The 56,830-nt window shown below is 64.6% G+C and carries 52 protein-coding genes and 1 pseudogene (1 of these 53 only partly in view); 31 read left to right on the top strand and 22 right to left on the bottom strand.

Going from position 1 to position 56,830, the window contains the following annotated elements; translation table 11 throughout:
• The 4 genes from ACFR99_RS00270 to ACFR99_RS00255 all read left to right on the top strand — a co-directional run.
• On the top strand, window positions 1-111 hold the final stretch of the coding sequence (locus ACFR99_RS00270) for a UbiA family prenyltransferase (RefSeq protein WP_390283156.1). Its footprint begins 876 nt before the window's first position; the window shows 111 of its 987 coding nt (coding positions 877-987); its start codon lies off the left edge, out of view; its stop codon occupies window positions 109-111.
• A gap of 84 nt (window positions 112-195) precedes the next feature.
• Window positions 196-1,044 (top strand): sugar phosphate isomerase/epimerase family protein, encoded by an 849-nt coding sequence (locus tag ACFR99_RS00265; protein ID WP_390283154.1) that lies wholly within the window; start codon window positions 196-198, stop codon window positions 1,042-1,044.
• 64 nt (window positions 1,045-1,108) lie between these two features.
• Window positions 1,109-1,846 carry a fumarylacetoacetate hydrolase family protein gene (locus tag ACFR99_RS00260; RefSeq protein ID WP_390283152.1) on the top strand — a complete coding sequence of 246 codons (738 nt, stop codon included), beginning with the start codon at window positions 1,109-1,111 and terminating at the stop codon, window positions 1,844-1,846.
• 73 nt (window positions 1,847-1,919) lie between these two features.
• Window positions 1,920-2,624 carry an MBL fold metallo-hydrolase gene (locus tag ACFR99_RS00255; RefSeq protein ID WP_390283150.1) on the top strand — a complete coding sequence of 235 codons (705 nt, stop codon included), beginning with the start codon at window positions 1,920-1,922 and terminating at the stop codon, window positions 2,622-2,624.
• A 101-nt stretch (window positions 2,625-2,725) separates the two neighbouring features.
• Here ACFR99_RS00255 and ACFR99_RS00250 read toward each other — a convergent pair whose 3' ends face one another.
• From ACFR99_RS00250 to ACFR99_RS00215, 8 genes are all read right to left on the bottom strand, one after another.
• Window positions 2,726-3,031: a hypothetical protein gene (locus ACFR99_RS00250; RefSeq protein WP_390283148.1), complete on the bottom strand. Its 306-nt coding sequence runs from the start codon at window positions 3,029-3,031 to the stop codon at window positions 2,726-2,728.
• 128 nt (window positions 3,032-3,159) lie between these two features.
• A complete protein-coding gene (locus ACFR99_RS00245) occupies window positions 3,160-4,251 on the bottom strand; it encodes a DNA topoisomerase IV subunit A (protein ID WP_390283146.1) in 1,092 nt (363 codons plus the stop codon).
• A 49-nt stretch (window positions 4,252-4,300) separates the two neighbouring features.
• Window positions 4,301-6,754: a DNA topoisomerase VI subunit B gene (locus ACFR99_RS00240; RefSeq protein ID WP_390283144.1), complete on the bottom strand. Its 2,454-nt coding sequence runs from the start codon at window positions 6,752-6,754 to the stop codon at window positions 4,301-4,303.
• Window positions 6,755-6,884: 130 nt separating this feature from the next.
• A complete protein-coding gene (locus tag ACFR99_RS00235) occupies window positions 6,885-7,889 on the bottom strand; it encodes a two pore domain potassium channel family protein (RefSeq protein ID WP_390283142.1) in 1,005 nt (334 codons plus the stop codon).
• Window positions 7,886-9,145 (bottom strand): hypothetical protein, encoded by a 1,260-nt coding sequence (locus ACFR99_RS00230; RefSeq protein ID WP_390283140.1) that lies wholly within the window; start codon window positions 9,143-9,145, stop codon window positions 7,886-7,888. Before ACFR99_RS00230 ends, ACFR99_RS00235 begins: the two co-directional genes overlap by 4 nt.
• A 130-nt stretch (window positions 9,146-9,275) precedes the next feature.
• Window positions 9,276-9,704: a universal stress protein gene (locus tag ACFR99_RS00225; RefSeq protein WP_390283139.1), complete on the bottom strand. Its 429-nt coding sequence runs from the start codon at window positions 9,702-9,704 to the stop codon at window positions 9,276-9,278.
• Between the two features lie 64 nt (window positions 9,705-9,768).
• Complete coding sequence (locus tag ACFR99_RS00220; protein ID WP_390283137.1) at window positions 9,769-10,548, bottom strand: sulfite exporter TauE/SafE family protein; 780 nt, start codon at window positions 10,546-10,548, stop codon at window positions 9,769-9,771.
• 153 nt (window positions 10,549-10,701) lie between these two features.
• Window positions 10,702-11,940, bottom strand: coding sequence for an NRAMP family divalent metal transporter (locus ACFR99_RS00215; RefSeq protein ID WP_390283136.1), 1,239 nt, complete (start codon window positions 11,938-11,940; stop codon window positions 10,702-10,704).
• Window positions 11,941-12,254: 314 nt separating this feature from the next.
• Here ACFR99_RS00215 and psmA point away from each other — a divergent pair, with 314 nt between their 5' ends.
• The 4 genes from psmA (at window position 12,255) to gyrA (ending at window position 18,317) form a co-directional block, all read left to right on the top strand.
• A complete protein-coding gene (gene psmA, locus ACFR99_RS00210) occupies window positions 12,255-12,995 on the top strand; it encodes an archaeal proteasome endopeptidase complex subunit alpha (protein ID WP_390283134.1) in 741 nt (246 codons plus the stop codon).
• The gene (psmB, locus tag ACFR99_RS00205; RefSeq protein ID WP_390283132.1) at window positions 12,988-13,692 is read left to right on the top strand and encodes an archaeal proteasome endopeptidase complex subunit beta; all 705 of its coding nucleotides are present in this window, start codon (window positions 12,988-12,990) and stop codon (window positions 13,690-13,692) included. The genes psmA and psmB overlap by 8 nt, the downstream gene beginning before the upstream one ends.
• 181 nt (window positions 13,693-13,873) lie before the next feature.
• Window positions 13,874-15,805 (top strand): DNA topoisomerase (ATP-hydrolyzing) subunit B, encoded by a 1,932-nt coding sequence (gene gyrB, locus ACFR99_RS00200; RefSeq protein ID WP_390283131.1) that lies wholly within the window; start codon window positions 13,874-13,876, stop codon window positions 15,803-15,805.
• Between the two features lie 7 nt (window positions 15,806-15,812).
• Complete coding sequence (gyrA, locus tag ACFR99_RS00195) at window positions 15,813-18,317, top strand: DNA gyrase subunit A (protein ID WP_390283129.1); 2,505 nt, start codon at window positions 15,813-15,815, stop codon at window positions 18,315-18,317.
• Between the two features lie 108 nt (window positions 18,318-18,425).
• On the opposite strand, the gene ACFR99_RS00190 is transcribed toward gyrA, so the two are convergent.
• Window positions 18,426-18,959, bottom strand: a complete 534-nt coding sequence (locus ACFR99_RS00190) for an Rrf2 family transcriptional regulator (protein WP_390283127.1) — start codon at window positions 18,957-18,959, stop codon at window positions 18,426-18,428.
• Between the two features lie 169 nt (window positions 18,960-19,128).
• Entirely contained in the window at window positions 19,129-19,815 is a 687-nt protein-coding gene (locus ACFR99_RS00185) for a metal-dependent transcriptional regulator (RefSeq protein WP_390283125.1), read from the bottom strand.
• 141 nt (window positions 19,816-19,956) lie between these two features.
• Between ACFR99_RS00185 and rocF the strand changes: the two genes are divergently transcribed.
• Together rocF and ACFR99_RS00175 are read left to right on the top strand one after the other, a co-directional pair.
• Window positions 19,957-20,877, top strand: coding sequence for an arginase (gene rocF / locus ACFR99_RS00180; protein WP_390283123.1), 921 nt, complete (start codon window positions 19,957-19,959; stop codon window positions 20,875-20,877).
• Between the two features lie 119 nt (window positions 20,878-20,996).
• Window positions 20,997-22,166 carry an NAD(P)/FAD-dependent oxidoreductase gene (locus ACFR99_RS00175; protein WP_390283121.1) on the top strand — a complete coding sequence of 390 codons (1,170 nt, stop codon included), beginning with the start codon at window positions 20,997-20,999 and terminating at the stop codon, window positions 22,164-22,166.
• Window positions 22,167-22,181: 15 nt separating this feature from the next.
• On the opposite strand, the gene ACFR99_RS00170 is transcribed toward ACFR99_RS00175, so the two are convergent.
• The gene (locus ACFR99_RS00170) at window positions 22,182-22,718 is read right to left on the bottom strand and encodes an acyltransferase (protein WP_390283120.1); all 537 of its coding nucleotides are present in this window, start codon (window positions 22,716-22,718) and stop codon (window positions 22,182-22,184) included.
• A 133-nt stretch (window positions 22,719-22,851) separates the two neighbouring features.
• On the opposite strand from ACFR99_RS00170, the gene ACFR99_RS00165 reads away from it, so the two are divergent.
• The gene (locus tag ACFR99_RS00165; protein ID WP_390283119.1) at window positions 22,852-23,184 is read left to right on the top strand and encodes a DUF7344 domain-containing protein; all 333 of its coding nucleotides are present in this window, start codon (window positions 22,852-22,854) and stop codon (window positions 23,182-23,184) included.
• 7 nt (window positions 23,185-23,191) lie between these two features.
• Here ACFR99_RS00165 and ACFR99_RS00160 read toward each other — a convergent pair whose 3' ends face one another.
• Window positions 23,192-23,986, bottom strand: a complete 795-nt coding sequence (locus tag ACFR99_RS00160; RefSeq protein ID WP_390283117.1) for an Nmad3 family putative nucleotide modification protein — start codon at window positions 23,984-23,986, stop codon at window positions 23,192-23,194.
• Window positions 23,987-24,149: 163 nt separating this feature from the next.
• Between ACFR99_RS00160 and ACFR99_RS00155 the strand changes: the two genes are divergently transcribed.
• The 3 genes from ACFR99_RS00155 to ACFR99_RS00145 all read left to right on the top strand — a co-directional run bounded on the left by ACFR99_RS00155 (window position 24,150) and on the right by ACFR99_RS00145 (window position 29,176).
• Window positions 24,150-24,884 carry an MBL fold metallo-hydrolase gene (locus tag ACFR99_RS00155; RefSeq protein WP_390283115.1) on the top strand — a complete coding sequence of 245 codons (735 nt, stop codon included), beginning with the start codon at window positions 24,150-24,152 and terminating at the stop codon, window positions 24,882-24,884.
• A 297-nt stretch (window positions 24,885-25,181) separates the two neighbouring features.
• Entirely contained in the window at window positions 25,182-28,418 is a 3,237-nt protein-coding gene (locus ACFR99_RS00150) for an efflux RND transporter permease subunit (protein WP_390283113.1), read from the top strand.
• Window positions 28,415-29,176 (top strand): TrmB family transcriptional regulator, encoded by a 762-nt coding sequence (locus ACFR99_RS00145; protein ID WP_390283111.1) that lies wholly within the window; start codon window positions 28,415-28,417, stop codon window positions 29,174-29,176. The genes ACFR99_RS00150 and ACFR99_RS00145 overlap by 4 nt, the downstream gene beginning before the upstream one ends.
• Before the next feature lie 93 nt (window positions 29,177-29,269).
• On the opposite strand, the gene ACFR99_RS00140 is transcribed toward ACFR99_RS00145, so the two are convergent.
• Window positions 29,270-30,337, bottom strand: a complete 1,068-nt coding sequence (locus tag ACFR99_RS00140) for an mRNA surveillance protein pelota (RefSeq protein WP_390283109.1) — start codon at window positions 30,335-30,337, stop codon at window positions 29,270-29,272.
• Window positions 30,338-30,538: 201 nt separating this feature from the next.
• Here ACFR99_RS00140 and ACFR99_RS00135 point away from each other — a divergent pair, with 201 nt between their 5' ends.
• From ACFR99_RS00135 to ACFR99_RS00125, 3 genes are all read left to right on the top strand, one after another.
• Entirely contained in the window at window positions 30,539-31,774 is a 1,236-nt protein-coding gene (locus tag ACFR99_RS00135) for an MFS transporter (RefSeq protein WP_390283107.1), read from the top strand.
• Window positions 31,775-31,920: 146 nt separating this feature from the next.
• Complete coding sequence (locus tag ACFR99_RS00130) at window positions 31,921-32,547, top strand: hypothetical protein (RefSeq protein WP_390283106.1); 627 nt, start codon at window positions 31,921-31,923, stop codon at window positions 32,545-32,547.
• A 264-nt stretch (window positions 32,548-32,811) separates the two neighbouring features.
• Window positions 32,812-33,354: an HTH domain-containing protein gene (locus ACFR99_RS00125; RefSeq protein WP_390283104.1), complete on the top strand. Its 543-nt coding sequence runs from the start codon at window positions 32,812-32,814 to the stop codon at window positions 33,352-33,354.
• Window positions 33,355-33,406: 52 nt separating this feature from the next.
• On the opposite strand, the gene ACFR99_RS00120 is transcribed toward ACFR99_RS00125, so the two are convergent.
• The 3 genes from ACFR99_RS00120 to rqcH form a co-directional block, all read right to left on the bottom strand.
• Window positions 33,407-33,694 carry a hypothetical protein gene (locus ACFR99_RS00120; protein WP_390284136.1) on the bottom strand — a complete coding sequence of 96 codons (288 nt, stop codon included), beginning with the start codon at window positions 33,692-33,694 and terminating at the stop codon, window positions 33,407-33,409.
• A gap of 99 nt (window positions 33,695-33,793) precedes the next feature.
• A complete protein-coding gene (locus tag ACFR99_RS00115; RefSeq protein ID WP_390283103.1) occupies window positions 33,794-34,039 on the bottom strand; it encodes a hypothetical protein in 246 nt (81 codons plus the stop codon).
• Window positions 34,040-34,186: 147 nt separating this feature from the next.
• Complete coding sequence (gene rqcH / locus ACFR99_RS00110; RefSeq protein ID WP_390283101.1) at window positions 34,187-36,340, bottom strand: ribosome rescue protein RqcH; 2,154 nt, start codon at window positions 36,338-36,340, stop codon at window positions 34,187-34,189.
• Window positions 36,341-36,538: 198 nt separating this feature from the next.
• On the opposite strand from rqcH, the gene ACFR99_RS00105 reads away from it, so the two are divergent.
• The 3 genes from ACFR99_RS00105 to ACFR99_RS00095 all read left to right on the top strand — a co-directional run bounded on the left by ACFR99_RS00105 (window position 36,539) and on the right by ACFR99_RS00095 (window position 39,356).
• Window positions 36,539-37,183 carry a hypothetical protein gene (locus tag ACFR99_RS00105; protein ID WP_390283099.1) on the top strand — a complete coding sequence of 215 codons (645 nt, stop codon included), beginning with the start codon at window positions 36,539-36,541 and terminating at the stop codon, window positions 37,181-37,183.
• 158 nt (window positions 37,184-37,341) lie between these two features.
• Window positions 37,342-37,887, top strand: coding sequence for a hypothetical protein (locus ACFR99_RS00100; protein WP_390283098.1), 546 nt, complete (start codon window positions 37,342-37,344; stop codon window positions 37,885-37,887).
• Between the two features lie 182 nt (window positions 37,888-38,069).
• Window positions 38,070-39,356: an RNA-guided endonuclease InsQ/TnpB family protein gene (locus ACFR99_RS00095; RefSeq protein WP_390283097.1), complete on the top strand. Its 1,287-nt coding sequence runs from the start codon at window positions 38,070-38,072 to the stop codon at window positions 39,354-39,356.
• Between the two features lie 11 nt (window positions 39,357-39,367).
• On the opposite strand, the gene ACFR99_RS00090 is transcribed toward ACFR99_RS00095, so the two are convergent.
• Entirely contained in the window at window positions 39,368-41,029 is a 1,662-nt protein-coding gene (locus tag ACFR99_RS00090) for a tRNA uridine(34) 5-carboxymethylaminomethyl modification radical SAM/GNAT enzyme Elp3 (RefSeq protein WP_390283095.1), read from the bottom strand.
• A 144-nt stretch (window positions 41,030-41,173) separates the two neighbouring features.
• Between ACFR99_RS00090 and mbhE the strand changes: the two genes are divergently transcribed.
• From mbhE to mnhG, 7 genes are read left to right on the top strand one after another with little or no spacing between them, the layout of a single operon-like run.
• Window positions 41,174-43,600, top strand: a complete 2,427-nt coding sequence (gene mbhE / locus ACFR99_RS00085; RefSeq protein WP_390283093.1) for a hydrogen gas-evolving membrane-bound hydrogenase subunit E — start codon at window positions 41,174-41,176, stop codon at window positions 43,598-43,600.
• Entirely contained in the window at window positions 43,597-44,061 is a 465-nt protein-coding gene (locus ACFR99_RS00080) for an MnhB domain-containing protein (protein WP_390283091.1), read from the top strand. The genes mbhE and ACFR99_RS00080 overlap by 4 nt, the downstream gene beginning before the upstream one ends.
• Window positions 44,058-44,411 (top strand): sodium:proton antiporter, encoded by a 354-nt coding sequence (locus ACFR99_RS00075; protein WP_390283089.1) that lies wholly within the window; start codon window positions 44,058-44,060, stop codon window positions 44,409-44,411. The genes ACFR99_RS00080 and ACFR99_RS00075 overlap by 4 nt, the downstream gene beginning before the upstream one ends.
• Window positions 44,408-46,057, top strand: a complete 1,650-nt coding sequence (locus tag ACFR99_RS00070) for a complex I subunit 5 family protein (protein WP_390283087.1) — start codon at window positions 44,408-44,410, stop codon at window positions 46,055-46,057. The genes ACFR99_RS00075 and ACFR99_RS00070 overlap by 4 nt, the downstream gene beginning before the upstream one ends.
• The gene (locus ACFR99_RS00065; protein ID WP_390283086.1) at window positions 46,057-46,662 is read left to right on the top strand and encodes a Na+/H+ antiporter subunit E; all 606 of its coding nucleotides are present in this window, start codon (window positions 46,057-46,059) and stop codon (window positions 46,660-46,662) included. Before ACFR99_RS00070 ends, ACFR99_RS00065 begins: the two co-directional genes overlap by 1 nt.
• Window positions 46,655-46,945 carry an MrpF/PhaF family protein gene (locus ACFR99_RS00060; protein WP_390283084.1) on the top strand — a complete coding sequence of 97 codons (291 nt, stop codon included), beginning with the start codon at window positions 46,655-46,657 and terminating at the stop codon, window positions 46,943-46,945. The genes ACFR99_RS00065 and ACFR99_RS00060 overlap by 8 nt, the downstream gene beginning before the upstream one ends.
• A complete protein-coding gene (mnhG, locus tag ACFR99_RS00055; protein ID WP_390283082.1) occupies window positions 46,942-47,313 on the top strand; it encodes a monovalent cation/H(+) antiporter subunit G in 372 nt (123 codons plus the stop codon). Before ACFR99_RS00060 ends, mnhG begins: the two co-directional genes overlap by 4 nt.
• Before the next feature lie 88 nt (window positions 47,314-47,401).
• Here mnhG and ACFR99_RS00050 read toward each other — a convergent pair whose 3' ends face one another.
• From ACFR99_RS00050 to ACFR99_RS00030, 5 genes are all read right to left on the bottom strand, one after another.
• Complete coding sequence (locus ACFR99_RS00050; RefSeq protein WP_390283080.1) at window positions 47,402-47,878, bottom strand: SHOCT domain-containing protein; 477 nt, start codon at window positions 47,876-47,878, stop codon at window positions 47,402-47,404.
• Between the two features lie 58 nt (window positions 47,879-47,936).
• Window positions 47,937-49,604 (bottom strand): cation:proton antiporter domain-containing protein, encoded by a 1,668-nt coding sequence (locus ACFR99_RS00045; protein WP_390283079.1) that lies wholly within the window; start codon window positions 49,602-49,604, stop codon window positions 47,937-47,939.
• Entirely contained in the window at window positions 49,597-51,330 is a 1,734-nt protein-coding gene (locus ACFR99_RS00040) for a cation:proton antiporter domain-containing protein (protein WP_390283077.1), read from the bottom strand. The genes ACFR99_RS00045 and ACFR99_RS00040 overlap by 8 nt, the downstream gene beginning before the upstream one ends.
• Before the next feature lie 340 nt (window positions 51,331-51,670).
• The gene (locus ACFR99_RS00035) at window positions 51,671-53,833 is read right to left on the bottom strand and encodes a DHH family phosphoesterase (protein ID WP_390283075.1); all 2,163 of its coding nucleotides are present in this window, start codon (window positions 53,831-53,833) and stop codon (window positions 51,671-51,673) included.
• A gap of 90 nt (window positions 53,834-53,923) precedes the next feature.
• A complete protein-coding gene (locus ACFR99_RS00030) occupies window positions 53,924-54,187 on the bottom strand; it encodes a hypothetical protein (RefSeq protein ID WP_390283073.1) in 264 nt (87 codons plus the stop codon).
• A 112-nt stretch (window positions 54,188-54,299) separates the two neighbouring features.
• Here ACFR99_RS00030 and ACFR99_RS00025 point away from each other — a divergent pair, with 112 nt between their 5' ends.
• The 4 genes and pseudogenes from ACFR99_RS00025 to ACFR99_RS00010 form a co-directional block, all read left to right on the top strand.
• Window positions 54,300-55,028: a metal-dependent hydrolase gene (locus tag ACFR99_RS00025; RefSeq protein WP_390283071.1), complete on the top strand. Its 729-nt coding sequence runs from the start codon at window positions 54,300-54,302 to the stop codon at window positions 55,026-55,028.
• Window positions 55,029-55,132: 104 nt separating this feature from the next.
• Window positions 55,133-55,528 carry an OsmC family protein gene (locus tag ACFR99_RS00020; RefSeq protein WP_390283069.1) on the top strand — a complete coding sequence of 132 codons (396 nt, stop codon included), beginning with the start codon at window positions 55,133-55,135 and terminating at the stop codon, window positions 55,526-55,528.
• Window positions 55,529-55,639: 111 nt separating this feature from the next.
• Entirely contained in the window at window positions 55,640-56,710 is a 1,071-nt protein-coding gene (locus ACFR99_RS00015; protein WP_390283067.1) for a ComEC/Rec2 family competence protein, read from the top strand.
• Window positions 56,707-56,830: pseudogene (locus tag ACFR99_RS00010) on the top strand (DUF3006 domain-containing protein); the annotation flags it as partial. The gene ACFR99_RS00015 and the pseudogene ACFR99_RS00010, both read left to right, overlap by 4 nt.

The following is a 56,830-nucleotide window of genomic DNA, read 5'->3' as shown; positions in this document are numbered from 1 at the left end:
GTATTGCTCGATACGGCCTTCGCCGCCGCTGCCGGGGTTCGGTGGGCGGCCGCTGTCGCCGTCTTCCTCGTTCCGGCGGTCGGACTCTCGCGTGTGTTCGACGTGACGTGATTCGTCCTGTCCGGCAGTAGCACCGCCGAACGGGCACGACGGGCAAACGAATTAGTAGCGTGTCAGTGTACGACAGGTGAACCGATGGTCGATCTCGCTTTCTCGACGAACGCGTACACCGAATACGACCTCTCCGAGGCGGTCCGCCGGATCGCCGACCACGGCTACGCTGGCGTCGAACTGCTCGGCGACGAGCCCCACGCCTACTTCCCTGGCTTCGGCGATGCGGACCGCGAGGCGCTGCTCGAGGCGCTCTCGGAGACCGGCCTCGCCGTCTCCAACGTCAACGCGAACACCGCGATGGGCTACTACGACGACGCGCCGCCGTCGGCCTTCTTCGAACCGAGCGTGATCCGCGCCGACGACGAGGCTCGCGAGTGGCGCATCGACTATACGAAGCGGGCGATCGACCTCGCCGAAACCGTCGACGCGCCGGCAGTCTGTCTGGCGACCGGCCGTCCGCTACCGGGAACCCTGCCCGAGAACGCTCACGACTATCTCCGCGAGTCGCTCCACGAAATCCTCGACTACGCCGAGCCACGTGACATCGACGTCGGTATCGAATTCGAACCCGAACTGCTGGTCGAGAACACCGAGGAGGTGCTGGCGTTGATCGACGACATCGGTCGGGAGTCGCTGGGCGTCAACTTAGACGTCGGCCACGCGGCCGTCTACGGCGAGGACGTCGCCGAGAGTATCCGCCGCAGTGCGGGCTCGATCACGGGCGTCCACCTCGAGGACATTGTCGGCGGCCGCCGGGGAAAACACTACCACCGGATCCCCGGCGAGGGTGACCTCGACTTCCGGGCAATCTTCGACGCCCTCGAGGACGTCGGCTACGACGGGTTCGTGACGCTGGAACTCTACACCTACCCCGACGAGCCCGATCGGGCGGCTCGAGAGGCCGCCGCGGCGCTCGAGTCGTACGTCTGATACGAACGCCGTACACTGACCGCCTTCTCAATCCTTTTTATCCCCCGCGACCGTTCCACCGAGCATGAAATACGTCCGCTTTCGCGATCCAGCCGGCGCAGTCCGCCGCGGCGAGTACGAGAACGGAACCGTTCATTTCGCGAACGAGAGTTACGACCTCGAGAGCGACGATATCGACGTCCTCCCGCCGTCGGAGCCCTCGAAGATCGTCTGTATCGGTCGCAACTACGCCGACCACGCCGACGAGATGGGGTCGGATCTCCCCGACCGGCCGATGCTGTTCCTGAAGCCACCGAACGCTCTCGCCGGGCACGGTGATACCGTCACCGCGCCAGCAGGGAAAGAGCGAATCGACTACGAGGCCGAACTCGGCGTCGTCATCGGCGAGCAGTGTCGCCACGTCCCCGAAGCCGACGCGATGGACGTCGTCGCGGGCTTTACCTGTGTCAACGACATCTCGAACCGTGACGACCAGAATCAAGAACAAAACTGGGTCCGCGGCAAGGCCTTCGACGGCGCCGCGCCGATGGGGCCGGTGCTCGCGACACCCGACGAGGTGCCTGCTGATGCCGCCGTCCGCTCGCGCGTCAACGGCGAACTCAAACAGGACGGCTCCCGCGAGCAACTCATCTTCTCGATCCCCGAACTGATCGCCGAGATCACGACCTATCTCACCTTAGAGCCCGGCGACGTGATCGCGACCGGCACGCCCGAAGGTGTCGGGCCGCTCGCCGACGGCGACGAGATCGAGATCGAAGTCGAGGGCGTGGGCACGCTCGAACACTCGATCCGCCGGCCCTGAGACGAGATTCTAGAGCCGGACAGGAGCGCCGGCGAGTCGAACACTTTTCGGCCCGCTCGAAAAACGATCTCACATGACCGTCCGCTTCGACGCCGTCACCGTCGACTGGTTCGGCCTCGCGACCGTCCGCCTCGAAGGCCAGACTGGCGCCGTCGTCTACATCGATCCCGGACCCGAGGAGTACGGCGTCCTGGACGGACTCGAGCCCCGCGACGGGGATCTGATCCTCGTCAGCCACGACCACCACTACGATCCCAACTCGATCCGACGGGTCGCCCACGAGGACGCGCTGGTCGTCGTCCACGAGTCGATCGACGCCATCGAGAGCGACCGCGTCGACGAAGATCCAACGGCCCTGCCGTTCGACGTGGAACGCGTCGGCGCGGACGAGTCGTTCGTCCTCGGGCCGCTCGATCTGTTCACGACGCCGGCGTACAACGATCCTGCAGGCCCGCATACGGACGCCGATGGACGACCCTATCATCCTGAGGGCCAGGGCTGTGGCTTCGGCATCACGATAGACGGCGTCACCACGTTCTGGCCCGGAGATACCGACGTTCTCCCCGTCCACGAGGACGTGCCGGTCGATTGCTTTCTGCCACCGATCGGCGGCACGTTCACGATGGATCGAAACGAGGCAGCAGCGCTGGCCGAGCGGCTCGAGCCGGATCTCGTGCTCCCAGTGCACTACGATACGTTCGCGGCGATCGAAACCGATGCGGACGCGTTCGTGGTCGACGTCGCACGCCGCGGCGTGCCGGTCGTCCTCGACGAGTGATACGGTCTGCTGTCCCGCTGTCCCGGCGCACCCGCAGGACTGGTCGCGGGTGCGCCGGTACCCACTGACAGAAGTCCGTATAAGTGCAACCCCGGCGGTCTTCATACGCCGACACGCGACCAGCCGAACGCTGCGAGAACGATCAGAACTAGAACACCGAACGCGAGCCACTGCCCGAGCTCGGTGTCGGCCACCGGCGCAAGGACGTCGACGAGGCCGGTCAACTGCAGCAGTCCCAGCGCCAGCACGAGGACGGCCGCGATCGAGATCAGTCCGACCGAGACACCCTCTTTCATCATCCACGCCGTCTCGTCGGCCTCCTGTGCGCCGGAGGTCGTCGGCTCGTCTATCGCCTCCTCGTTCGGGTCGCTGTGCATCGGCCGTTCGCTGTTTTTGTCATCCGCCATAGCACGATTCTAGACGACGAGAGGCCGTGCAGACTGGAACCGGTTGCACCTGCAGACACAGGGCGACGCCGAATCTCCTTTTAACAGCCGTCGAAAATCAGCGTTGGAATCGCGACTCGAAGGAGGTTCTACAGAACACCCATCTCACCGAGCCGTTCGGGGAGATACGTCTCCGTCACGAAATCCAACCCGTGGGACGCCAGCGCCTGCTGTTCGGACTTCTTCCCGAGATCGAGTTGCAGTTCGATCTGTTCCTCCCAGTAGTCGGTCTGGAAGCGCGGGTCCTCGAGTTCGCTCTCCAGGGCGTTGACGTCCGAATCCGAGAGCGGGTCGGTCGGCAGGTCGTACTCGACGATGTCGGCGGGTTGAATGCCGATAAACTGCGCCTCGGGGGTCGCTAAGTACTCCGAGAGGTGGGCGGACTTGATCGAGCCGTAGGCGACCGAGCCGTAGATGCGGTACGACCACGGGTCACCGTCCGTGAAGACGGTGACCGGCAAGTCGAGTTCGTCGTGGAGCCGTCTGGTGATCCGGCGGGTCGCCCGCGCGGGCTGGCCCTTGAGGTGGACGATTAAGGCGTTGTACTCCTCGTCGAAACCGTTCTCGACGAGCCGGTCACGCATCCCACCGGTCTCGACCGCGAGGATGAAGTCGGCGTCACAGTCGAGAAAGTCGATCGTGTCGGGGTTGTTCGGGATCTGGTAGCCGCCTTCACCGACGTCTTTCTGACAGTGGATCTCGCGTTCGCCGCGGCGGGTCTGCTCACGGAGGTGCAGCGGTCCCATGATCGTCGCGCCCGACTCCTCGGGACGCATGTGGAAGTCCTCGCGAGTGACTCCCGAGACGATCTCCAAGTCCTCGATGAGCCCGTTCGATTCGTCCTGATCCGAGAACTGGGCCTCCTTGTTGTCCCAGCTCTCCGAGAGGTAGTAGAGTTCACGCAGAGTCGAAGAGCGATCCTCCTCGAGCTGGTCGGCGAGGAATTCGATGGTGTAGACCGCTTTCAGGAGCTTGCGTGCGCCCCGAACCGAGTTGGCCGACCGAGTCGACTCGCGGTCGCCGTAGACCCAGACGTCTTTGTCCTCGTCGTACTCGATGTTGTTCTTCGTCCGCGTCGGGACGGACATGTGCGGGATCTCGCCGAGTTCGAACTGGTCGTAGAACTGTGCCGCGAGATCGATCAGCTGCTCTCTGGCCTCCTGCGTATCGTCTGCGCTCATTGTGTCTCCGTGATTTTACTTCGCTCGTCACGAGCCATCATTCGCACGCTCATGATGACACCGTTAGTTTCTCACTTTCGACGCCTTTGACGTCCAGATCGAACGTCGCGTCGTCCGGTACCTCGTACTCGAGCGTGGCCTCGTCGTCGCTTCCCACTTCGGGTTCCCACTTGACGAACCACTCGCCGTCCATCTCGACGACGGTCGCGCCGTCGGAGAGGTTCGTCGGTTCGGCCGAGACGATTTCGGTGATCTCGAGCGATTCGTTCGTACTCGAGTTGTTCTCGACGACGACGGAAACGGCCTGGCCGTCACCGTTCGCTTTGGTTTGCCGCTCGACGAGCACGTTGTTCATGATGCGGGCGATCGCGTCGTCGATGTCGGGTTCATCGCGGCCGGTGACTTCGGCGACCTTCGTGGCCATCTCGGGGAGGATCTTCCCGAGGACGTTCTGTTTCTTCCGGCGTTGCTGCATCGACCGGCGCTTGTTCAGATAGCTCTTGAGATCGCGTGCTGCCTCGCGGATCGCGAGTTCGATCTCGTCTTCGATCTCGGGGACGTTGGCGATGGCGTCTTTCGACTCGCTGGTGAAGGGCACGTTCGTCGAGGCGACGTGGATCATGATCACGACCGGCCCGTTGGGCAGCCCGGAGCCGCCGGGCTGGTCGAGGCCGTAGTTGCGCCAGCCGATCGACTTGACCACGTCCGTCGTCGCACAGGCCCCGCGCTGGTAGACCAGCGGCACGCGGTTGGCAAAGCGCATGACTTCGGCGGTTCCCTCGGCGGACAACTCGCCGCCGTAGGCGATGCCGGCCTCGACGATGAACGGATCGCCGCCAGAGACGCCCGCGTCGCGCGTCGCAGAGGCGTAGAAATCGGCGTCGAATTCCTTCTCTAAGCCGGCGGTGATGAGCTCCTCGGAGATCGGCGAGAGACATCGCGTCGGCGGCGCCATGATGTCGGTCGCGCGCATCGCATCGACGAGGTTGCTGGTGGCGTCGCGGTCGCCGTTCAGTTCGCGGACGAGCGGCGGATCGTCGGGAACCGTCGCCATGACGTCCCAGACGGCCTCGACGACGTTCTCGCGGGCCGTCTCACCGAAGGAGACCTCGTCGTACTCCTCGGTCAGATCCGCGGCTCGGTCGACGAACTCCCGGAGCGTTTCGCGTGTGAGTCGGTGGCGATCGTCCTCGAGGTCCTCGAATTTCCCTGCGAGCCGGTCCGCGAAGGCGTGGATCGTCTCGTCGTCTTTCCGCGTGCTCGTCGCGCCGTCCGCGAGTTCGTAGAGGTCGGCGACCAGCCGTGAGTCGCCGTCCGCGCCGGTGGCTGCGTCAGCGTCGTCCGCCTCGGAAGCGTCGATGAGCGCGAGCCAGACGGCCTCGACGGCGTTTTCGCGGACAGTGTCGCCGAACGTCGTTCCGTGGTCGTCCGCGACCGTTTCGGCGGCCGAGTCGACGGCCGCGAGCAGTTCGTGGTGAGCGATGCGGTCCTCGTCTGCGACCGCGTCGGCGATGGCATCGGCGAAGGCGGTCGTCGCGTCGGGACCCTTGTTCGCCGTCGCGTCCTCGACTGCGGCGTTGAGATCGATCTCCTCGTGGTCGGCCGGCGGTCGCCAGCGCATCTCGCGGCCGTAGTGGCGGTCGCGGAACGCGTCGATGATCGAGTCAGCAGTCTTCTTGCCGACGCGGGTGAACTCCTCCTGGACGAAACCAGAAACCGTCTGAGAGTCGGTCGCCGCCAGCATCTTCATGACGGTGCCGAGTTCGACGCCGTGGGGATGGGGGCGGATCTCCTCGGTTTCCTCCGGCAGCTGGTCTGTCGCGCGCTCGAATTTGAAGTGTTCCTGCGGTTCGCGCAGCTCGAGGCGGGCATGGGGGTTGACGACCGCCGTATGCTTGATATAGTCGTGGAGCTGCCCGCGGGCGCGCATGTTGGCCTCCATCTCGAGTTCGATGCGGGTGCCGTGGGGCCGATCCCAGGTGGTCGTCTCCTCGACGCTGATCTCGGGCTCGTTTTCGTCGGTGTCGACGATGAGCTCGAAATACTCGGCCTCCTCCGAACCCTGGGTGCGACTGGTGATCTTGGCGGGCTTGCCGCTGGTCAGTTGCGAGTAGAGAACGGCGGCGGAGATCCCGATTCCCTGCTGGCCGCGGGATTGTTCGCGTGCGTGAAAGCGAGAACCGTAGAGAAGCTTCCCGAACACCTTGGGGAGTGATTCTTTCGTCAGTCCCGGGCCGTTGTCCTCGACGATCAGGCGATAGTAGTCGCCGGCTTCCTGAATCTCGACGTAGACGTCCGGGAGAATGCCCGCTTCCTCGGCGGCGTCTAAAGCGTTGTCGACGGCCTCTTTGACGGCCGTGACGAGGCCTCGAGCGCCGCTGTCGAAGCCGAGCATGTGCTTGTTCTTCTCGAAGAACTCGGCGATGGAGATCGACTGCTGGCTCTCGGCCAGCTCCTCGGCGATCCCCGGCTCGTCACCGAGTGTCGACTGGAACGACGTCATCGTCTCCCTGTACTAACGGCGGGGCTAAAAGGTGTGCGCTACCGGAGTGAAAGTGAATCGGTAACAGGTCACCGGCGGGTGATCGGGGCTCGCGACCCCGGTTGCAGTGGTCGCGAGGTCGCGAACGGCATCACTCCTCGAGCGGTGGCCACTCCCACGCGTCGGCTTCGACGACGCCGAGCAAGTGCCGCCGACGGTCGGTTAGCTCCGCGAGCGCCTCGGCGAACGCCGGATCCGAGACGGTCGGGATGTCGTCCGTGCGGAGCCGATCGAGGTCCGGCGCGCGGGGAACCGACGGAGCGGGTTCGATAAAGGACTCGTCGAGCGTCTCGAGGTAGCTCTGGGCGCTTGAGCGGGCAGTCTCGACGACCGCCGGATCGGGGCTATCCTCGTCCGGAATCCCGTGTCGGAAGAGCGTGAGCGACTCGTCCAGGATGGGGACGGCCACGGCCGAGGCGCGTTCCCCTTTCTCGCTGTGGTAGTAGTGCAAGATCGGATAGGATTTGTGCTGTTCGGCGAGGGTACTCAGCTCCGAGCCGAGCGTCTCGAGGGTCAACTCGAGGCCGTCGAAGTTCTGGCCGTTCCAGCCCGCGCGGACGAACGCCTCGCTCCGGCCGCCCAGTCCCGTGACGGTGCTGGCGAAGGCTCGCTTGTCGGAGACGGCCCCGAGCACGGTGAGGACGTAGGAGACGCCGAGCGTGACGAAGGCCATGCCCGTGGCCGTCGTGAACGCGCTGGCGACTTCCCAGACGTCGCCGCCGTACAGCGGGGTGTAGTCGCCGTTCCCCTCGGTGAACATCGTGTAGGCGACGTAGTAGAACCGCCCCCACCAGTCGGCAGTCCCGCCAGTGCGCGTGTCGACCAGCGCGGTCGGGTAGCTGGCGAAGATGAACGTCCAGCCGATCCAGATGAGGCCGATCCACAGCACGAGCGTCAGGGTGAGAATGAGCGGGCCGGCGAGACTGAGCGCCCGGTCGTGATTTCGCGTCACGACCCGGAGGCCTCTCCAGACACCTGTCGTGAGTCGGCCGGAGATCGGTCCCGAGCCGCCGTCGACCCACAGCGTCGTCCAGAGGATGTCGACGATCCCACCGACGAGCAACGCGATGCCGACGGCGAGGTAGATCAGGTTCATTCGACGACCGCTCGCTGCTCGACGACGTCGGCCAGCACGTCCGCGATTTCCGCGTTCGTTTCGGGGCTGTAGTGGCCACCCTCTCCACGCTCGACGTACAGCGACTCGACGTCGCCGTCGTCGGGCGAGAGGTGGGTCGCCATGTCGATCGTCGTCAGCTCGTCGTAGCGCTCGTCGAGGCGCTCCATCAGGTCGCCGTAGATCGGACCGTGTTCAGCCTCGTATTTCGCGTAGCGGAGTTGCTGGACCATCACGAAGACCGGTTCGAACTCCCGTTCGTCCGCGTAGTCGACGAACTCCCGGATGAGCGCATCGAAGAGGGGTTCGTGGGTCTCGAACAGCCGCTCGTGATATCGCACCCGGGGCTGTTCCAGCCGCAGCGCCGACTGCGTCTGGGCCAGATCGAAGTCGATCTCCGGGATCGATCGACCGAGGCGACGCTCGAGCTCCTTCCCGGCCGTGTAGCCGGCGTATCGGAGGTGTTCACCTTTCTCGAGGAAATCCGTGGTGTAGGGCCGCGTCGCCAAGTGCGGCTCGAACCAGTGATCGTAGTGGAAGTCGTACTCGCGCAGGAAGTCGGCCTCGGACTCGAGGTCGAGCAGCTCTTCTTTCTCGTCGACCGGGCTCTCGATGCGCTCGAGGCCGTCGTCACCCAGCACGTACCGGGGTTTGACCGCCAGGATGTTGCCGAACTCCTGGTAGTGTTTCCAGACGCTCAGGATGCGCGCGATCGAGGAGGCGGTGACGACCATGAAGACGTGGTCGGTCGGGTCCTCGGGATACGTGCGCTTGAGGCGCATCAGCGCCTGATCGAGCCCGTAGTTGCCGCCGCCGTAGTTGGCGACGTGAGTGTCGAGTTCCGTCGCGAGGTAGTGCTGGAACGTCTCGTCGTTGTCGACCTCCCGGCAGAAACAGTAGGAATCACCGTAGGTCGAGACCGTGGTGTCGGCGCTCTCGTCCCGGTCTTTCGCGGGACAGACCCGACTCGCGTACTCGTCGGTCGAGTAGGTTACCACGCTGCGGACCTCTTCCCCGGGGAGGTGGTCGCCCGTGTCCTTCTGTTTCTCCCGGTTCGGCTGGGGTGCCCACCCGAGTTCGGGGTCGAAGCTGCTGAACTTCCCCAGTAATTCCCGGTCGATCTCGGGAAATTCCTCGGTGGCGACCGAGGGGAGCCGCTCGAGCGCTCGATACGACACAACCTCGAGGACCACTATGCCACCGATGAGAGCGATCGCCATCGCGACGAACGGAAGCATCGGCTCGTCGTACAGGGACGGCAGGGAAGGGGATTGTGCCGGAATCTGCCATTCCCGGTCATCGACGCGAACGAAAGCGTTCGCTGCCCGCCATCTCGAGGTCTCCGAACGGCCAGCCGCGTCGAACCGGTCACCGAACCACGGTGACCGGGACGGGCGAGTGTCTGACGACGACCTCGGCGACGCTGCCGAGCAGGATCCGCGCGACGCCGGAGCGGCCGTGGCTGCCGATGACGACGTGATCGATGGCATCGCGTTCGGCGCACTCGATGATCTCCTGGGCCGGTGATCCCGTTCGCGTCCAGGTTTCGACGTCGATTCCGTGCTCGTCGGCGATGGCTACGGCCGTGGTCAACTGGTCGGCGGCGTCGTCGAGCAACTCCTCGGGATCGTGGCCTGAGTCGACGTCGTCCGCGGTGTTCGGGATCGACGGCATCGAAGCGGGATCGACGACAGCGAGAACGATGAACTCCCCGTCGGGAAACAGGTCGAACGCGTACGCGAGCGCCTCGCGAGCGGGCTCGGAGTCGTCGAACGGGACGAGGATCCGCGGTGGCATGAGGACAGTCCGACGTCCACGCGCGTCGCCTTCAGTCTGGATCCGTCACTTGCACCGTGGCCAGTCACAGCGCGAGGTAGGGGCCGACGGCGAGGAGGACGATTCCCAGCGCGATCTTCAGTCGCTCGGGGTCGACGACGTGGGCGACGCGCCAGCCGACGACGACGCCGAGCAACAGCGGCGTGCCGACGACGACCGCGAGCGGGACGAGGACGTTTCCCTGCAGGAAATAGCCTGAGGCCGCGAACGTCGCGATAAAGATCGACTGGACCTGCGCGACGGCGACGGCGAGCAACATCGGGACGCCGACGAGCACCAGTGCGGGGACGGCGAGCACCGGTCCGCCGATCCCCAGCAGGCCGCTGGCGACCCCGAGGGCGAACCCGAGCCCCGCGAGTACCGCTTGTCCGAAGCGGGTCAGCGGCTCGAGGTCGTAGATCGGGCTAAACCCCCGCCGCTCGCGATAGAGGATGACCCCGCCGACGGCCATCGCGACGCCCCCCAGCAGGAGCCCGAAGACGGAGCGCGGAACGAACTGGTTGATCGACGCTCCAGCGAGCGCGCCGAGGACGCTCGAGCCGCTGAGGACGATCGCGATCGCACGGCTCTCGCCGGTGTTCATCTCCCCGGAGTGGAGGTAGGCTGCGCTCCCGACGAGCCCCGTGACGACGAACGTCGCGTGGGCGGTGCCGGCGACCTGACTCGAGGCCAGCGGCGTCAGCGAGTACAACGCGATCGTCACGAAGATCCCGCCGGGGCCGATGGTGGTGATGCCGATCCCCGAGAAGAACGCGATCGAGACGAGCAACAGGACCAGCGAGAGGCCGAACGGAAGCTCGAGCATCGGGACGGAGCACCGTGACCGACGTGTCCGTCCCGGGACCCCTGACTCTTCGGGTTGCAAACGAGTCCCTTCAGATGACCCCTTGTCAGTTAGCGTCGGCGCATCCACGATCCGCTATGTGAGTGCGCCGGGACCCAGTGACAGCAGCCCGTCTCAGAGGAGGTCCATGATCGATTGCGCCAGCGATTCGGCCGTCACGAGCGAGACGAGGAACATCAGGGCTACGACCACGAGGAAGAGCGCTCGCTCAAGGCGGCTCGGATCGACGTAGCGTTCGATCGCCGCGAACAGTGCCAGCGCCGTGATCGGCAGGCCGACGACGCCGTTGACCGCGGGCATCAACAGTGCCAGTCTCACTGGCGTGAACTCGGTGAACGCGAGGATCGGGATCGCGAGGAGGACCGAGAGGCCGATCAGGAAGTGGACGGTTCGCCGGAAGTGCATGTCGCCGAACGTGGTCGTCAGTTCGTAGGACTGTGGGATCATGAAGCCGGCGGCGAACAGCGTCCCGGTCGCACTCGTAAAGGACGCCGCACCGACCGCGAGGACGAATATGCCGAGTACCCACGGGCCGATCATGTCGACGAGCGGCTGGGCTGGTGCGGTCAACGTCAGCGTCTCGTCGGGGACGGCCATCGCCGCCGCAATGATGACCGTCGCGCTCAGCGCGACCACGGCGGCCAGCCCGACCGTGTGGTCCTTGCGGTACCGGGAGACGTCCGTCCAGTCTTTCTCGTGTTGCATGCTCGTCTGAATGAAGAAGTTCGGATAGTAGACCGTCGTCCCCAGCAGTGCGATGATCATCGTCAGATAGCTGATGTCGCCAGAGACCGTCGGGACGAACCCGGTTGCAACGGCACCCATTGGCGGCTGGAGGTTCGCCACGATGAGCAGGTACGAGGCAAAGATGGCCAGGACGAGCGTGGCGATGACGCCCTCGATGCGGCTGTAGACCCGGAGTTCGACGAGCGAAATCCCGAGCGCGGCCATGACGACGATCCCCACGTACAGGTTCGAAAGCGGGGTGAGAAAGACCAGTGCAGCCCCAGCGAGCGCGTAGTTGGCGACGCTCCAGAACTGCATGATAAAACCGATCCCGATAGCGAACGGCTTCGCCGCCGTCGGCCCGATCACGTCCCGAATGTAGTCCATCAGCGGTTCGTTCTTCGCGGCCAGTCGGGCGGACATCTCGTGCATCGTCAATCCGACGCCGAGCGCCAGCGGCAGGACCCACAACAGGCCGAAGCCGAAGCCGACACCCGCTTGCGTCAGAATGTAGACGGACCCGGCTCCGAAGATATTCGCCGCAAAGAGAAGACCGAGCCCGTATTGATGAATGGTTTCTTTTGCCTTTTCGACAGGAACGTCCACTGCGGTACTGTGTTCTTCCATGTGTGGGATGATTCCGAAAACGGACAGGTGTCTCGAGCCCTCGAGCGCGCAACCAGCCTCGAGCCTCGAGGGGGAGCGGACGGCGTCTGACCTGTGGACTGTATGACGGAACTCTGTACCGGACACGAAGCCTGGGATTCGGTTCAGCGGAAAGCTTGAGATAGCAGACAGTGTTTTAGATTACAGTCAAAAGTAATACTATATTACCGCGAGCGTGGGGTTCTTCCGACGCCAGCGAGCCGTGGCAGAGGAAGTTGCCTTCAGACCAAGGCCTATACAGTTCTATCTATTACCCGAGGTGAAGACCATAACCTATGCAAGGACAATCTCAGCAGCAGGCCTACGACCGGGGAATCACCATCTTCTCCCCGGATGGACGCCTCTACCAGGTCGAGTACGCACGCGAGGCAGTCAAACGCGGTACCGCAAGCGTCGGGCTCTGCACACCCGATGGCGTCGTCCTCGCCGCCAACCGCCGGGTCAGCTCCCCGCTTATGGAACGCTCGAGCGTCGAGAAGATCCACAAGGCCGACGATCACGTCGGCGTCGCAAGCGCCGGCCACGTCGCCGACGCGCGCCAGCTCGTCGACCTCGCGCGACGACGCGCACAGGGCGAACAGCTGCGCTACGGCCAGCAGATCGGCGTCGAGACGCTGACGCGCTCGATCACCGACCACATTCAGGAGTATACGCAGACTGGCGGTGCACGCCCGTTCGGCGTCGCACTGCTCGTCGGCGGGATCGAGGACGGCGAGCCGAAACTGTTCGAGACCGACCCCTCGGGGACGGACTACGAGTGGAAGGCGGCCGCTATCGGCGGCGACCGTGACGTCATTCAGGGCTATCTCGAGGACAACTACCAGTCCGATCTCGACGTGGATGGCGGCATCGAACTCGCCGTGAGCGCGCTCAGCGAACCCGAAGAGGAAGTCGTCGCCGCCGAAGATGTCGACGTTGCGACGATCACGACTGACGATGAGTCGTTCAGTTCGGTCGCTGAGGACCGCCTCGAGTCGATCGTCTCGGAGATCGACATGGAGGAAAGCGATGAATAACTGGGCCCCACAAAGCAACGCCGACCCGTCGCCGTACGAGCCCGAACTGGGGTCGCTTCCAAACGGCAGCCGGGCGGGTGACGACGGCGACACCGTCAACAAGACCGGCACGACGACGATCGGCATCGCGACCGACGAGGGCGTCGTCATCGCGACGGACATGCGTGCCAGCCTCGGCGGCCGATTCGTCTCGAACAAGAACGTCCAGAAGGTCGAGCAGATCCACCCGACCGGCGCGTTAACGCTCGTCGGCTCGGTCGGCGGCGCACAGTCGTTCATCCGGACGCTGCGCTCTGAGGTCGACCTCTACGAAGCCCGTCGCGGTGAGTCGATGGACATCGAGGCGCTGGCGACGCTGGCTGGCAACTTCGCCCGTGGCGGCCCGTTCCGGGCGATCAACCCCATCCTCGGCGGCGTCGACGACGAGGGGAGCCACGTCTACAGTATCGACCCTGCCGGCGGCGTCATGGAAGACGACTACACCGTCACTGGCTCCGGGATGCAACTGGCCTACGGCCTGCTCGAGCAGGAGTACGCCGAGGACCTCTCGCTCGAGGACGCCAAGTCGGTCGCGGCCCGCGCGATCAAATCGGCCGTCGAGCGCGACACCGGCTCCGGCAACGGCGTCTTCCTCGCAGAGATCACCGCCGAGGGAGTCGAGATCGAGGGTCACGAGGAGTTCGACGCGGTAATCTAACGCTGCCGGATAAGACGGGTCAGACATCGGCCACACGCAAGACGTGATCGGCCCTGTACTGGCCGTCTCCGGCCGTGTTCTCTCTCGGCCGATCGTTCTGTCGGCGGGCCGACTGCTCGCGCTCGCGCGCGTACACGTGACTTTTATTAGGGGCGGACCACTACCCGAAAGCAGGTTTTACATGTCCCAGGAAAGCGAGTACGGAGCCGGGCAGATCCAGGTCTTAGAGGGCCTGGAGGCCGTGCGAAAGCGACCGGCGATGTACATCGGCTCTACCGATTCTCGAGGACTGCACCACCTCGTCTACGAAGTGGTCGACAACTCGATCGACGAGGCGCTGGCCGGCTACTGCGACGACATCACCGTCTCCATCCACGAGGACGGCTCGGTGAGCGTCGCGGACGACGGCCGCGGCATCCCCGTCGACACACACGAGGAGTACGACCGCCCCGCACTCGAGGTCATTCTGACAGTCCTCCACGCCGGCGGCAAGTTCGACAACAAGTCCTACCAGGTCTCCGGCGGCCTCCACGGCGTCGGCGTCTCGGTCGTCAACGCCCTCTCCGAACGACTCGAGGCCGAGGTCAAACGCAACGGCGGTGTCTTCCGACATGCGTTCGAAGCCGGCGAACCCGTCGGCGACATGGAGCGGGTCCGCGATATGGAGCCCGACGAGGAGACCGGCACCGAGATCCGCTTCTGGCCCGACACGGGCATCTTCGAGACGGGCGAGTTCGCGTTCTCGACGCTCTCGAACCGGCTTCGGGAACTGGCATTCCTTAACTCGGGCGTCCGCATCACGCTCCGCGACGAGCGCGAGGAGGCCGGCGACGACGGCCCCGTCGCCGAGACCTACGAGTACGACGGCGGCATCCGTGAGTTCGTCGAGTATCTCAACGAGACGCGCTCGGCGATGCACGACGACGTCATCTACTTCGAGGACGAAGACCAGAACATCCAGGTCGAAGTGGCCATGCAGGCCACCGAGGAACTGCAGGGCTCGATCCACGCCTTCGCGAACAACATCAACACCCGCGAGGGTGGCACCCACCTCACCGGGTTCAAGACCGCCCTCACACGGACGGTCAACGACTACGCCAACGAGAACGACCTCCTCTCGGATCTCGAGAACAACCTCAAAGGCGAGGACATCCGCGAGGGGCTCACGGCAGTCATCTCGATCAAACACCCAGATCCCCAGTTCGAGGGCCAGACGAAGACGAAACTCGGCAACTCCGAGGTCCGGGGGATCGTCGAGAGCGCCATGCACGAGGGCCTTGGAACCTACTTCGAGGAACACCCCGATACCGCCGAGGCCATCGTCACCAAGGCCGTCGAGGCTGCGAAAGCCCGGATGGCCGCGCAAAAGGCCGAGGAACTGACGCGGCGCAAGTCCGCCCTCGAGTCCACGTCCCTCCCGGGGAAACTCGCTGACTGTCAGACCAAAGACCCCGACGAGGCCGAACTGTTCATTGCGGAGGGTGACTCCGCGGGCGGCAGCGCAAAACAGGCCCGCAACCCCGAGTTCCAGGCCGTCCTCCCGATCAAGGGGAAGATCCTGAACGTCGAGAAACACCGGCTCGACCGCATCCTCGAGAACGACGAGATCCGGAACATGATCACCGCGATCGGCGCGGGGATCGGCGACGAGTTCGACGTCGACGACGTCCGCTACAAGAAGATCATCATGGCGACCGACGCCGACGTCGACGGTGCCCACATCCGAACGTTGCTTTTGACGTTCTTCTACCGGCACATGCGCCCGCTGCTCGAGGGGGGCTACGTCTACGCGACCCAGCCGCCACTCTACCGCATCCGATATCGCGGCGAGACCTACGATGCGATGACCGACGCCGAACGCGACGAGATCGTCGCGGAGAAATGCGACGGCAACCCCTCCCAGGTCCAGCGGTTCAAGGGGCTGGGCGAGATGAACCCCGAACAGCTCTGGGAGACGACGATGAACCCCGACAACCGCATTCTCAAGCAGATCACGATCGAGGACGCGGCGGCGGCGGACAAGATGTTCTCCGTCCTGATGGGCGACGCCGTCGAACCCCGCAAGCAGTTCATCAAGGAGAACGCGCCGGAAGCAGAGTGGATCGACATATAATTTATACATGAGTTCAGACGTACCCGAACCGACCGACGTAGACGCACGAGCAGTAGAGAACGTCCGCATCGAGGACGAGATGGAGCAGAGCTACATCGACTACGCGATGTCCGTCATCGCGGGTCGTGCGCTCCCGCGCGTCGAGGACGGCCTCAAACCCGTCCACCGGCGCATCCTCTATGCGATGCACGAGATGGGGGTCTCGAGTGGCTCGAGTCACCGAAAGTCGTCCTCGATTGTCGGGGAGACGATGGGGGATTACCACCCCCACGGCGACAGCGCGATCTACGACACCCTGGTCCGGATGGCCCAGGACTTCTCGATGCGCTATCCGCTGGTCGACGGCCAGGGGAACTTCGGTTCGATGGACGGCGACCCGGCCGCCGCACAGCGGTACACGGAGGCCCGGATGTCGCCCATTTCCGAGGAGTTGCTCGCTGACATCGAGAAGGACACGGTCGACTTCTCCTCGAACTACGACGACCGCCTGCAAGAGCCCGACGTGCTCCCAGCGGCGTTTCCCAACCTGCTGGTCAATGGCTCCTCGGGGATCGCGGTCGGAATGTCGACGAACATTCCGCCCCACAATCTGGGCGAGGTCATCGACGCGACCATCGAGTTGATCGACGATCCCGAGGCGACCGTCGACGACCTGATGGACCACGTCAAGGGGCCGGACTTCCCGACGGGCGCGAACATCGTCGGCCGCGACGCCATCTACTCGGCGTACAAGACCGGCCGCGGCCGGGTCCGCGTCCGCGCCGAGTACGAGGTCGAGGAGTGGAAAAACGGGCGCGAGCGGATCGTCATCACCGAACTCCCCTACCAGGCCAACAAGGCCCGCCTCGTCGAGCGCATCGCCGAGGACGTCAACGAGGGCGAGATCGAGGGCATCTCCGACCTACGCGACGAGTCCGACCGCGACGGCGTCCGCATCGTCATCGAACTCAAACGCGGCGCGAACGCGGACGTCGTCGAGAACAAACTGCTCGAGAACCACCTGGAGCGAACCTTCGGCGTCATCAACCTCGCGCTGGTCGACGGCCAGCCCCGGGTGCTCTCGCTCAAGGAAACGCTCGAGGAGTACGTCGCCCATCGGCGCGAGGTCGTTCGCCGGCGCAGCGAGTACGATCTCGCGGAGGCCGAGGATCGTGCGCACATCCTCGAAGGCCGGCTGACGGCCGTCGAGAACGCCGAAGACGTCGTCGAGCTGATCCGCGACAGCGAGGACCGATCGGCTGCGAAAGCGGCGCTGCAAGACGTCTACGACTTCTCTGCAGACCAGGCCGATCACATCGTCCGGATGCAACTCGGCAGCCTCACCTCGATGGAGGCCGCCGAGATCGAAGCCGAGTACGAGGAGGTCCAGGCCGAGATCGAGCGCCTGACAGAGATCCTCGAGAGCGAGTCGGAGTTGCTCGAGGTCATCAAAGACGAACTCCGCGAGATCAAAGCCGAGTACGGCGACGAGCGTCGGACCTCGATCATCGAGGACGAAGGCACGGTCACCCACGAGGACCTCATCCCCGAAGAGGAGGTGTTCGTGGTCATGACCGAGGACGACTACGTCAAGCGGATGCCGATCGAACGGTTCGACCCCCAGGGTCGTGGCGGGAAAGGCATCATCGGCGCGGACGTCAAGGAAGACGACCGCGTCGCGACGGTCTTCCGGGCCAACACCCACGACTACCTGCTGTGCTTTACGAATCAGGGCGAAGTCTACCGGCTCAAGACCTACGAAATCCCCGAGATGGGCCGGACTGCCCGCGGGAAATCCGCGGTCAACATCCTCGATCTCGACCCCGGCGAGGACATCACGGCGATCGTCGACACCGACGCCTTCGACGACGACGAGTTCGTAACGATGGTCACCCGCAACGGCTACGTCAAGCGGACCGCCGGCGCGGAGTTCGACAACATCCTCTCGACGGGGATCATCGCGGCCGATCTCGAGGAGGGTGACGAACTGGTCGACGTCGAGGTCACCGACGGCACACAGGATCTCGTCATCGCGACCGAGGGCGGCATGACGATCCGGTTCGACGAAGACGAAGTCCGTGCGATGGGGCGCAACGCCCGCGGTGTCAACGGCATCAAACTGCAAGACGACGACGCCGTGGCGGGACTGGTCGCGACGGACGAGGACGACGGGCAGGCGCTGTTGACCGTGACCGAGAACGGTTACGGCAAGCGGACGCCCCTGGCCGAGTACAGCACCCAGTCACGATACGGCAAGGGGTTGATCGACATCAAGACCGGCGATCGCAACGGCCCCGTAACGGCCGTCAAGGCGGTCGACCCGGATGACGGGCTCGTGCTGATGAGCGAGCGCGGTCAGATCGTCCGCACGCGGGTCGACGAGATCTCGACCGTCGGTCGCAACACGATGGGCGTGATCGTCATGGACGTCGAGGACGGCGACGCGGTCGCAAGCGTCGACGTAATCCCGGCGGCCGCCGCCGATGGAGATGCAAATGCAGATGCGGACGCCGACGCTGACACGCTCGAGTAACCTGCCCGTCGGTTTCGCATCGGCTCGACGCGAGTTCGAGAGCGATTTTTTGTGGATTGAAGAGCGCAGGCGCTACGCAGAAGTGAGACGAGAGCGGCTATCTGTCGATCAGTGAGCCGGCTCTTCGGCGGGTGCAACCATGTCGTCGATCCGGAGAATGAGGATGTTGTTCGTGTCGTCTTTGCCGTCGACGGTGCCATCGATGACGAGTTTCGACAGCGGTGTCGGGCCGACGGTGACGGAATCGCCCTCGTGAATGTCGCTGACTCGTCCCTGAACGTGAATCTCCGCACGGCAGAGCTCCGGATGGTGCACACTCGAGAGGTCGATCTCCTCGATGATGGTGTCATCGACGGGTTCGCCCTCGTGTTGTAGCGGAACCGATGCGGGCTCGTCCATCTGCTGGATCTCGAGTGCTTCGTAGGCGGCGGCTGTGGGTTTGTAGCCGCCTTTCGGCCCCGGTACACCCTCTACTAGTTGGAGGGCTTTGAGACTCTGCATCTGGTTACGGATCGTCCCGGGGTTGCGGTCGACCTGCTCGGCAATATCTTCGCCTTTGATCGCGTCTTCGGACTCCTTGTGGAGGTTCGTCAGGGCGCGAAGTATTTTCTTCTGGCTGGGGGTGAGTTCGATGGATGACATAGTGATTTATTCGTATTTGGTTTCCTTAAACCCGGCGGGTGAACCGGATATTTTGCCAACGTTGTGACGGTTGCACCGGGAATGCGAGGGCTTTCGCACTGTCCGCCCACGGCGAGGCGAGCATCCATGGGTCCCAGTGTCGTCGCGATCGCCACGGCATCCCCGGCAGCTACGACGACGATTGGGGTTCGGCGGGTGGTGCAACCCGGACGTGTATGGCGACAGACTCGGGCAGCGAGACTGGTTCGTCGGCCTCGCTCGAGCGTGCCGTCACCATTCCGAACGGAGCGATCTCGACGATCTCGAGGTCGACGCCGGGCTCGACGCCGTGGTCGGCGAGATACGAGAGTACCTCGGGGTCGTGGTCGGCGACCTCGGCGACGGTCACGACCGCCCCTTCCTCGAATTCGGTGATGGCCTCGCCGTCGGGTCGCTCCGGCGGCTCGAGATCGGCACTGGGGATCGGCGACCCGTGCGGGTCGACCGTCGGCTCGCCGAGCGCGTCGGCGACGCGCGCCTCGAAGTTCTCGCTGATGTGGTGTTCGAGCCGGTCAGCTTCTGCGTGGACTTCCGACCAGTCGTAATCGAGGTGTTCGGTGAGGTAGGCCTCGAGCAGCCGGTGATGGCGGACGATCTCCAAGGCGACGGTCTCGCCCTCGTCGGTCAGGGTGACGCCGCGATACTTCTCGCGGTCGACCAGATCACGCTCCTCGAGTTTGTCGAGCATGCTGGTGACTGTCGGCGACGTGACGTCCAGCTCCGCCGCGATCTCGGAGGTCTTGATCCGCTCGTCGGTCTCGCGCTGGAGCTGATAGATCGCTTTGAGGTAGTCCTCCATCACGTCGCTCAGCATCATGCTGTCCCGAGTTTAGACAGGTCTAACCCTAAAGCTATCGCCACCGAGACCGTCCGTGTGTGATCGACTAGACTGTCGCGTGTCCACGCAGCGACTGTGACTGACCACCACGGTCAAATCGATCGACGGCGTAGCGGGTCTATGGACCGGACCGTCAGGATCATCGGCGCGCCGATGGACTACGGGGCGAACCGTCGTGGCGTCGACATGGGCCCGTCGGCGATCCGCTATGCGGGACTGGCCGACGGCCTCGAGCGGGCGGGCGTCGAACCGATCGACGACGGCGATCTGTCGATGCCCCGGGCCGAAGAGCGCGACCCGGACGCCGACCAGCCCCACGGAGGGAATGCGAAGTTCCTCCGGGAGATCGAGGACGTCTGCCGGCGGCTGTGCGACCGCGTCGCGGCGACGCGTGCCAACGGCGAGTTCCCCCTCGTGCTGGGTGGCGACCACGCGGTCGCGATCGGGTCGCTTACCGGGTCGGCCCGCGAGGCCGACCTGGGCGCGATCTGGTTCGACGCCCACGCTGACCTGAACACGCCCGAAACCTCGCCGAGCGGCAACGTCCACGGGATGCCGCTGGCCGCCGTCCTCGGGTACGGCACGTTCGGCGAGACGGAGTGGGCACCCGCCACCGGGCTCGATGAATCGTCGGTCGCCTACGTCGGCCTGCGGAGCATCGACGAGCGCGAGCGCGACCTGCTCGAGGAGAGCGAGCTGACGGCCTACACGATGTCCGACATCGACCAGCGTGGCGTCTCCGCGGTCGTCGAGGACGCCCTCGCGGTCGCGACCGACGGTACCGACGGCGTCCACGTCAGCCTCGATCTGGACTGGCTCGATCCCAAAACAGCACCCGGCGTCGGCACGCCGGTCCGCGGCGGCGTCACCTACCGGGAGGCTCACGCCGCACTCGAGACCCTCTCCCGGCGCACGGAGGCCGACGAAGTCTTGCGATCGATGGACGTCGTCGAAGTGAATCCGATTCTGGACGAAGCAAACGAGACGGCGACGCTGGCGGCCGAATTGACCGCGAGCACGTTCGGGAAACGAATCCTCTAGAGCAGGTTCAGGCCGCCTCGAGCGCCGTTCGCCGGCCGACAGCGTGGTGTCGTGCAAGGCGTGACCACACCGACTCCGGTTTCAACAGCTTTGTATCATAGTGTTACTCACTGTGATGTATGACTGAGAACGTTGTCGTGCTCGGAGCCGGCTATGCCGGCACCGGCGCGATCAAAAGGCTCCAGTCGGAGCTTGGCGGCAACGTACGGCTGACCTGGATCGCCGACGTCGATTATCACCTCGTTTTGCACGAATCCCACCGTGTGATCCGCGACCCCAGCGTCCGCTCGGATATCACCTTCCCGGTCGACCAGATCGCGTCCCCGGCGACCCGATTCATTCAGGACGAGGTCACGGGACTGGACGTCGACGAACAGGTCGTCGAACTCGCGGAGAGCGAGGACGTCGAATACGACTACGTCCTCGTCGCACTCGGCAGCCAGACCGCCTACTACGGCATCCCCGGTCTCGAGGAACACGCGCTGACGCTGAAGAGTCTCGACGACGCGCTCGAGATCCACGAGGCCGTCAAAGCGGCCAGCCAGGACGCGACCCGCAGCGATCCCGCACAGGTCGTCATCGGCGGTGCCGGCCTTTCGGGCATCCAGACCGCCGGTGAGATCGCCGAGTTCCGCGACGAACACCGCGCGCCCATCGAGATCCACCTCGTCGAGGCGCTCGAAGAGATCTTCCCGGGCAACGATCCGGAGTGCCAGCAGGCCCTGCGCGACCTGTTAGAGGAAGCCGGCGTCCGCATTCATACGGACGATCCGATCACCCAGGCCACTGAAGACCACATCGAGTTCGACGATGGCGAACCGCTCGAGCACGACGTGCTGATCTGGACCGGCGGGATCACGGGTCGTGACGCGATGGACGACGTCGACCTCGAGAACGAGCACAACCGTGTGACGACCAGCGCGAACTTCCAGACCTCCGACGAGCGCGTGTTCGCGGTCGGTGACTCGGCGATCATCGATCAGGGGGACCAGCCCGCACCGCCGACGGCACAGGCCGCCTGGCAGGCCGCCGAGGTCGCCGGCGAGAACATCGCTCGCGCGATCGCGAACCGTCCATTGAAGACCTGGGAACACGAGGACAAAGGGACCGTCATCTCGGTCGGTGACAAAGCCATCGCCCACGACGTCAAGCCAGCGAAAGGCATCTCCCTGCCCGTCGACACGTTCGGCGGCCTCCCGGCCGAGAACTTGAAGAAGCTGATCGCCGCCCGCTGGATCGCCGACATCACCAACTGGAACGAAGCCCGCAAGTCCTGGTCGTCGCTGTAAGGGTTCGCGACACTGCTATTCTACAGTCGTCTCGTCGTCGTCCGATCCACCCATCGGCTCCGCCGGCACGCCCGCGACCGTCGTCCCCGGTGGCACGTCGCGAGTCACTAGCGAGTTCGCCGCGATGCGGGCATCGTGCCCGATCTTGACGCCGGGCAGGACGATCGCGCCTGCGCCGATCATCGCTCGTTCGCCGACGACGACCTCGCCGGTTCGATACTCGTCTTGTAAGAACTCGTGACAGAGGATCGTCGCGTCGTAACCGACGATCGCGTCCGCCTCGATGGTGATCAGGTCCGGCCAGAAGACGTCGGGCGTGGCCTCGAGCCCCCACGAGACGCCCGGACCGACCGTGACGCCGATGCGACGTAGGAGCCAGCGTTTGAATCGGAGACTCGGGGAAATCCGGACGAGCCAGACGACGATGTAGTTGATCGCGACCCGAAGGGGGGAGCGGGCGGTGGTCCAGTAGGTCAGCGAGTTTCGTGGTCCGGGCGTCTCGTGGTGTGTGACGCGCTCGTGTCGTGGCGTCGTATCGTCGGAAGCCGTCACTACCATACTCTTGGAGAGATCGTTACATGAAACCGATCGATGCGGAACCGGCGTGACGCTGGCAGCGGACCGGCGGGAAGTACCCAACTAGTAAGGGAACATTGGTGTAATCGTTCGTGCCGGGTCCTTCACTGTGTCCCGATCCCAGTCGAATACCCTCGAGATGGAAACGATCCACGAGCTCCTCGCGAACACGACACGTAGGGACGCGTTAGCGGTTCTTCGCGCGGTCGAACGGACGACACCGGAAGAACTGGGCCGTCGACTCGCCTCGTCGAAGCGCGACTGTGAGGCGGACGACCCCGACACGCGACGAGCGATCACGATCGCACTGGTCCACAAACACCTTCCACGACTCGACACACACGACGTCGTCGACTACCGGCACCACGACGCGGTGGTCACACTCGGCGAGAACTTCGACGACCTCGAGCCGTTTTTCGAGCCACTCGAACACCGCGCGTGACGACCGACTACTCGACCGCTCGATCGCCCGGAACCCCGACAAGGTCCCGAAACGCGGACCCCGAAAGCCCACAGCGGTAGGCCGGCTTGAACATCATGTTCGATCCACCGGCCTGGACGTTCCACGCCGACGCGATCTCGTCGCGCAAATAGTACTGGGCGCGCTCGTTGCCCTCGGCGACGTAGTAGTCGCTGATGCGGATCGGGTCGCGCTCGAAGAGCCCGCCGGGCTCGCGGCCGTCGACGATGACGACCGGTTTTTCGAGGTAGAGGTCGCCCCCTCGAGCGCGCTTGGCGTGGGCGTTGTCCGGATGGGCGTCAAGGATCGCTTCGCGCTCAGCCCGGGGCATATCCGGCGTCACGACGGCCACGTCGGCGACGGTAAAATAGCCGATCAGGTAGCGGTGGGCACGGTCCCCGTCCGGCCGACGCAAGCCGGCGTAGAAGCCGACGACGTCGCCGGGCTCGAGCGCGCGGAGCCGCGAGACGTAGCCGCTGGTCCGGTGTTCGCCGTAGGTCAGTGCCTCGAAGTTGGGATCGTGGTGGAGCGGCCACGACTCGAGTTCGTCTCCGCTAACCGTTTCGGCCCCGTCGCCGACCGGCTGGGGTGTAATCCGGGTCGTCAGATCGGCGGCGACGCTGTCGCCCGCCCGCAACTCCCACGAGCCGAGCGTCTCCGATTCAGTCGTCTCGCGGGTTTTCTCCGGAATCGGGACGTACTCGAACCGGCCGTCGTCGTACAGCGGTGCGAGCGCACCGACGTTCGTGCTGTCGGCACCGACGCCGGCGAGAACGACTGTCATATTCAGTTGTACGCGCCGATCGGCGCGACACAGCGATAAATCCGCCGAAAGCGAGGTCCGATCCCGGGACAGTAGTCGGTCGGCTCGACTGCGATCTCTCCCGGTGGGGCCGAAGACGTCCTCGAGAGGTACCCTTATCGGGCCAGGGGTTCCACACCCGCCTATGCGTATCACCTTTCTCGGAACGGGCAGTGCCATGCCCACGGGCGAACGCTTTCAGACGGGCATTCTCGTCCAGGAGGACGGCCGCACGCTGTTGATCGACTGCGGTGCTGGGGTGCTTCAGCGACTCCAGCAGTCCGGAGTCGGCTACGAGAACGTCTCGACGGTCCTCCTGACCCATCACCACCTCGATCACGTCGCCGACCTGCTGCCGCTGATGAAAGCCCGCTGGCTCGCCGGCGAGGACCACCTCGAGATCGTCGGCCCGCAGGGCACCAAGGCGCTGGTCGACGACCTCCTCGATGTCTACGAGTACATGCAGGACAAACTCGAGGTGCAGGTTCGAGAGGTCGTTCCCGGCGAATTCACCGTCGCTGGCTTCGATGTCTCGGCCTACGAGACGCGCCACTCGGTGCCGTGTCTGGCCTACCGCTTTGGCGATCTTTTCACGTTCAGCGGCGACAGCGAGGCCTTCGCCGGGCTGGCGAACTTCGCGGAGGGATCGGCTATTTTCGCCCACGATTGTTCGTTCCCCGACGACGTCGACGTCTCGAACCACCCGACGCCCGACGCACTCGGCCGAGAGCTCGCCGGCCGGGAGCTCGGCCGGGTTTACCTGACCCACCTCTATCCGCATACCGAGGGCCGCCACGACGAGATGCTCGAATCGATCACTGCTCACTACGACGGCGACGTCCGGTTCGCCGAGGACCTCCAGACGGTCTCGGTCGAGTAGTCGAGCCGTCGCTCGATACGAGTGATCGGCACTCGAGACTGTCACGGAAACGTTACGAAGCAAACCGTTTCATCGGTGGCCACCGACAGGTAGCACGTGAATAACACGCCTTCACTGACCGTTCGATCGGAAACGACGTGACAGCGGTCGTTTCGGGATCGTCGCTCGCGGCCGTTGCGTTCCGATTCGCAAGTGTTAGTATGAAGATAACAACAGCTGTATGCCGGCTCCGTTAGTAGGATAGTCACAACAGATGAGGACGAGAGCCGAGCCGACCGTTCCGCGGGGTGGATGGCCGTGAGTCGTGCCGACCGGATCGCCGACGTAATCACGACACACTCGCAGATCGTTCTCGTTGTACTCCTGCTCGTGACCGCCGTCGTCGGCGCGGGCGCGCCGATGGTCGACGACGAGTCGTCGCTGGACCAGTACGAGAGTGACTCTCCCGAAGGGGAGGCCCTCGAGTACGCGGAGGAGAACTTCACGACCGAGGATCGGGAGAACACGACGACGGTCCAAGTGATCGTCAGGGGTGACGACGTCCTCTCGAAGGAGTCGATGCGCTCCTCGCTCGCCTTCCAGCAGGAGCTGCGCACCGACGAGTCGATAAACGCCACTCTGGTCGATGACGACCCGATCGTCGGCGTCGAGAACATCGTGGCGACGACCGCGATCCGCGAAGAGCAAGCGGAAGAACTCGCCGAGCGCGGGGCCGAACTCGAGGCTCGCAGCGCCGAACTCGAGAACCGGAGCGCCGAACTCAACGAGACCGCCGAGGAACTCGAGCAGCGCGGGGCCGAACTCAACGAGACCACCGACGAGCTCGAGGCGGCGCTGAACGAGACCGTCGCGCTCGAGACGGAATACGCGGAGCTGAACGCCTCCTACGAGGCCGGCGAAATCTCCGACGAAGAGTACGAGCAGCAATCGAGCGAACTTGAGGCCGAGTTCGACCGCGTCTACGCGGAGGCGACGGCCGACCTCGACGAGGAGCAGTCGTCGCAGTTCGCCGCGGCCATGACGAACGCACGGGAGATCCAGTCGTCCCTCGTCGACCTCGAACGTGCCTACGAGGCCGGGGAACGCACCGAGGAAGAATACGAGCAGCAATCGAGCGAACTCGAGGACCAGCTCGAGGACGTCTACGTTCAGGGCACGCGGGGCGTCCTCGAAGCGGAGTTCGCTCAGCTTGAGGAAGACAGCGAACAACTCGAGGCCGACTTCGAGGAGCTCGAGGAAGATAGCGAACAACTCGAGGAAGATTTCGAGGAACTCGAGGAAGATCGCGAAGAACTCGAGGAAGCCGACCAGCCACCGCTGGACGAACAGATCGACGCCCTCGAGTCGCTGAACGAGTCGGAGTACGAGGAGACGCTCACGAGCGTCCTCTCGGAAGACGGCGACCGTGGCGGCGACATGGCGTTGCGCCTGATGCCGACGTCCTACGAGCCGGGCTCGACCGAAGCGGACGCCCGGATGCTGTTCGTGATCCAGTCGACCGCGAGCGGCGAGTTCCAGGGCCCAGGATCGGTCGACGAGAGAACGAGCGACAGTCAACTCGAGATCCGCGAGCTCGCACAGGATTACGAGGATGAACTGATCGTCTTCGGCTCGGGCATTATTACCGACGAGATCGACCGCTCGATGAGCGACAGTTTGGCGATCGTCTCGCCGCTCGCCCTGCTGTTCGTCGTCGTCGCGCTGTTGATCGCCTACCGCGATCCGCTCGATATCGTCCTCGGTGTCGTCGGGATCGCCGCGGTCTTACTCTGGACGTTCGGGTTCATGGGCTGGGCCGATATCGCGTTCAACCAGATGTTCGTCGCCATCCCCGTGCTCTTGATCGGGCTTTCGATCGACTACGCGATCCACGTCTTCATGCGCCATCGGGAGCAACGCACCTCGGAGACGGGAGGTGGGAACGTTTCACGACAGGCAGCCGAACCTACCGACGTGCGGGGCTCGATGACCGTCGCCCTCGCGGGTGTCGGTGTCGCGCTTGTCTGGGTGACTGCGACGACCGTCATCGGCTTCCTCTCGAACCTCGTCAGCCCGATCGGTCCGATCCGCGAGTTCGGGATCGTCAGCGCGTTCGGCATCCTCGCTGCGATGATCGTCTTCGGCGCGTGGATCCCCGCAGCGAAGGTCGAACTCGACACCCGGCTCGAGGAACGTGGAATCGACCGACACAAGCGGGCGTTCGGCACCGGTGGCGGCCGCCTCGCCGACGTGCTCTCGGCGGGCGCAGTCGTCGCCCGGAAGGCGCCGGTAGCACTCCTGCTCGTCGTCCTCGTCGTGACTGCGGGCGGCGTCTACGGCGCGACCCAGGTCGACACCAGCTTCGACCAGGAGGACTTCCTCGCCGACAGCCCACCCGCCTGGACGCAGAACCTGCCCGAGCCGTTCCAGCCTGGCGAGTACAGCGCGAAAGACGACCTCGAGTACGTCAACGAGAACTTCCAGCGCCAGGACACGCAGGCACAGCTCCTCGTCAAGGGTGACGTGACCGACGACGAGACGCTCGAGCGCGTGGCAGCGACCCAGGACGACGCCGCGGATCGCGACGTGGTGTACGTGCTCGCAAACGGCGAGGCCGACGTCCGCAGTCCGCTGTCGGCCATGGAAGACGTCGCGGCCGAAAACGAGTCGTTCAACGAGTCGTTCCAGGCGGCCGACACCGACGGGGACGGTGTCCCCGACGAGGACCTCGAGGCGCTGTACGACGAGTTCTACGAGGCCGATGCCGAAGCCGCGGGCGACGTTCTCTACCGCGCCGACGGCGAGTACGAGGCCCTCCGACTCGTCATCTCGATCCAGGGCGACGCCTCGACCGGCGAGACGACCGACGAGATGCGCGACGTCGCTGCGGACTTCGCCGACGGCGACGACCGCTGGTCCGTGACCGCGACCGGCGACCCGGTCGTCAACCACGTCGTCGAGCAGGACCTGCTGAACACGGTCCTCGAGAGCCTGCTGATCACGCTCGTGGCCGTATTCGTCTTCCTGACGGTCGCCTACTGGCTGACCGGCAACAGCGCAACCCTTGGCGCTGTGACTCTGCTCCCGGTCGCACTCGCGGTCAGCTGGATCCTCGGAACGATGTACCTGATCGGGATGCCCTTCAACGTCCTGACTGGGATGATCACCAGCCTCACGATCGGGCTCGGAGTCGCCTACAGCATCCACGTGAGCGCACGGTACACGCTCGAACTCGAGCGGCAGGGCTCGGTCTGGGACGCCATGCACACCACCGTGACGGGCACCGGCGGTGCCTTGCTGGGCAGCGCGGCGACCACTGTCGGCGGGTTCGGCGTCCTCGCCTTTGCCATCCTCCCCGTGCTCGAGCAGTTCGGGATCATCACCGCGCTGACGATCATCTACGCCTTCCTCGCGAGCGTGCTCGTCCTGCCGACCCTGCTCGTGCTCTGGACGCGGTACTTCGGTCCCGACGTCCCCCTCGGGTCACCCGCGGCCGCGAGCACGCAACCCGCCAGCGACGGCGGCCGTCCCGACGACGCCGGTGACGATCGATGACCGACGACGAGGGCGAGGCCCTCGCGGCCTTCGAACGGCTCGGGCTCACGACCTACGAGGCGAAGGTGTTCATCGGACTCCACCGCATCGGCTCGGGTACTGCCCGGGACGTCTCCGAGGTCGTCGACGTCCCACGATCGCAGGTGTACGGCGTCGCCGAGCGCCTCGAGGAGCGAGGTCTGCTCGAGGTCCAGCAGTCGAACCCCATCCGCTACCGGCCGGTCGACATCGACGAGGCCCGCCAGATCCTGCGCGAGCGCTTCGAGAACGAGCAGGATCGGGCCTTCGAGTATGTCGAGGACATCCGCCGACAGCCCGCCGGCGAGGAAGAACTGGAAGACATCTGGACCGTTCGCGGGCGCGACCGCATCGACGACCGCGTCGTCGACCGCATCGCCGACGCCGAGGAGCGTCTTGTCTTCGCGGCCCGACTGCCGGCGCTGCTTACCGACGCCATCGCTGCGATCCTTGAGGAACGCGCTGCCGCCGGCGTCGACGTCGTCGGCGTCAGCGCCACATCGGCGGTTCGCAACCGACTCGAGCGACTCGAGGGCGTCACCGTTCGCTCGCCGCCGGTGTCCCGGCAGGGCGACGACCGCTCCGGGCGGATGGTCCTGACCGACGATGACGGCGTTCTGCTCTCGGTCGTCGACGCGGACGGCAGCGAGACTGCCGTCTGGAGCGCCGACTCGCTGTTTGCTTCGGTCTTGATCCAGTTGATCGAGACGGGCTCCGAGATGCCGCCCGATCGAGAGTGACCGGCCGGTACGCATACGGGCCGCTGTCCGGCAGTGCTGGCGCACCCGCGACCGTACTCCGGGTGCACCGATCACTCGGGACAGCAGCCCGCCTCACTCGAGGCGGTATCGCAATAGCGCCGCGATGCCACCGAGGTTGGCGAGTTGCTGGCCGGGTGGGAACTCGCTCGAGAAGACCGTTACCTCGCCGCCTTTCTGTTCGGTCGTCCGGACGATCTCGTCGATGTCGACATCCCACTCGCCCTCGGGGCCACGCTCTTTCCGGAGCCGGTCATCGAGGACGAGCAGGCGGTCGATCGCGCCGAACTCGGCGGCTTTCTCGACTTGCTCGGGGCCGTAGGCCGCCTTCGCGCCCTCTGCCATGCGCCGAGTGAGTTCGTCGATGTACTCGGCCTCGCTCTCGATGCGGGTCTCTTCCTGGACGTCGGCGACGGCCCCGCGTTTCAGGACCTCGTGGACGCCGCGGTCGCCGACCGCCGCCGTATCGACCATCGTGATGAGATCGGCGACTTCGGGTTCGTTCTCCTCTAGATACTTGTAGGCGTCCTGTTTCGTAAAACCGGGACCGGCGAGGATGATCGCGTCGACCTCGAGGCGTTTGAGGACCTCGCCGAGCTCCGCGAACAGCTCCGAGCGCTCGCGGGCGTACTCGCCTTTGCCGGTCGGGCCGGTAAGCGTCGCCCGCTCTTCGGTGCCGTACTGGGCGACCGTGTGGACGTGGGCCTGCCCCTCCTCGACGGTTGCGATCGCCACGTCGGGGTTTTCGCTCGCTTCCTCGGCCTCCTCGAGACGAGCTTCCTGATCGGGCTTGAACCGCTTCTCGATGGAGATCTCCTCGCGCGTTTCGACGTTCAACGTGTGATGAAAGCCCAGTTGGTCCTCCCGTGAGCAGGCGACGATCTCGCCGCCGACCCGCAGGCGGTTGGCGAACTTGTGGAACTCGATGTCCTCGACGGCGATCGCGACCCACATGTGTTCGCGCTCGCCGCCGGTATCGCGCATCTGGTCGTCGTTGCGCTGGATCCGCCGGGTCGTATCGCCTGCGACGCGGTCGCCGGGCTCTAAGACGTACTGCAGGTGCCAGAGATCGTCGACGCTCTCTGGGACGACGGTGATCCGCTCGCGGCCGCCCTCGACCTGCTCCCGGTCTTTGATCTGCATGGCCGTGGGTTTGCGCGGCCGCGGTAAGTGGACTGCGATCGGTGGTCCACCTCACGGGTTCGGGGCGGGCTGTCGGCGGTCGTCAAGTATGTCGATCACGGGGCCACTGGACGCGTTCGGTTCCCGTGCCAGCAGCGTATTACGATCTCGGTGTCTCGAACTAACGCAACGTAATTGAACGCGCTCGCCAATCCCGATGTAATGGCTCGGTTCGCTTCGGCCCGCTGGCGCGAGTCCGTCCCTCGAAGCGTCCTGAAATACTATCTCTACAAATCGACCAAAGCGGTCGAGTTTTATCGGCCGATTATGTACCTCTTCTTTCTTGCCCAGGGACTCTCCTTCACCCAGATCGCCGTCCTCGAGGCGATCTACAACCTGACAACACTGGTCGGCGAGATTCCGACTGGGTACATCGGCGACCGCGTCGGTCGCCGAAACAGCCTCCTCATCGGGACCACACTGATCGCCGTGACGCTGCTCGGAATCGGCCTCTCTGGGTCGTTCCTCGCGTTGGCCGCCCTCTACGTCTGCTGGTCGCTGGGGTACAACTTCCGATCGGGGAGCGAGGACGCGTGGCTCTACGATACGCTCACCGACGACCTCTCTGAAAGCGAGTTCGCCACCGTCCGCGGGCGGGGCGAAGCTGCCGCGCTGGCGGTCGGCGCTGGTGCAGCCATCGTTGGTGGGTATCTCGGCAGTATCGATCTCTCGTACCCGTGGTTCGTCGCGGCCGCTGTTACCGGACTCGGCGCGGTCGTTCTACTGACCATAGACGAACCAGCGGCGTACACGCAGACGGACACCGGCGAATTGAGCCTCCGTCGGACCGTCGGCATCGTCAGGGACGCCCTCTCCCAACGGAATCTCAGGGCATTCATTCTCTACTATTACGTTCTCTATGCCGCTGTCACGTATCTCGTATTCGTCTTTCTCCAGCCGATATTCCGGACCGTCGTTGTGGATTTCGGTGTCTCCCCGTCACAAGTCGAATCCCTGCTTGGCTGGTTCTACGCAGCGTACAGTCTCGTCGGAGCAGTGCTCAGCTATTTCACTGGCGCGATCAAGGACCATCTCGGCGTTCGAACGTGGTTCCTCGTACTGCCGTTTCTCGTTGGGACGGCACTGGTCGGGATGTACTTCGTCCCCATCCTCGCACTTCCGACGTTCCTGGTCGCTCGAGGGATTTCCGATGTGACGCGTTCGTTCGCTGGCCAGTACGTCAACGACCGAATCGGCTCGCTCGGCCGGGCCACCGTACTAAGCGCGATGGCGATGGTCAGCGGGCTGGCTGTCGTTCCGTTCCAACTCGGCAGTGGCGTCATCTCCGATTCCGTGTCACCGCTCTTTGCGTTGGCCATCGCCGGAATCGCGCTCATCGGTGGCTCAGCCGCGATCCTTGTCTGGGAGATTCCAGTAACGACTGCCGAGGTGCAGTGAGACTGATCGTGCTTCGGTGCTGCGCCCTATCGCCGGCGTTCGGTCACTCGACCACTCAATCACCGATCCACGATAGTCACGCTTCTTGCAAACTATTGACATAGGTAGGGCATGACACTATTGACGTCGCATGCATCTATTGGAGTATGAACGCTGGATACACAGCGCGGCTCGAAGACTTCGGTACGCGCTCGCTCGTGACACATGCCCTTATGGCATTGACGTTTCTCGGGGCCATTGTTGCGGGGCTGTTCGTCGACGGACAGATCGGACTCGTCTCGTTCGTCGCATTTCTCAACTTCACCGCCGGTGTGTGGATCGCACAGTCGATACATTCCCTCGGAAACGCACAGACCGACGATTCGTACACCGGCATCCTGGGCGTCCTGGCAGTGCTGACCGATACGAGCGGTGAGAAGCACTACCACGGGCTCGATACCGGTCGGCTCGCCCGCCTGCTCACGCTGATCGCGCTCGTGACGTCGGTTTCGCTGTTCGTCGCCGGGGAGGTCCTCTCCGGCGTCCTGGCTCCAGTCGGGACCGTCGCGATCGCCGCCGTCGCCCTCGTGACCGCGATGGTCGGATTCCTGATCGCCATGAGCTCGGCGTACGACGCGTCCGAGCGCGAGCGGACGCAGCAATTCAGCCGCGAGCGCGACCGCATCGAGACTGGCGAACCCGGTCAGCCGACCATCGAACTCGAGGACGGGACCGACATCGAGATCTCGGTTCGCGAATCACACGTCGACGAACCGGCGACCGAGTCCCGCTAGCTGTACCGCCGGGGCGGTCCCACGCTGTCGGTCGAGCCAACTCGAAACTCACTCGCAACGTGAGGTGTCCGCTCGAGCGACACTCGAGTGAACCGTGACCCCAGTCGATACCGCCACCCCGTTGTGGAGTTCGATCGTCGAACCGGAAGCAGGGCCCATCGATCTGGCGCGGCGACTGAGAGTCGATTCCGAACGGAAGTTGCTAGCTTTATGGTGGTCACGGTGGCCCGATGAGTGAGGCTACCCCGAGGCAAACCACGAACGATGACAGACACACAGACAAAGTCCACGGCACCAGTCCGGATCGAACTGTTCATCCAGGCTCACGCGTCCACGGCCGTCGTGGAGTCACTCCGGGAACTCGTCGCGCGAGCACGCCGGCTCGAGGACGCGATCGGCGCTGCCGTCCACGTCGAGACCTGGACGGCGGTCAGACCCGCACTCGAGGAGCTCAGCGATTCCGGGCCATCGGTATCCGGAACTGTCGAGGCGTTTCGGTCGTGGGCCGATCGGCACGGCTACGATCTCGAGCCGGCGTTCGACCGGCGCGAGACACCCTCGATCGTCGGTCTGCGGGCCACCGAAGTTCGAGTCCCGACCGCGTGCGTTGCCGTCTACGCGGACGGTGATATCCAGTGTGTCGCACCCTGTGCCGACGGTGACCGTATCTATACCGTCATGGACTGTCTCACTGGGCTCGAGGACGGCATCACCGAGCCGTTCGGTGCACGAGACGACGCCCCGCGTGGCTCGTCTGACAGCGACGGTCCCGCCGAGCGATACGCTCGCCCGGAGGAAACCGAGTAGCGGCCAGCTCGAGCGCGATCCAAATCGGTGACGACAGTCCGAGTGCGGTCGATTACTCGGTGAGCTCTTCCAGTTTGCCTTTCGCCTTCTCGAGACTCGATTCGAACGTCTCCTCGAGTTCCTCGACGGAGCGTTCGACGTAGTAGACCCGTTCTTTCGGGACCCGACGGACGACGTCGTTACCGTCCTCGTCGGTCCCGTACGCGAACAGCCAGTGGTCCTGAAAGTAAGCGATTCGGTCGTTGTCGACCGTGACCCGCTCGTCGTCCTCGCCGGGCGTCTCGTAGACGATCGTCGCGGTGCCGAGCTCCGGCTCCGTGTCGGTATCGATCTCCACCATGAGCGTCGCGTCCACGGTCGGCCGTGTAGTCATCGACCCGGCAGGTGCAGCCCCGACTCGACCGCCCGGGGCAACGGACGGCGATCCGCGTCGAGAGCCTCAGTCGGACCTGGACTCGGTCGGCGTGTCCGATCGCTCCTCGGCACCGGTGTCATCGACACCGCTGTCGTCGGTCGGTGTCGGTTCGGCGCGTTCCGCCTGATACGATTGCGTGCCGGGACCGAGCGCCAGATATACGAGAAATCCGATCACGAGTAGCATCGCCACGACGCTAACCCAGCCGATAATGGTGACCCCATCGACTCCGCCGACTACGGCGGGCGTAACGACCTCGAATACGGGCATCGATCACCCTATTCCGGGCCTCCCGATCAGTGTTGCCCCGTACATTTCGGGGTCAAGGTCATACCCCCCTCGAACAGTCGATTGGAGTCGCTTGCGGCGATCGCAGATCAAAACGCGATCAACCGGAAACGGTTTCGATCGGCCGTCTCACTCGCCTTTGATCCGGCTCCCACCCGGCGGCATGAAGTGCTGGATCCGGTCAGGACTGGCGATCTTGCGGACGAACGATTCGTCTTCGAACTGCTCGCGGAACCGGCGATAGAGTCGTTTCGCCGTATCGGCCTGTGCGTATCGGCCGGGCTCGAGTTCGATCATCGTCTCCGCCCGGTCCTCGATAGCCGACGGCGGGCCGCCGATCACGCGCGTGTACGGCTCACACTGGATGCCGACGGCCGCACCGACCGGCGTATCACGGTAGTAGGTCCGATCGCCGCGGATCGCGAACCCGCCTTTCTCCAAGTACTCGCCGCTCTCTGGGGTCTTCGTGACCTGATCGGCGTCGACGGCGTAGACGTCGCCCGCGTAGCGGCCGTCCTTCCAAACCGACGAGTAGGAGACGGCGAACTGGGCGGCCTCCTCGATGCTCGAGTCTGGCAGGTCGATGTCGCTCGAGGAAGCCTCGCTGGGATCGGTCGCCTTCAACACGGTGACGGGGCCGCCGTGGGCCTGCGTGTGGAGGACCGTGTCGCCGGGCTCGAGATACTTCTTGACGAGTTCCTCGTTCTGGTCGGCGTTACGGCCACCGATCACGAGGTAGTCGTCGCTGGTGTGGAACCAGCGGAAGCGATCGAACCAGGGTTCGTTCTCGCGGATCGGAATGGACGGCTCGGCGAGCCAGTCGCGTTGTTCGGCTTCGCCCGCTTCGTCCTCGCCGTCTTCGGCTGTGTCCTCGGTCTCGGCTGCCTCCCACTCGTCGCGGCGGCGCTTGGCGTCTTCCAAGTCCTCGCGGGTGTCCTCGATAGCCGCGAGTGCGCCCTCCTTTTTCTCCTCGACGCGCTTGGCCTCGGTGTAGAGCCGGTCTGCGTTCTGCTCGACACCCTGATCGACGACGAGGCCGATCCGCTCGCCGTCGAGGTCGACCGTCACTGTGCCCTCGCTGCCGTCGACGTCGACGACCGCCTCGGCGGCCTCGATGCCCTGTTCGGCACCCTCCTCGAACCGCTCGCGGATCTCGTCCCACGGTCGGTCCTGCGCGCGGGCGTTCTGGATCGTCGAGAGGATCTCGTCGACCAGTCCGTACTCGGCATAGAGCAGTTCGGCCTGCTCGCGTAACGCGTCGGCCTCCTGCTCGAAGCCTTCGATCGCGCCCTGCTGTTGCTCGATGATGCGTTCGTACTTGGCGATCTCCGAGTCGAAGTCCGGCCGCTGTTCGGTCGGCTCCGGCTCCTCGTCCTCGGCGAGCTCGAGCTGGAAGAAGTAGTCGTCCAGCGCCTCGAGGAACGTGTCGTAGGACTCGCCCACGAGGTCGTCGTGTTCCTCGAGCGGGAACGGGGTGACGTCGACGACGGGGCCCTCGATTGTGTCGCCGTCTCCGTCGTCGTCCGCGTCGTCGTGTTCGCGGTAGAGTCGTGGCTCGAAGTTCCCGTTTCGGATGTCGAGTGCGAGCCGTTCGATGGCCTCGTAGACGCGGTCGTACACCGCCTCGTCGGCGTCGGCGATGTCCAGTCCCTTCTCGACGCCGGCGCGGGTACAGATCTCCTCGGCGTAGAGGCCGCCGAAGTTGAGCTGGGTCGCGAGCGTCCGGACGACGTCAGTATCGGAGTCGTCCATTTCGTGGTCGAACGCCTCCCGGGAGACCGTCAGCGGGTTCGTCCGGGACTCGGGGAACTCGTAGCGCGAGCCCGGGACGACGGTCCGGGATTTCAGCCGGACGGTCTCGAGACAGTCGATTACCTCGTACTCGCCGTCGGTGACCGCGACGTTGCCCTGCCCGAACAGTTCGACGATGATTCGGGTCGTCCCGTCCTCGCGCTCGAAGGTGAACTCGAGGATGCGGTCGAACTCGTACTGTTCGACGCCGGCGAAGTCCGCGCCAGACAGGCGGTTGCGCAACATCATCGCGAACTGCGGCGGCCGGCCGGGCGCGTCGGGCACCCGTTCGGGGGCGACCGTGTGGGCACGTTTGACCTCGCCGACCTCGAGGATGAGTTCGATGCGACCCCGATCGAAGTCCCGCATCTTGAGTCGGACGAGATCGTCGCCGTAGAGATAGGCCTTGTCGACCTTCGCGCCCTCGTAGGCACCGAATTCCCCGACGAGAGCGGCGAGGTCGACGCTGGTGAGTTCCCGCTTTGGATCCATACTGCACACTGCCCGGCCCGGTCAAAAAGGCGTGTCGCTCCGGCTCCCGTCGGGCGAGGTCGGAACGCCTAATCCGCGCCGGCACGCAGTCCGTGATATGAACCACGCCGTCGGTGGACAGCCGTGCGCTCTCTCTGCTACGGTATCGCGTGCCGGAGACCGGGACCGATCGCGCTCCGCTCGAGGAGGTGCCCTCGTATGAGCGGGGCCGACGGCCAGCCATGGTCCGACGTCTCGCGCTTTCCGGACTTCCTCGACCATCTCGAATCCCAGGGCGGAGCCACCGTTCACGGAATCATCGATCGGATCGAGGCCGACATCGACATGGACGGGATCGCGTATCACGATCGTGGCATCCGCGTGCCGGGCTACGATGCCACGTTCGTCCCGGAACCGGAGGGCTCGCAAGTCGTCCCCGCGTTCAGCGTCGAGGTCCAGACGATCGGTCCCCGCAGCGTCTGGGCGGTGTTCGATGCGACGCTCTCCTGGGACTTCTATCTCCTCCAGGCCGACGACATCGCGGCGATCGCCTGGGTGAGCGACGAGGAGTTCAACGCCGAAGAAGCCGGGATGTTCATGTCGAAACACGACGCGCTCGCAGCGGGCCGCTTCTCCTTCGGGACGTTCATTTACGCCGGCGAGGAGTGGGACGAACAGCGCGACCTGATCGAGGGCACCGACACACCGGCGTTCCTCCAGCGCGACGACGGCAGCGTTCTGGTCCCGACGGATCAGGCCGACTTCTACAACGTCGTCAACTCCACTCCGCAGGAATTCCGGCAAAACGGCGGCGGTGCGCCCTCGCATCTCGGTCTGCTCGAGCTCGAGGTCACGATCGACTGATCCGTCGCGTCGTCCGGCCGACCGTCGGTCAGCGCCGGCACACTCGCACCCGCCAGTAACGTTCCACGTTCGACTGGGTCCGAACCGACCAACGAATCACACTGGTTAGATGTCATTACTATGCTTACTTTTCTTGCCCTAGACGGATAACGACCGATATGGCCAGTAACGGCGACAGCGAGGGGCCACCGGCAGCGTCGAACGCGAGCGTCGGCCCGACTGGCGACCCCTCGACGGCCGGCGACACTGACTCGACACGCGCGGACGGGTCGGGCACGAGCGACGGTGTCGTCCCGGCACCCGTCGAGGACGCCAGCGGCTACGGGCTCTCGCTGACCCTGCTCGGCGGCGTGTTGCTCGCGCTGGCGTACTACGGCTACATCGCGGTAACCGGCCCGCAGACGCTCGGCCAGGCGATCCCCGGGCCGTTCTATCTTCTCGTGTTCGCGCTGTTGTTCGTCCTCGAGTTGTTCCAGAGCCGCGATCGCGGGGCGATCGCGGTGGTTCGGGCAACCGTGCTGGCGCTGTTCTACGGCGGCTTAACTGCGTTCGCGATCGAGGGCAGCGTCTATCTCTGGCGCAATCCGAGCGCGGCACTCGATGGGTACGTCGGCGTGACCGTGCTGGCGGTGTCGCTGGTCGTCGCGGCGCTGGCGTACTTCCTCTATCTTGCCGCACTCGAGTCGAACGCGGCAGGAAAATAGCTCGAACGAGACCGGTTCAGCGTAATGCAAGGTGGTGCCTCCGACCTCAAGGAGCGAGCGTAGCGAGCGAGTAGGTCGGAGAGGAAACCGACACCGTACTACGCCAACCACGCTCGATGGCTGGCCGACTCCCCACCGATCCGGTATTAATATAAAGACAAATGAACACATCTGAAACACGGATGGAGGTACGTCGCACCGTCCCCGTCAAACTTGACGTGGCCGACAGCGACGCTGATCTCCTCCACGAAACCATTTCCGAGTTCTTGTGGGCCGCCAACTACGTCGTAGACCACGCGTGGCAAGGCGAGTACAAGACCACGAGCAAAGCCGAACTCCAACGCGAAACCTACGACGACGTGCGGGCAGAGACGCGGCTTCAAGCGAACCTCGTCCAGAACGCTCGCAACAAAGCCGCCGACGCCGTACAGGGCGTCGTCGCTCGGTGGAAGCATGGTGATTACGCAGGGAAGCCCCACTTCACAGCTTCGACGCTCGTCTATGACAAGCGGTGCGCAACGTTCAACGACGACCACGCGACGCTCTCGACCGTTGAAGGCCGCATCACTGCCGAGTACGTGCTCCCCGACGAGAATCGTGAGACACCTCACTCAGAGTATCTATTCGACGACGACTACGAAGTGACGGGCGCAGAACTTCACTATCGGAACGACGAGTTCTACCTTCATGTCCGAACAAAGGCGGACGTGGAGTTCGAGACTGCCGACGAAGGCAACGACGAGCACAGCACAGTCCTCGGCGTTGACCTCGGCATCGAAAACGTCGCCGTTACTTCTACGGGTACGTTCTGGAACGGATCGGAGTTGAACCATTGGCACTGCGAGTTCGAAAAACGGCGCGGGTCGCTCCAACAGCGTGGAACGCGAGCCGCCCACGAAACAATCCAGTCGGTCGGACGTACCGAGACGGGTCGCTACGACCACTTCTTACACTCCGTCTCGAAAGAACTCGTCGCGGAAGCCAGTGAGCACGACTGCGACGTGATTGCGTTCGAGAACCTGACGGGGATTCGAGAACGGATGCCTCGTGCCAAGAAGTTCCACGCATGGGCGTTCCGACGCTTGTTCGAGTACATTGAATACAAGGCCGAAGTGGAGGGTATCTCGGTCGAACAGGTGAGCCCCGCCTACACCTCCCAACGGTGTTCCAAGTGCGGATTCACTCACAAGAACAACCGCCCGACTTCGGACGGACAGGACGTATTCGAGTGCCTGAAGTGCGGGTACTCACCCCACGCGGACTACAACGCGGCGAAGAATATCGGTCTGAAGCATCTCCGCTCGGCGCAAACGTCGTCGGGCGGAGGCGCACCTGTAAACATGCGCTTGAATCGCGGGACGTTGAACGTGAACGGCGAGTACGAGCCTGCCGCCGACGGCGGCCAGAACGGGAGTCCATGCGAAAGCCCCACCCTCAACGAAGCGAACGGCGACGCCGTGAGCGAGTAGGGTGGGGTAGTTTACAGCCGTTTGCTCACGTACGGCCCGTCCTGATGGTAGCCGAGTTTGTTCCGGTAGTACTCTCGAGCGCCGATGCCCGAAATCACGCTGACCTTGTCGTAGCCGGCGTCGGCGGCGAGGGCCTCGGCGCGCTCCATCAGTCGGCGGCCGTAGCCCTGATGCTGGTGCTGGTCGGTCTCGCTTTCGTTTCCGACGGCGACCTCCGAGCCGTAGACGTGGAGTTCGCGGATTAGCGCCGTGTTCTCGAGTTCCGGGCGAACCGGATCGTTCGGGAACCGGAGCCGGCAGAAGCCCACGAGAAGGTCCTGTTCGAAGTCCTCGAACGAAATGAAGTGCTCGGTGCCGCCACAGGCGTCGTAGGTCATCACGTCGAGCTCGACGGTGTCGGGTTCCTCGTCGTTCATCCCGGCCTCGCGACAGCGGATACACTCACACTCCCAGCCGTGTTCGTCCATGCGCTGGCGGGCGAGCTGTCGGAGGTTGGACTTCCAGACGCCGGCGTCGATGAAGTCCGCGGGAATGTCCCGCTGGACGCGCTGGAGGCGCGTATAGCGCGGGATCATGTCTTTGATCTCCGCGACTAGCTCCGCAGCCTCGTCGTTGTCGAGCGGGTCGTACTCGCCTTTGTGCCACCAGTCGTAGGTCGCCGTCCCGCGGACGATCAGCGTCGGATAGATTTTGAGGTAATCGGGCTTCCACTGCTCCTGTTCGAAGAGCCGCCGGAAATCCTCGAGGCACATCTCCTTCGACATACCCGGCTGGCCCGGCATCATGTGGAAGCCGACCTTGAACGCCGAGTCCCGCAGCCGCTGGTTGGCCTCGATCGATTCCTGGACGCCGTGGCCCCGGTGCATCTCGCGGTTGATCCGTTCGTAGGTGGTCTGGACGCCGACCTCGACTTTCGTCCCGCCGAGGTCGAGCATCCGATCGATCTGCTCGGGATCGCACCAGTCGGGTTTGGTCTCGAAGGTCGTCCCGATGTTGCGGACGTCGGCGGTCTCGTTTTCGGTGATGACGTCCTCGACGTACTTCCAGTCGTACTCGTCGGGGTCCTGTGCGAAACTGACGCCTTCGGCCGGTTCGGGCTCCTTGTCGACGTCGTAGTCGTTCATCGCCTCGAGCGCGCGCTTGACGAACCACTCCTGGTAGTCATGGGAACGGGCGGTCATCGTCCCGCCCATCAGGATGAGTTCGACCTTGTCGACGGGGTGGCCGATCTGGCGGAGTTGCTCGAGGCGCAGCGTCACCTGCCCGTAGGGATCGTAGTCGTTCTGGACGCCGCGGGCGGCAGCGGGCTCCTCGCCCGTATAGCTCTGCGAGGAGGAGAACTCGGAGTCGGGGCCGCCGGGACAGTAGAGACACTTCCCGTGAGGACACCGCTCGGGCGAGGTCATGATCGCGACCGGCGAGACGCCGGAGGCCGTGCGAACCGGCTTGCGCTGGAGCACCGCTTCTAGATCCTCGCGGTGCTCTTTCGGGGCGTAGTCGAGTAGTTCGGAGTTTTTCGGCACTTTCGGCGCGGAGTGCTCCGAACAGGCCTCGAGTTTGGCCTTCTCGACCTCGTCGCGCTCGATCTCGCCGTTTAAGATCCGCTCGACGAGCGTCTCACAGACTCGCTCGAACGCTTCGGTTTCGGTCGGTTCGGGCGTCTCGGTACTCACTACACGTGTTTCGTTGCCGTTCGCGAATAAGCGTGTCGGACTCTGCGACCGGCAGTCTCCACATCGGCCGATGGCGGCCCCGCCGGTCAATTGGCCGAAAGGTAATCGTTTAAGGGAAGTCTCGCCCTATCCCTGTCGTACTGAATGTCTCCCGACCTGGCGGTGGTCGTCGCAGCGGTCGCTGTGCCGTTCGTCGCTGCAGCACTCACACCGCTGTTCGTTCGCCTTCTCGGAGAAGAAGCCGGGTTCGCGGGGACCGTCGTCGCCGTGCTTTCGTTCGGTCTACTTGCCACCCAGTACGGCAGTGAGGGCTCCGTCGCACTCGAGTGGATTCCCTCGCTGAACGTCGCGCTGCGGTTTCACGTCGACGGCTGGGCGCTGTTGTTCGCGTTACTGGCCAGTGGCATCGGCGCGCTCATCTTCACCTACTCGCCGGCGTACATGCACGGCCAATCGGGGCTCGTGCGATACTACGCCGCCTTGTTCGCCTTCATGGGCTCGATCATCGGTGTCGCGCTCGCGGCCGACCTGATCGCGGTCTTCCTATTCTGGGAACTCACTAGCCTCGCGTCGTTCGTGCTGATCGGCTACTACACCGCCGACGATTCCTCGCAGTACGCTGCCCGGATGGCGATGTTCATTACCGTCGGGGGTGGGCTCTTCTTGCTCGTTGGCTTCCTCCTGCTGTCGATCGTCGCCGCAGATATCTTCGGCCCCGGCGCTGCGTTCAATCTCGCCGCGATGCTCGAGGAGCCCGACGCGATGGCCGCGGCACTCCGAGAACGTGGGCTGTTTCTCCCCGTATTGGGGCTGCTCGCGATCGGCGCGGGAACCAAGTCCGCACAGGTCCCGCTGCACTTCTGGTTGCCCAACGCGATGGCTGCACCTACGCCAGTCTCAGCGTTTCTCCACTCCGCGACGATGGTCAAGGTCGGCGTCTACTTCGTCGGCCGCGTCCGTCCGATGCTCGTCGGCCCCGAGTGGTTGTTCCTGTTTGCGACGCTCGGGCTGACGACAATGACCGTCTGTGCGATCATGGCGGTCGCGGCGACGGACATCAAGGAACTGCTCGCCTACTCCACGGCGAGCCACCTCGGATTGATGATCGCCGGCTTCGGGTTTACCTCCGTCTACGGCGCCGAAACGGGCGTCTTCCACCTGCTCAACCACGCCCTGTTCAAGGCCGCGCTGTTTCTGGTCGCCGGGATTATCGCTCACGAGGCCGGCACTCGAGAGATCGACAAACTCGGCGGGCTCCGCCACGACCTTCCGGTAACCGCGGTGATCACCGCTATCGTCGCGCTCAGCATGGCCGGCATCCCGCCGTTTAACGGCTTCTACTCGAAGGAACTGCTCTTCGAAGCCGCCGCCGAGGCGAGTCACTACCACGACATTGGAATACTGGGCTGGCTCTACCCCACCGTCGCCGTCTTCGGGAGCATCTTCACCGTTCTCTACTCGTTGCGATTCCTCTCGCTGTTCGTCGGCGAGCGGCCCGACGCGCTCGGTCACGTTCACAGCCCACCCGTGACGATGCTCGTCCCGCCGGCCGTGCTGGCGCTACTCGCAGCGGTCGTCAGCGTCGATCCGCAACTCGCGGTCGACGTCATCGTCCAGTCCGGCCTCGAGGCGACCGCGGTCGACCCTCGGGAGATGCACGTCGGCCTCCCCACGTCGTACTCGACGCCGGTCGGAATGAGCGCGGTGACGATCGCTATCGGCGTCGCTGCGTTCCCGTTCTACGATCGACTCCACGACGGCATCCGGAAGTTTGTGGGGTCGACGCCACCCGTCCGTCCCAACTGGTGGTACGACGTCATCGTCGACGGCCTCACCGACGAGGGGCGTTCGTTCGCCGAAACGGTTCACAACGGCCTGCTACGGACGTATGCGACGTGGGTCTTGAGCGGGATCTGCACGCTCGCACTCGCTGGCTTCGTCGCGACAGATGCCATCGGATCGGTCGCCGGCGGCTTCGAGGTCACGCTGGCCATGGGCCTGGTCCTGGTCGTGGCAGTCGTCGGCGCGCTCGCCGTCGTCCTCTCCAACACGCACGTTGCGGGCGTCCTCACGCTCTCGATTCTCGGCTTCATGGTCGCCATCTTCTACATCCTCGCGAGCGCGCCCGACCTCGCGCTGACCCAGCTCGTCGTCGAAACGCTGGTGCTTGTGCTCTTCTTGCTCGTAATCGAGGAAATCCCGGCGATCGAACGCATCGCAGTCGGGACGACTGTCCGCGACATCGTGGTCTCGCTCGTCGTCGGCGTGACCGCGTTCGTCACGGTGCTCGTCTCGAGCGGCGCTCGTCCCGACGGCAGCACCGACATCGCCCGCTACTTCGCAGCACAGGCTGTGCCGGAGGGTGGCGGTACCAACATCGTCAACGTGACGCTGGTCGACTTCCGTGGCTTCGATACGCTGGGCGAACTCGCCGTGGTCGCACTCGCCGCGATCTCGATCCTGACGCTGATCGTTATGCGCGGTCGTGGCGACGACGAGCGACCCGCCGCTCGCGCCGGCGACGCGATCGAGGTTCGAGACGACGACACCACCGGAGGTGGCGACGAATGACGACAGTCATCATGCGCACGACCGCGCGAGCGATCGTCCCGATCGTCCTGGTCGTCGCGATCTCGCTGTTCATCGAGGGCCACAACCTCCCCGGCGGCGGGTTCATCGGTGGCGTGCTGACGACGACGGCGTTCGCGATCGTCTACATGGCCTTCGGCCTGGACTTCCTCGAGCGTGGAATCCTCGGGCGCGATGTCGACCCTGGCAAGGAACCTTCGCGCGATCGGGTCGTCGTGGCCTATCGACGGCTGTTCGCCTACGGCTTCGCGATCGCGGTCGTCAGCGGGCTCGCGCCGCTTGCCTTCGGCCAGCCGTTTCTCACACAGACGTTCGTCATGCTCGAGGGAGTGCCGATCTACGACCATCTCGAGGTCGCGAGCGCGATCGCGTTCGACTTCGGCGTCTACTGTGTGGTCGTCGGTGGCCTGCTGACGATCCTCTCGGTGGTGGGTGCAGAATGACGGCGGTCGTTCTCGCGGCTGCGGTCGGCGCGCTATTCGCCCTCGGGACCTTCCTGCTCTTGCAGCGGGACCTGATCCGGGTCGTCTGGGGGCTGGCGATCATCAGTCAGGCGGCGAACGTCTACCTGCTTGCGATGGGTGGGATCGCGCCGGCGGTCGCCGAATCGGTACCGATCCTCGCCGGCCACGGCGGGGGCGTTCCGCAGACGGCCGATCCGGTGGTGCAGGCGCTCGTGTTGACCGCCATCGTCATCGGCTTCGGCATGACCGCGTTCGCGCTCGTGCTGTCGTATCGGGTCTACGAGGAACACGGGACGTTAGACGTGACGGAACTCGGTGATCGACGATGACTGCGACGCCCATCGGAACTGACGCACAGCTCGTGATCGCGCCGATGCTGATCGTCCTCGCTGCGGCCGCGGGAACGTTGCTGCTCGGCCGCTATCCGCGGGTGCGAGCCGCGGTGAGTCTGACCGGTGGCGTGGCCTACGCGGTCGCGGTGGCCGCGATTGACTGGTATATCATCCTCGCACCGGACGCGCCGGGGATCGCGACCTACCAGGTTGGCGGCTGGCCGGCTCCCTTCGGGATCACGCTCGTCGCCGACGGCCTGTCGGCGTTCATGCTGACGATGGTCGCGATCCTCGGCGTCGCATCGCTGGTTTTCTCGACCCGCCACCTTCCCGGCGGGGAGGGACGGAGTTACTACTTCCCGCTGTTTCACTTCCTCGCGCTGGGCGTGACCGGTGCGTTCCTCACCGGCGACCTGTTCAACCTCTTCGTCTGGTTCGAGGTAATGTTGATGGCCAGTTACGTCTTCGTCGGCTACAGCGGCGGCCCCGAGCACACCCGCGCCGCGTTCTGGTACGTGACGCTCAACCTGGTCGCCAGCGCCGTCTTCCTGCTGGGCGTCGGCGGGATCTACGCGACGACGGGGACGCTCAACATGGCCGACCTCGCCCGGCGGCTCGCCGAACCGGCGGCCTACGGTCTCGAGCCGGCCCCGGTCGTCGGCCTGCTCGGCTTGCTCCTGTCGGTGTTCGCGATCAAAGCGGGGCTCGTCCCCTTCCAGTTCTGGATCCCGACGGCCTATCGGGCTGCGCCACCACAGATCACCGCCCTGCTTGCCGGTGCGACCAAGAAGGTCGGCATCTATGCCATCATCCGGCTCTCCTTTACCGTCTTCGCCGATGCAGCGGTCCCCGTCAGCCTCTCGCTCCCAGGGATGACGATGGCTGGCGACTCACCGCTGCCGTTCGTCGGTGCGGCGCTGTTCGTGATGGCCGCCGCCAGCATCCTCGTCGGCGGGATCGGAGCCGTCGGCCGGGACTCGCTGGAGGGCGTGTTCGCCTACTCGAGTATCGGTCAGGTCGGCTTCATCGCGATGCCGGTCGCGATCGCGACGACGGTGACGACGCCGGGCCTGCGCAAGCTGGCGATCGTCGCGGCGCTAGTGTATGCCCTCAATCACACGCTGGCCAAGGGGCTGCTCTTCCTGTCGGTCGGCACGGTCCGGTCGGCGACGGGGACGAGCCAGTTCGCCGATCTCGGTGGGCTAGCGAAGCGATCGCCGCCGCTCGCGATCGCGGTCTTTATCGCCTCGCTCGCGCTCGTCGGCATTCCGCCGCTATCGGGCTTTTTCGGCAAGTTCCTCGTCTTCGACGCCGCGGCTCGCGCCAGGTCCGGCTCCGCGATCGTCCTCCTGCTCGTCGGGTCGCTGCTAACGATCGCCTACGTGACCCGGGCGTGGAATCGGAGTTTCTGGGGTGCACAGACGGACACCGTGGAAGCGGCGACGGTCGATCCGGTGCAGGTGGCCGTGCTCGCGGTTCTCGCGGTGACGATCGTCGCAGTCGGCATCGGCTTCGAGCCCGTCTACGAGTTCGCGGAACTCGCCGCCGACGCGGCCGTCGACACCGACGGCTACGTGGACGCCGTCGCTCCGCAGGAAGCGAGTGACCTGATCGACTCGAGCGCCGACGGAGGTGGACACTGATGCGGGTTCGAACCTGGCCCGTCGTCGGCGTCGTCTTCGCCGTCCTGTGGGTATTCGTCCGGGGGTTGCCACTGACACCCGTCTCGGTCGTCCGCGGCCTGCTCGCGGGATTGCTCGTCGGGCTGCCCGTCGCGTTCGTCTTCCGGCGGCTATACAGCAAGCAGCTCGATCTCGGCCGCTGGATGCGAGCGCTGCCGTATGCCGGGCTCTACCTGGGCGCGTTCATCTGGGAACTCCTGCGGGCGAACGTCGACGTCGCCTACCGGGTGCTCTCACCAGGGATGCCGATCGAGCCCGAAGTGATTCTCGTCCCGCTGCGGGTCGAATCCGACGTTGCCATCACCGTCATCGCAAACAGCATCACGATCACGCCCGGCACGGTGACGCTGGATTACGACGACGAGACGAACGCGCTGTACGTCCACGGCGTCGACGGCCGCGATCCGGAAGCGATCGCCGAGCCGATTCGGACGTGGGAAGACTACGCGCTCGAGCTATTCAACGAAGCCGCGTCGCCATCCGACCCGCCACCGGACATCGTCGTCTCCGGTGGGGAAAGAGACAGTACCGCCGACCACCAAGACGAGGGTATCGACGATGACTGAGGCGAATCCGGCCGTGCTCGAGACGGCGATCCACGGCGCGTTGATCCTCGTCAGCGGCCTCTGTGTCCTCTGTGGCTACCGCGTGATTCGGGGGCCGACGAACCCGGATCGAGTGGTCGCACTGGACGCCATCGCGACGAACGTCGTCGCGATCGCCGTGCTGTTCGCGCTTCTGACTGGTCGTGGCCTGTTTATCACGGTGAGTCTCGTCCTCGCGATCATCGGCTTCATCGCGACCGTCGCCGTCGCCAAGTTCGTCACTGACGGCGAGGTGATCGAATGATTTACACCGCCATCGTCATCGTGCTGGTCGTCGTCGGGGCCTTCTTCCTGACCGTCGGCACCATCGGCCTGTTGCGCCTGCCGAACGTCTACAACCGGATGCACGCCACGAGCAAGCCGACGACGCTCGGCACCGCAGCGATCTTCCTGGCCGGTTTCGTCGAGTTCGGCCCCGGCAGCGAGGGTCTGACCGCGCTCATCGGGATCGCCTTCCTCTTCCTGACGGTGCCGACCGGCGCGCACATGATCGCTCGTGCTGCCGAGCGCGCCGGAATTTCCTTCCTCGGGAGCGTCACCTGGCCCGACCCGAACGCAGTCGAACGATCCGGTCCCGCCCGATCTGACGACGCCGAGACGAGTGACGATTGATACGGTCTGCTGTCCCGAGTGACCGGTGCACCCGCAGGGCGGTGGCGGTCCCACCGGCACTGACTGACAGGAGTCCGTATGAGCTGCGTTAGCGATCGTACTCGAGGTCTCGATCGTCGGTTCGCTCTTGGTCCTGTTTTCGAGCCCACTCCTGTGCCTCTTCGAGCGTCTCCGTATCTAACAGTCGCTCGAGTTTCCGCTCGAACTGCTCGTCGGTCAACTCGCCGGCGGCGTAGCGCTCGCGAAGCGTCTCGAGTGCGTCGCGCGCGTCGGTCGCGGAACCCGTATTCGCCGTTTCGGGTTCCGTCTCCGTCTCGCTCGTGCTCACGTAGTCGTCGGCCCACTCGCGGCGATCGTCCTCGTCGCCGAACAGGATCGCGACCAGCGGGACGACAGCGACGTAGCCGACGAGCAACGCCGCGAGCCACCAGTCCTGCCCGGTGAACATCGCACCGAGCCAGAACGCCGTCACGAGCATCGACGTGATCCCGGTGGCGTTCTCGCGCAGCCGCGTCCACGGCCCGTCTTCGGTCCCGCTGCGATCGACTCGCCCGCTCCCGTTCATACGTGTCAATTCTATTGGGGTCGGGAAGAGGTTGGTGGCCCGAGCTGCCGACCCGATCTTAGCTGAAACTCGTCGCTGAATCCCGATCGCCGGTCGTCAGTTCCGCGAGATGTTCGTCACGAAGCGCTTCGATCGTAACGTCCCCGTTGTCGAGGGCATCGATGTACTCGAGCAACTGGTCGGATGCGAGTAAATCCGGGACTGCGACGTAGGTCGCACCGCGTTCCAGCCACTCCCTCGCCCGTGCGGGCGATCGAGACCGCAAAATAACGTCGGCCTCGACGTCGAGCGTCATGATCCACTCGGATGTCGGTGGATAATCGGCCGTCGAGACGATGAGCATCGCGTCCGACGCGTTCGCCTTTTCCCAGGAGTGATCGGCAAGTGCGTCTCCCCGAACGTAGTTCTCACACTCCATTCGGACGTCGTCCCACAGGAGTGGGTCGTTCTCGATGACGACATACTCGCGATCGTAGCGCTCGCAGGTATCGACGACGTGTTGACCCTGCCGACCGTACCCGACGATGATCACGTGATCGCGAAGTGCCTCATCGACATCGCTTCGCTGGTCGACCTTGATCGTCTGTCGATCTTCCATCAAGCTGCTGAATAGTTCCTCGTACAACGATTGCTCGTATCTCCGTATCGGGGACACGAGGACCATCGTCACCGCCGCCGCAATGATGATCCCGTCGAACAGCACCTCGTCGATCGTCGCGATCAGGAGCGCCTCGATCACGAGAATCAACGACATTTCGCTCATCTGGTTAGTACTCGTCCCGACCAGATGCACTGTCCTGGCGTCGTACCCCTCGTAGAGCAACGCCAGCATCGTAATGAAGGGATTGACGACGACGACGAGACCGATCAGCGCAACCGAGATGCCGATCACCTCGAGGGTCGGCACCGAAACGAGCGCGCCGACGGTCACGAAGAAGATCGCGACGAAGAAGTCCCTGATCGACTGGATCCCGTTGAACACCTCGAGTGCGTCCGTCCCGTCTCGTCGGACCGCGATTCCGGCAGCGAAGGCCCCGATGACGATCGAAATCCCGGTGAACTCGGCGGCGGCGAGGAACGCGAAGAGTATCGAGAGACACCCCATCAAGATGAGCTCGGCGGAACCGTCGGCCAGGCGAACGAGCAGATTGAACCCGTATCGGTAGACGAACAGCGCGACGACGAGGAGGATCACGCCGTAGCCGATGTTCGCCGCGATCGCGTCTGGGGTATAGGAGTCCGCCGAAATCACGAGCAACAGGACGACAGCGACGAGATCGTCGAACAGGTGAACCGACGAGGCCAGCCGATCGTGGACGAGGCTCGGTCCGGCGGTCCGTTCGAGCAGTTCCCGACCGACGAGCGTCGAACTGAGCGTACCGGCGGCCGCGAAGTACGTCGCGTTGAGCGGATCGAACCCGAACAGGGACGCGACGACGAACCCGATTGGCCCGACGATCGCGAGCTGTGCCATCACAGCCAGCTCGCTGTCCCGGAACACGGCCTGGATCGCCCGGAAATCGATGCGCGTCCCGAAGACGAACACGAGAAACGCGATCCCCCACTGTGCGAGGTCGAGGACGGCCAGCTGGTCGACGACCGGTCCGACGACGATCCCGGCGAGAATATAAAACGGGATCGTCGAGAGCGACAGGTAATTCGCGATCAACAGCATCACGCCGGCAGCCATGAAGACCATCGCCAGCGTCGTCACCATCTCAGCCATCGGTCTCACCTCCGGAGTCGGCGAGTACAGCCGCCCTGTCTCGGTTCATCGCCTGGTGTTCGACCCGTTCGAGATCCGTCCGGATCGTCTCGAGGAACCGGTCCCGATCCTCGAAGTAGTCGGCGAGGTGCGTCGACACCTTTTCGGCGGTTAGGTTGGTACTCATGACGACGTAATCCGCGCCCTGTTTGTAGAGGCGGACGGCATCTTCATCCCGCTCGGCTTCGACGAAGACCGTCGCGTCCGGTGCCGACTCCGCGATCACCATCTCGTTGACGTCGACCTCGACGCTCGAGCTGATGACGAACGCCGCCTTCTTGAGTTTCGCCGCTTTGCGAACCTTGCCGTGACGGAAGTCGCCGAAAACGAACTCGTAGGTCCCCTCGGCTCTGAGCTGCTCGATGTGTTCGGTCTTCCGGTCGATCACGACGACCTCCTCGTAGGCCTCGCCGAGGTGTGGGAGCACTCGCTCCGTGATGGGATCGTATCCGATCACGACCGCATGTCCCTCGTATGTCCGGGACTCGCCGTCCCGGCCGTCCTCACTCCAGACCGCCCGTAACCACGGTCGAGCGCGCTCGTAGAGCTGGTGATTGTACTTGACGGCGTAGACGGAGACGGCCATCGTGATCACGGCGACCAGACTGAGGAATCCGAGGACCGCCTCGTCGATGAACCCGCCTGCGAGTGCGACGGCACCGAACACGAGCGCGAACTCGCTCACCTGAATCATGTGGGCGCTCCCGAGGAACGTCGTCTCGAGGCTGAATTCCTGCCAGTCGATGAGAACGAAGAAGATCACGAACTTGACGGGAATCAACACGACCGCGGCGAGCACCGCTTCCTGCCAGTAGGCGACGAGTTCGGACGCCTCGAGCTGGAGGCCGATCGAGACGAAAAAGATCAGGATGAACAGATCAGTCAGTGGAGTGATACGGTCCTGCAGCTCCGTGCTGTAGGGAAGCTGTGCGATAGCCACGCCGGCGAGGAACGCGCCTATCTCGATGGAGAGGTCGAGCTCTAGCGAGACGAAGACGAACAGGAACGCCCAGGCGAGCGAGACCAGGAAGAAGACCTCCTTGTCGTTCGCGATCCGTCTGAACACTGCCGGCAACAGGTAGCGAGATGCGGCGATGGCGACGGCTCCGATCACACCGATCAATGCGAGGATGGTGACCAGCGTGACCGTGACCTCGGTTACGCTCTCGGGTTGCCCAGTCGAGAGCAGCGCGAGCAACACGACGACGACGATGTCCTGGACGAGCAACACCCCGATGTCGATCTTGCCGGGGAGCGTCGTCGCCTCGTCTTTGTCGGTCAGCATCTTGATGACGACCGCGGTCGAGCTGTACATCACCGCGAGCCCGATCAGCAGGGCCTGCCAGGTCGGAAAGCCCAACAGCAACGCCGTGCCCATTCCGGCCAGACACACGAGCGCCATCTGCGGCAGGGCAATTTTGACGATCGACGGGAGGATGTGCCTGATGTCTTCGATCCGCATCTTGACACCGAGCAGGAACAGGAGAAACGCGAGTCCGAGTTCGGCCATCGATTCCGTGAGCTCGCTCGGCGTCACGACGCCGAGAACCGGCGGGCCGAGCAGTAGTCCCGTCAGGATGTACGCGATAATGGTCGGCTGGCCGCTCTGTCGGGCGAGCAGCCCGACGCCAGTCGCAGCGATGATAATAAGGGCGAGATCTGCTGCGAGTGCGGAGTCGACAGCCATCTATGGCTGTTTCGGACGCGAGGTCTCTGTGCGGTTCCCGAGGAGCGTGGTGTTGGTGCCCTCTCGAGCGTCGACTGCAAGGTTGAATCGGACCGCACCACTGGGTTCGACCCTGCAGTTCAGGCTTGCGATGCCACTAGTCCACACGCCTCGTCGATGTCGAATGATACGCTCAGCTCTCACGGTTCGATTCAGTCTCTGGTTCGTCGGGGCCACCTTTTACGGTTCTGTTACGTGGTCCCGTTTCTGTTCTAGATCTAGACCGCTCACCAGCGACGGGCGTCCGAGATCGGACGATACTACCGCTCACCACGTGAGCGGACGATGGAGAAGACGGGTCTTACGCGAGCGTCTCGCCGAGCGCCTCGAGTGCGGCGTCACGAACGGCATCGCGTTCGCCGGGCAGGAACTCGACGTGGCCGTCGGCACCGCCGACGACGCTGACGCCGCCGTTTGGCACGGCTTCGGCGATCGCGTCGCCGAGGTCGCGGACGTTCACGTCTTCGGTCGCGCGGACGTGGAGTTCGTCGTCGCCGACGCCGAGCGTGACGTAGGGCGCGTCCGACTGGTCGCGCTCGCTGCGGTGGAGCGCATCCAGCAGCAGGATCGTCGTCGGGAAGTTGTACCGGTGGGTGAACGCGTCCGTGTCGAGGACGGAGACGGTGACGCCGTCGACGTCTTCCACGGTGAGGTTCTCGCGAGCCGTCTCGAGTTCGGTCTCGAGCTTGTCGCGGAACTGCTCGGAGACGTGGGCAGCGAGGTCGCCGTTCCGGGGTCGATCCGTGTCCTCGCCGTCGCCGAACAGCAGGTCGATGATGAGCTCGCGTTTGTCCTTGTAGGACTGGTAGTAGGCCTCGAGGGCGACGGCTTCGCGGCGTTCGGAGACGCCGGTCTCGTCGTAGCCGGCCTCGCTGGCGAGCTCGAGGTATTCCTCGGGGGTGTCCTCCCAGTAGCTGACCGCAGGGAGGTGTTCCAAGTCGGCGCGGACGTCGTCGTTGACGTGAGCGGCGACGTTGGTCGCCAGCGCGGTCGAGGTGACGTCGGACACGTCAGCGCCAGCAAGCGACGGGGCGACGGCAACCGAGACGGCGTCGGTGATCTCGTCGTCGGCACGGCTGTCGTCGATCACGAGCGCCTCGGCGTCGTACAGCGAGAGCAGGTCGTAGCCGTCGACGGATTCGACGGTCGAGCCGGCGTCGACCAGCACGACCAGCGGGAGTTGCTCGCCGTGGCGGTCGCGGGCCTCGAGCATCGAGGTGACGTCGTTGGTCGCGGCGTCCATGTCGTAGACGCGGCCGTCGAGCGGGCGACGCTCGAAGTAGTGGTACTCCGCGTCCTCGCGGGTGTGTTTCTCGCGGATCAGCGGAAGGACGGCGCGTTCGATGGCGGCGCCGGCGACGTAGCCGTCGGCGGTCGCGCCGTGGCGGACGACGACCGGGCGGGCCTCCATGACGGCCCGGCGGATCGCGGTCGCCGCGTCGGCGATCCCGTCTTCGACGGCTGCGACTGCGTCGTGGTCGGCCAGCGGCGCGACGTCGTCCGGTCGAGCCTCGCGCTCGAGCGCGCTCTCGAGGCGGTCGACGACGGTTTCGCGGGCTTCGCCCTCGAGGATATCGAGGGACTCGGTCTCGATCTGCAGGTCGCCGTTGTGGCGTTCGACCTCGCCTTCGAGGGCGACGATGTCCTCGAGTTCGACGGCGGGGTAGGCGCGAACGCCAGCTTCCTTGAAGGCCGCACACTCGACGGTGGCGGTTTCGTCGCGCAGTTCGAAGACCGTTGGGCCGCTGGTCTGGCGGACGCCGGTAATCTCGCCCTCGAGGCGGACGACGCTGCCGACCTGGTTTTCGATGGCGTCAACGGTGGTTCGCTTGAGCGCGGGTTCTTCCTTCTCCTCGGCTTCGGTCTCAGCGGCGTCGTCGGTCGTCGGCGTCGACGCGGCAGCGGCCTCGGTCGCGACGGAGCCGCTACTCGAGACGGCGCCGGCGGGTTCAGCGGCTGCGGGCTCGGTCTCGTCGGCGCCAGCCTGCAACTCGCCGGCGGCTGGCGACTCGTCGTCGGTCGACTCGGGTTCACCCTCGTCGGTGGCCTCCGCCGCAGTGTCGTCTTCGCTCTCGTCTTCGAACTCTTCGGGACGGTACTCGCCGTCGGCGGTCTCGATCAGGTGGCCGCGGAACTCGCGTTCGCGCTGGCGGATCGACCAGCCGAGGTCGACGTTGCCGTTGTCCCGCACGTCGAGCACCTGGACGAAGACATCGTCGCCCGGTTCCCAGTCGAGACTTTCGAGTCGCTGGTCGAGTTCGCTTCTGTGCAACAGGCCGGTGACGTGATCTCCGATGTCGATGAAGACACCGAAGTCGGCGTAGCCGTCGACGGTCCCCCGGTAGTAACGACCGGGCGTGAGCTGCGAGGGAGACGTGCCGCGAAATTCGAAAACAGCATCCTCCTCGTGACTCTCGCAGATCTCGCCGTCAACGGGTGTGCCGCAGATGATACAGTTACCCATCTATTCGGACCAAGCGGTTTCGCCCTAAAACGGTTGTCGAAATGCGTTCGCGTCACGAAACGCTATCAGAGCCGCGACACAGCGTCGCCGTCAGTCGAAAACGGCCGACTCGTCCTCGAGCGCTTCGATATCGTCCACGATTTTCTGAACGTCCTCCGGGAACAGCGAGATCTGGATCTCGTTGTCGTCGTCGTCCTCGAAGACGAGCTTGACGCGCTTGTCGCCGAACGCCCTGGCTTCGGCGGAGTCGACGTCGAACATCTTGGCCGTTACTGCCTTGTTGTTTGGACCGACGTTCTTGATCGCGCCATCGTTGAGCTCTACCATGAACTCCTCGAGCGTGAGTGCGAGCATAGTCGCCGTACGGACCACGGGTACAAAACCACACGGCATCGCCACTGGACGATGCGAGCCGCGTCGCCCCCTCCCACTTTTATGGTGGGTTCGCACGAACACATCAACTGCTATGGAACTTACCTGGCACGGCCACTCGACGTGGCACGTTACCGTTGGCGAGACGGAACTGTTGATCGATCCGTTCTTCGACAACCCGAAGACCGACCTCGAGCCGGCCGACGTCGACGCGCCCGATTACGTGCTGTTGACACACGGCCACGCCGACCACATCGCCGACGCCGGGGCGTTTTCGGAGGCGACGCTGGTCGCGACGCCGGAACTGACCTCCTACTGCCAGGAGGAGTTCGGCTTCGAGGACGCCGTCGGCGGGATGGGGATGAACCTCGGCGGCACCGTCGAGTGTGGCGACGCCTACGTCACGATGGTCCGAGCCGACCACACCAACGGGATCATGACCGAAAACGACGCGAGCGGCGGGATGCCCGCCGGCTTCGTCGTCTCCGATACGAAGCCCACGCAGGTCGCAGACGAGGAAGCGACGACGTTCTACCATGCGGGCGATACCAGTCTCATGACCGAGATGCGCGAGGTCATCGGTCCGTATCTCGAGCCCGACGCCGCCGCGGTGCCGATCGGCGACCACTTCACGATGGGACCGTGGCAGGCCGCCGTCGCCGTCGACTGGCTCGACGTCGACCACGCCTTCCCGCAGCACTACGATACGTTCCCGCCGATCGAACAGGACCCCGATGACTTCGCTAGGGAAGTGCGCGCGACCGGCGGCATCGCCGAGGTCCACACGCTCGCAGCCGACGAGCCGTTCGAACTCGAGCCCTGACACGCCGCCGCGTCCGTTCGATCTCCTGTTTTTGTTCGGCAGATCGAATCGTCGTCCCTGTGAGAACAACGTTTACAGCACCGGCTGTGGACGTCTCGAGTGCTATGGCGAAAACAGTCACCACCGTCTCCGAGGAAGGGTACAGCGCCACGAACGAGATCCGCGAGTTCGAGACGACGATCGACGCCAACGGCGAGGACGCCCCGGACACGCTCGAGGCCCTGCTGGCGGCGTATGGCTCCTGTTACGTGCCGGCGCTGCGTGTCGGCGGCCAACAACGCGATGCCGGCGATCTCGGCAAGATCGAGATCGATGTCACGGGCGAGCTCAACGACGACGACAAACTCGAGTCGATCGCCTTCGATATCAGCGTCGCGGCCGACGTCGACGACGACACCGGTGAGGAAGTCATCGAGCGCGCCTTCGAACTCTGCAAGGTCCACGACGCGCTGAAAGACAGTCTGCACGCCGACGCGAGTTTCGAGGGCAACGCGTTCTAAGCGGCGGTTTCCGGGCCTGCCGATACCTCCATCCCGCCACAGCCGTGACAACCAGTTGTCCGGGGCGGTCCGAACACACATCCCTGCCGAGCGCGTCGAGCCGATACACGAATGCGCCGAGAACTCCTGGTCGTTGCCGTCGCGGGACTGCTCGTCTTCGCGGGTTGTAGCAGTGCGATCGATGGCAGCGACGACCCCGAACAGGAGCGGCCAGTCGACGTCAGCGGCAGCCTCGAGGTCCACCACATCGACGTGGGGCAGGCGGACTCGACGCTCGTGGTCACCCCGTCGAACGAGACGATCCTGATCGATACGGGCGACTACCGCGACGACGGACAGGACGTCATCGACTACCTCGAGACCCACGACGTCGACCGGATCGATCACCTGATCACGACCCACGGCCACGCCGACCACATCGGCGGCCATCCGGCGATCATCGAGCATCTCGAAGAAGCGGGTGACGGGGTCGGCGCGATCTACGACTCCGGCGTGCCCCATCCGACCGCGACTTACGAGCGCTATCTCGACGCCGTCGAGCGGTACAACGTCTCGTTCTACGAGGTCGCCGCGGGTGATCGCCTGCCGCTGGCCGACGACAGTCTCGAGGCGACCGTCCTGAACCCACCCGACGGCGACACGAGTGGCGACGTTGACACCAACGGCATCGTTCTCTCGCTCGCCTTCGGCGACTTCTCGTATCTGACGACCGGCGATCTCGACGCCAGTGGGGAACGGCGACTCGTCGAGGCGTACGGCGACGATCTCGCGGCCGACGCCTATCAGGCGGGCCATCACGGCTCGTCGACCTCCTCGAACGCGCCGTTTCTCGACCGGGTCGATCCCGACATCGCAGTCGTCTCGAGTCCGCTCGACTCCGGCTACGGTCATCCACACGACGAGGTGCTCGCAGCCTTCGCCAGCCGCGGGATCGAGACCTACTGGACCGGTGTCCACGGCGATATCGTCGTGACGACCACTGGGACGGCCGTTTCGGTCGAGACGGAACGGAACGCCTCGACGGACCCGGCGACGCTACTCGAGCGCAAACACGCCGTCCAATCGGCGCTCGTCTCTCCGCTGGCGGCCAGTGTATACGCCGAGCGTGGCCTCCTGCCGCCCGACAGCGGTCAGGCATCGGTTGCTGGTGCTGTCGCCCATACTGTGGAGGGAGCGCGATGAGCGAGACCTACACTGCCGTCCTCGATCGCATCGTCGACGGGGAGACGGCGGTGCTCCTGCTCGAGGCCGACGGCGACGTCGTCGACGACCTCCTCGTTGCGGTCGAGACGCTGCCGGCGG

The sequence above is a fragment of the Haloarchaeobius amylolyticus genome, from assembly GCF_042678045.1.
In the GTDB taxonomy this organism is placed as follows: Archaea; Halobacteriota; Halobacteria; order Halobacteriales; family Natrialbaceae; genus Natrinema; species Natrinema amylolyticus_A.
This window is presented reverse-complemented; position numbering and strand designations above follow the sequence as displayed.

Coding starts and splice junctions, on each gene's coding strand:
- mnhG (WP_390283082.1), top strand. CDS start 46,942: ATGATTTACACCGCCATCGTCATCGTGCTGGTCGTCGTCGGGGCCTTC.
- ACFR99_RS00185 (WP_390283125.1), bottom strand. CDS start 19,815: ATGATGCTGAGCGACGTGATGGAGGACTACCTCAAAGCGATCTATCAG.
- ACFR99_RS00190 (WP_390283127.1), bottom strand. CDS start 18,959: ATGTCATCCATCGAACTCACCCCCAGCCAGAAGAAAATACTTCGCGCC.
- ACFR99_RS00160 (WP_390283117.1), bottom strand. CDS start 23,986: ATGACAGTCGTTCTCGCCGGCGTCGGTGCCGACAGCACGAACGTCGGT.
- ACFR99_RS00225 (WP_390283139.1), bottom strand. CDS start 9,704: ATGCCACCGCGGATCCTCGTCCCGTTCGACGACTCCGAGCCCGCTCGC.
- ACFR99_RS00050 (WP_390283080.1), bottom strand. CDS start 47,878: ATGAACGGGAGCGGGCGAGTCGATCGCAGCGGGACCGAAGACGGGCCG.
- ACFR99_RS00025 (WP_390283071.1), top strand. CDS start 54,300: ATGGAACTTACCTGGCACGGCCACTCGACGTGGCACGTTACCGTTGGC.
- ACFR99_RS00230 (WP_390283140.1), bottom strand. CDS start 9,145: ATGCTTCCGTTCGTCGCGATGGCGATCGCTCTCATCGGTGGCATAGTG.
- ACFR99_RS00240 (WP_390283144.1), bottom strand. CDS start 6,754: ATGACGTCGTTCCAGTCGACACTCGGTGACGAGCCGGGGATCGCCGAG.
- ACFR99_RS00035 (WP_390283075.1), bottom strand. CDS start 53,833: ATGGGTAACTGTATCATCTGCGGCACACCCGTTGACGGCGAGATCTGC.
- ACFR99_RS00075 (WP_390283089.1), top strand. CDS start 44,058: ATGACGGCGGTCGTTCTCGCGGCTGCGGTCGGCGCGCTATTCGCCCTC.
- ACFR99_RS00065 (WP_390283086.1), top strand. CDS start 46,057: ATGCGGGTTCGAACCTGGCCCGTCGTCGGCGTCGTCTTCGCCGTCCTG.
- psmA (WP_390283134.1), top strand. CDS start 12,255: ATGCAAGGACAATCTCAGCAGCAGGCCTACGACCGGGGAATCACCATC.
- ACFR99_RS00250 (WP_390283148.1), bottom strand. CDS start 3,031: ATGGCGGATGACAAAAACAGCGAACGGCCGATGCACAGCGACCCGAAC.
- ACFR99_RS00015 (WP_390283067.1), top strand. CDS start 55,640: ATGCGCCGAGAACTCCTGGTCGTTGCCGTCGCGGGACTGCTCGTCTTC.
- rqcH (WP_390283101.1), bottom strand. CDS start 36,340: ATGGATCCAAAGCGGGAACTCACCAGCGTCGACCTCGCCGCTCTCGTC.
- ACFR99_RS00045 (WP_390283079.1), bottom strand. CDS start 49,604: ATGGCTGAGATGGTGACGACGCTGGCGATGGTCTTCATGGCTGCCGGC.
- ACFR99_RS00060 (WP_390283084.1), top strand. CDS start 46,655: ATGACTGAGGCGAATCCGGCCGTGCTCGAGACGGCGATCCACGGCGCG.
- ACFR99_RS00020 (WP_390283069.1), top strand. CDS start 55,133: ATGGCGAAAACAGTCACCACCGTCTCCGAGGAAGGGTACAGCGCCACG.
- ACFR99_RS00135 (WP_390283107.1), top strand. CDS start 30,539: ATGGCTCGGTTCGCTTCGGCCCGCTGGCGCGAGTCCGTCCCTCGAAGC.
- ACFR99_RS00175 (WP_390283121.1), top strand. CDS start 20,997: ATGACTGAGAACGTTGTCGTGCTCGGAGCCGGCTATGCCGGCACCGGC.
- ACFR99_RS00115 (WP_390283103.1), bottom strand. CDS start 34,039: ATGCCCGTATTCGAGGTCGTTACGCCCGCCGTAGTCGGCGGAGTCGAT.
- ACFR99_RS00145 (WP_390283111.1), top strand. CDS start 28,415: ATGACCGACGACGAGGGCGAGGCCCTCGCGGCCTTCGAACGGCTCGGG.
- ACFR99_RS00255 (WP_390283150.1), top strand. CDS start 1,920: ATGACCGTCCGCTTCGACGCCGTCACCGTCGACTGGTTCGGCCTCGCG.
- ACFR99_RS00120 (WP_390284136.1), bottom strand. CDS start 33,694: ATGGTGGAGATCGATACCGACACGGAGCCGGAGCTCGGCACCGCGACG.
- ACFR99_RS00260 (WP_390283152.1), top strand. CDS start 1,109: ATGAAATACGTCCGCTTTCGCGATCCAGCCGGCGCAGTCCGCCGCGGC.
- gyrA (WP_390283129.1), top strand. CDS start 15,813: ATGAGTTCAGACGTACCCGAACCGACCGACGTAGACGCACGAGCAGTA.
- ACFR99_RS00235 (WP_390283142.1), bottom strand. CDS start 7,889: ATGAACCTGATCTACCTCGCCGTCGGCATCGCGTTGCTCGTCGGTGGG.
- ACFR99_RS00070 (WP_390283087.1), top strand. CDS start 44,408: ATGACTGCGACGCCCATCGGAACTGACGCACAGCTCGTGATCGCGCCG.
- ACFR99_RS00100 (WP_390283098.1), top strand. CDS start 37,342: ATGGCCAGTAACGGCGACAGCGAGGGGCCACCGGCAGCGTCGAACGCG.
- ACFR99_RS00265 (WP_390283154.1), top strand. CDS start 196: ATGGTCGATCTCGCTTTCTCGACGAACGCGTACACCGAATACGACCTC.
- ACFR99_RS00130 (WP_390283106.1), top strand. CDS start 31,921: ATGAACGCTGGATACACAGCGCGGCTCGAAGACTTCGGTACGCGCTCG.
- ACFR99_RS00220 (WP_390283137.1), bottom strand. CDS start 10,548: ATGCTCGAGCTTCCGTTCGGCCTCTCGCTGGTCCTGTTGCTCGTCTCG.
- ACFR99_RS00125 (WP_390283104.1), top strand. CDS start 32,812: ATGACAGACACACAGACAAAGTCCACGGCACCAGTCCGGATCGAACTG.
- ACFR99_RS00140 (WP_390283109.1), bottom strand. CDS start 30,337: ATGCAGATCAAAGACCGGGAGCAGGTCGAGGGCGGCCGCGAGCGGATC.
- psmB (WP_390283132.1), top strand. CDS start 12,988: ATGAATAACTGGGCCCCACAAAGCAACGCCGACCCGTCGCCGTACGAG.
- gyrB (WP_390283131.1), top strand. CDS start 13,874: ATGTCCCAGGAAAGCGAGTACGGAGCCGGGCAGATCCAGGTCTTAGAG.
- ACFR99_RS00080 (WP_390283091.1), top strand. CDS start 43,597: ATGACGACAGTCATCATGCGCACGACCGCGCGAGCGATCGTCCCGATC.
- ACFR99_RS00040 (WP_390283077.1), bottom strand. CDS start 51,330: ATGGCTGTCGACTCCGCACTCGCAGCAGATCTCGCCCTTATTATCATC.
- mbhE (WP_390283093.1), top strand. CDS start 41,174: ATGTCTCCCGACCTGGCGGTGGTCGTCGCAGCGGTCGCTGTGCCGTTC.
- ACFR99_RS00105 (WP_390283099.1), top strand. CDS start 36,539: ATGAGCGGGGCCGACGGCCAGCCATGGTCCGACGTCTCGCGCTTTCCG.
- ACFR99_RS00245 (WP_390283146.1), bottom strand. CDS start 4,251: ATGAGCGCAGACGATACGCAGGAGGCCAGAGAGCAGCTGATCGATCTC.
- rocF (WP_390283123.1), top strand. CDS start 19,957: ATGGACCGGACCGTCAGGATCATCGGCGCGCCGATGGACTACGGGGCG.
- ACFR99_RS00155 (WP_390283115.1), top strand. CDS start 24,150: ATGCGTATCACCTTTCTCGGAACGGGCAGTGCCATGCCCACGGGCGAA.
- ACFR99_RS00215 (WP_390283136.1), bottom strand. CDS start 11,940: ATGGAAGAACACAGTACCGCAGTGGACGTTCCTGTCGAAAAGGCAAAA.
- ACFR99_RS00030 (WP_390283073.1), bottom strand. CDS start 54,187: ATGCTCGCACTCACGCTCGAGGAGTTCATGGTAGAGCTCAACGATGGC.
- ACFR99_RS00095 (WP_390283097.1), top strand. CDS start 38,070: ATGGAGGTACGTCGCACCGTCCCCGTCAAACTTGACGTGGCCGACAGC.